This is a genomic window from Kitasatospora sp. NPDC001175, from assembly GCF_053598215.1.
The window spans coordinates 1-56,533 of the sequence record NZ_JBSFJU010000043.1 but is presented as its reverse complement, the minus strand read 5'-3'; the positions used below and the strand labels follow the sequence as shown (position 1 = coordinate 56,533).

Annotated in this window: 50 protein-coding genes and 3 riboswitches (1 of these 53 cut by a window edge); of the genes, 23 read left to right on the top strand and 27 right to left on the bottom strand. The window is 71.3% G+C overall.

Annotated features, from left to right (window positions below; genetic code table 11):
- Positions 1–941, top strand: partial view of a DNA polymerase IV gene (locus ACWDAK_RS26765; protein WP_427394969.1) — the 3' portion only. The gene continues 460 nt to the left of window position 1, outside the view; the window shows 941 of its 1,401 coding nt (coding positions 461–1,401); the start codon falls outside the window, past its left edge; its stop codon occupies positions 939–941.
- 191 nt (positions 942–1,132) lie between these two features.
- Here ACWDAK_RS26765 and ACWDAK_RS26760 read toward each other — a convergent pair whose 3' ends face one another.
- On the bottom strand, positions 1,133–2,614 hold the full coding sequence (locus ACWDAK_RS26760; protein WP_344634732.1) for an MFS transporter: 1,482 nt from the start codon (positions 2,612–2,614) through the stop codon (positions 1,133–1,135).
- Between the two features lie 177 nt (positions 2,615–2,791).
- Positions 2,792–3,925 (bottom strand): PRC and DUF2382 domain-containing protein, encoded by a 1,134-nt coding sequence (locus ACWDAK_RS26755; protein WP_344634731.1) that lies wholly within the window; start codon positions 3,923–3,925, stop codon positions 2,792–2,794.
- Between the two features lie 225 nt (positions 3,926–4,150).
- A riboswitch (glycine riboswitch) is annotated at positions 4,151–4,258 on the top strand.
- A 1-nt stretch (position 4,259) separates the two neighbouring features.
- Positions 4,260–4,391: riboswitch (glycine riboswitch) on the top strand.
- Between the two features lie 107 nt (positions 4,392–4,498).
- Between ACWDAK_RS26755 and gcvP the strand changes: the two genes are divergently transcribed.
- Positions 4,499–7,372, top strand: coding sequence for an aminomethyl-transferring glycine dehydrogenase (gcvP, locus tag ACWDAK_RS26750; protein WP_344634730.1), 2,874 nt, complete (start codon positions 4,499–4,501; stop codon positions 7,370–7,372).
- A gap of 71 nt (positions 7,373–7,443) precedes the next feature.
- Here the strand turns inward: gcvP and ACWDAK_RS26745 are convergent, their stop codons facing one another.
- On the bottom strand, positions 7,444–7,632 hold the full coding sequence (locus ACWDAK_RS26745; protein ID WP_344634729.1) for a DUF5999 family protein: 189 nt from the start codon (positions 7,630–7,632) through the stop codon (positions 7,444–7,446).
- A gap of 531 nt (positions 7,633–8,163) precedes the next feature.
- On the bottom strand, positions 8,164–8,763 hold the full coding sequence (locus tag ACWDAK_RS26740; protein WP_344634728.1) for a hypothetical protein: 600 nt from the start codon (positions 8,761–8,763) through the stop codon (positions 8,164–8,166).
- 361 nt (positions 8,764–9,124) lie between these two features.
- Here ACWDAK_RS26740 and ACWDAK_RS26735 point away from each other — a divergent pair, with 361 nt between their 5' ends.
- The 3 genes from ACWDAK_RS26735 (at position 9,125) to ACWDAK_RS26725 (ending at position 13,256) form a co-directional block, all read left to right on the top strand.
- Positions 9,125–10,624: a glutamate-cysteine ligase family protein gene (locus ACWDAK_RS26735; protein ID WP_344634727.1), complete on the top strand. Its 1,500-nt coding sequence runs from the start codon at positions 9,125–9,127 to the stop codon at positions 10,622–10,624.
- 246 nt (positions 10,625–10,870) lie between these two features.
- Entirely contained in the window at positions 10,871–11,665 is a 795-nt protein-coding gene (locus ACWDAK_RS26730) for a CPBP family intramembrane glutamic endopeptidase (RefSeq protein WP_344634726.1), read from the top strand.
- Positions 11,666–11,816: 151 nt separating this feature from the next.
- Positions 11,817–13,256 carry a S28 family serine protease gene (locus ACWDAK_RS26725; RefSeq protein ID WP_344634725.1) on the top strand — a complete coding sequence of 480 codons (1,440 nt, stop codon included), beginning with the start codon at positions 11,817–11,819 and terminating at the stop codon, positions 13,254–13,256.
- A 233-nt stretch (positions 13,257–13,489) separates the two neighbouring features.
- Here the strand turns inward: ACWDAK_RS26725 and ACWDAK_RS26720 are convergent, their stop codons facing one another.
- From ACWDAK_RS26720 to ACWDAK_RS26705, 4 genes are all read right to left on the bottom strand, one after another.
- Positions 13,490–13,996 (bottom strand): HAD domain-containing protein, encoded by a 507-nt coding sequence (locus tag ACWDAK_RS26720; protein WP_344634724.1) that lies wholly within the window; start codon positions 13,994–13,996, stop codon positions 13,490–13,492.
- 428 nt (positions 13,997–14,424) lie between these two features.
- The gene (locus tag ACWDAK_RS26715) at positions 14,425–15,117 is read right to left on the bottom strand and encodes a dienelactone hydrolase family protein (protein ID WP_344634723.1); all 693 of its coding nucleotides are present in this window, start codon (positions 15,115–15,117) and stop codon (positions 14,425–14,427) included.
- Between the two features lie 150 nt (positions 15,118–15,267).
- Positions 15,268–16,680 (bottom strand): sugar porter family MFS transporter, encoded by a 1,413-nt coding sequence (locus ACWDAK_RS26710; protein WP_344634757.1) that lies wholly within the window; start codon positions 16,678–16,680, stop codon positions 15,268–15,270.
- 162 nt (positions 16,681–16,842) lie between these two features.
- Positions 16,843–17,562, bottom strand: coding sequence for a pyridoxamine 5'-phosphate oxidase family protein (locus tag ACWDAK_RS26705; RefSeq protein ID WP_344634722.1), 720 nt, complete (start codon positions 17,560–17,562; stop codon positions 16,843–16,845).
- Between the two features lie 36 nt (positions 17,563–17,598).
- Between ACWDAK_RS26705 and ACWDAK_RS26700 the strand changes: the two genes are divergently transcribed.
- Together ACWDAK_RS26700 and ACWDAK_RS26695 are read left to right on the top strand one after the other, a co-directional pair.
- Positions 17,599–18,936, top strand: a complete 1,338-nt coding sequence (locus ACWDAK_RS26700; RefSeq protein WP_344634721.1) for an aminotransferase class I/II-fold pyridoxal phosphate-dependent enzyme — start codon at positions 17,599–17,601, stop codon at positions 18,934–18,936.
- A 238-nt stretch (positions 18,937–19,174) separates the two neighbouring features.
- Positions 19,175–20,344, top strand: coding sequence for a GDSL-type esterase/lipase family protein (locus ACWDAK_RS26695; RefSeq protein ID WP_344634720.1), 1,170 nt, complete (start codon positions 19,175–19,177; stop codon positions 20,342–20,344).
- 10 nt (positions 20,345–20,354) lie between these two features.
- Here ACWDAK_RS26695 and ACWDAK_RS26690 read toward each other — a convergent pair whose 3' ends face one another.
- Together ACWDAK_RS26690 and ACWDAK_RS26685 are read right to left on the bottom strand one after the other, a co-directional pair.
- Positions 20,355–21,803, bottom strand: coding sequence for a glycoside hydrolase family 47 protein (locus ACWDAK_RS26690; protein ID WP_344634719.1), 1,449 nt, complete (start codon positions 21,801–21,803; stop codon positions 20,355–20,357).
- 157 nt (positions 21,804–21,960) lie between these two features.
- Complete coding sequence (locus ACWDAK_RS26685; protein WP_344634718.1) at positions 21,961–23,319, bottom strand: NAD(P)/FAD-dependent oxidoreductase; 1,359 nt, start codon at positions 23,317–23,319, stop codon at positions 21,961–21,963.
- A 240-nt stretch (positions 23,320–23,559) separates the two neighbouring features.
- Here ACWDAK_RS26685 and ACWDAK_RS26680 point away from each other — a divergent pair, with 240 nt between their 5' ends.
- The 3 genes from ACWDAK_RS26680 (at position 23,560) to ACWDAK_RS26670 (ending at position 25,308) form a co-directional block, all read left to right on the top strand.
- Positions 23,560–24,336 (top strand): HipA family kinase, encoded by a 777-nt coding sequence (locus ACWDAK_RS26680; RefSeq protein ID WP_344634717.1) that lies wholly within the window; start codon positions 23,560–23,562, stop codon positions 24,334–24,336.
- Positions 24,330–24,749 (top strand): DUF3037 domain-containing protein, encoded by a 420-nt coding sequence (locus ACWDAK_RS26675; protein ID WP_344634716.1) that lies wholly within the window; start codon positions 24,330–24,332, stop codon positions 24,747–24,749. Before ACWDAK_RS26680 ends, ACWDAK_RS26675 begins: the two co-directional genes overlap by 7 nt.
- 118 nt (positions 24,750–24,867) lie before the next feature.
- Entirely contained in the window at positions 24,868–25,308 is a 441-nt protein-coding gene (locus tag ACWDAK_RS26670; protein WP_344634715.1) for a MarR family winged helix-turn-helix transcriptional regulator, read from the top strand.
- 128 nt (positions 25,309–25,436) lie between these two features.
- Here the strand turns inward: ACWDAK_RS26670 and ACWDAK_RS26665 are convergent, their stop codons facing one another.
- Entirely contained in the window at positions 25,437–25,850 is a 414-nt protein-coding gene (locus ACWDAK_RS26665; protein ID WP_344634714.1) for a cupin domain-containing protein, read from the bottom strand.
- 52 nt (positions 25,851–25,902) lie between these two features.
- On the opposite strand from ACWDAK_RS26665, the gene ACWDAK_RS26660 reads away from it, so the two are divergent.
- On the top strand, positions 25,903–26,895 hold the full coding sequence (locus ACWDAK_RS26660; protein ID WP_427394970.1) for a GlxA family transcriptional regulator: 993 nt from the start codon (positions 25,903–25,905) through the stop codon (positions 26,893–26,895).
- 72 nt (positions 26,896–26,967) lie between these two features.
- Here the strand turns inward: ACWDAK_RS26660 and ACWDAK_RS26655 are convergent, their stop codons facing one another.
- The 4 genes from ACWDAK_RS26655 to ACWDAK_RS26640 form a co-directional block, all read right to left on the bottom strand.
- Positions 26,968–27,309, bottom strand: coding sequence for a hypothetical protein (locus ACWDAK_RS26655; RefSeq protein WP_344634712.1), 342 nt, complete (start codon positions 27,307–27,309; stop codon positions 26,968–26,970).
- Between the two features lie 208 nt (positions 27,310–27,517).
- The gene (locus ACWDAK_RS26650; protein WP_427394971.1) at positions 27,518–27,961 is read right to left on the bottom strand and encodes a large conductance mechanosensitive channel protein MscL; all 444 of its coding nucleotides are present in this window, start codon (positions 27,959–27,961) and stop codon (positions 27,518–27,520) included.
- A gap of 120 nt (positions 27,962–28,081) precedes the next feature.
- Positions 28,082–28,942 carry a polysaccharide deacetylase family protein gene (locus ACWDAK_RS26645; protein ID WP_427394972.1) on the bottom strand — a complete coding sequence of 287 codons (861 nt, stop codon included), beginning with the start codon at positions 28,940–28,942 and terminating at the stop codon, positions 28,082–28,084.
- Between the two features lie 278 nt (positions 28,943–29,220).
- Positions 29,221–29,724, bottom strand: a complete 504-nt coding sequence (locus ACWDAK_RS26640; RefSeq protein WP_427394973.1) for an LURP-one-related/scramblase family protein — start codon at positions 29,722–29,724, stop codon at positions 29,221–29,223.
- A gap of 397 nt (positions 29,725–30,121) precedes the next feature.
- Between ACWDAK_RS26640 and ACWDAK_RS26635 the strand changes: the two genes are divergently transcribed.
- On the top strand, positions 30,122–32,188 hold the full coding sequence (locus tag ACWDAK_RS26635) for an N-acetylmuramoyl-L-alanine amidase (RefSeq protein ID WP_427394974.1): 2,067 nt from the start codon (positions 30,122–30,124) through the stop codon (positions 32,186–32,188).
- A 289-nt stretch (positions 32,189–32,477) separates the two neighbouring features.
- Here ACWDAK_RS26635 and ACWDAK_RS26630 read toward each other — a convergent pair whose 3' ends face one another.
- Positions 32,478–34,097 (bottom strand): MFS transporter, encoded by a 1,620-nt coding sequence (locus ACWDAK_RS26630; protein WP_427394975.1) that lies wholly within the window; start codon positions 34,095–34,097, stop codon positions 32,478–32,480.
- Complete coding sequence (locus tag ACWDAK_RS26625) at positions 34,094–34,777, bottom strand: PadR family transcriptional regulator (RefSeq protein WP_427394976.1); 684 nt, start codon at positions 34,775–34,777, stop codon at positions 34,094–34,096. The genes ACWDAK_RS26630 and ACWDAK_RS26625 overlap by 4 nt, the downstream gene beginning before the upstream one ends.
- 495 nt (positions 34,778–35,272) lie before the next feature.
- Here ACWDAK_RS26625 and ACWDAK_RS26620 point away from each other — a divergent pair, with 495 nt between their 5' ends.
- Complete coding sequence (locus tag ACWDAK_RS26620) at positions 35,273–36,712, top strand: GuaB1 family IMP dehydrogenase-related protein (RefSeq protein WP_344634706.1); 1,440 nt, start codon at positions 35,273–35,275, stop codon at positions 36,710–36,712.
- A 69-nt stretch (positions 36,713–36,781) separates the two neighbouring features.
- Here ACWDAK_RS26620 and ACWDAK_RS26615 read toward each other — a convergent pair whose 3' ends face one another.
- A complete protein-coding gene (locus ACWDAK_RS26615; protein WP_344634705.1) occupies positions 36,782–37,465 on the bottom strand; it encodes a DUF5995 family protein in 684 nt (227 codons plus the stop codon).
- A 295-nt stretch (positions 37,466–37,760) separates the two neighbouring features.
- On the opposite strand from ACWDAK_RS26615, the gene ACWDAK_RS26610 reads away from it, so the two are divergent.
- Positions 37,761–38,144, top strand: coding sequence for a hypothetical protein (locus tag ACWDAK_RS26610; protein WP_344634704.1), 384 nt, complete (start codon positions 37,761–37,763; stop codon positions 38,142–38,144).
- 258 nt (positions 38,145–38,402) lie between these two features.
- Complete coding sequence (locus ACWDAK_RS26605) at positions 38,403–40,412, top strand: translation factor GTPase family protein (RefSeq protein WP_344634703.1); 2,010 nt, start codon at positions 38,403–38,405, stop codon at positions 40,410–40,412.
- Positions 40,413–40,550: 138 nt separating this feature from the next.
- On the opposite strand, the gene ACWDAK_RS26600 is transcribed toward ACWDAK_RS26605, so the two are convergent.
- Complete coding sequence (locus ACWDAK_RS26600; RefSeq protein WP_344634702.1) at positions 40,551–41,174, bottom strand: hypothetical protein; 624 nt, start codon at positions 41,172–41,174, stop codon at positions 40,551–40,553.
- A gap of 276 nt (positions 41,175–41,450) precedes the next feature.
- On the opposite strand from ACWDAK_RS26600, the gene ACWDAK_RS26595 reads away from it, so the two are divergent.
- Entirely contained in the window at positions 41,451–41,903 is a 453-nt protein-coding gene (locus tag ACWDAK_RS26595; protein ID WP_344634701.1) for a pyridoxamine 5'-phosphate oxidase family protein, read from the top strand.
- Positions 41,904–42,197: 294 nt separating this feature from the next.
- Entirely contained in the window at positions 42,198–43,583 is a 1,386-nt protein-coding gene (locus ACWDAK_RS26590; RefSeq protein ID WP_344634700.1) for a uracil-xanthine permease family protein, read from the top strand.
- Positions 43,584–43,587: 4 nt separating this feature from the next.
- Here ACWDAK_RS26590 and ACWDAK_RS26585 read toward each other — a convergent pair whose 3' ends face one another.
- From ACWDAK_RS26585 to ACWDAK_RS26550, 8 genes are all read right to left on the bottom strand, one after another.
- A complete protein-coding gene (locus ACWDAK_RS26585) occupies positions 43,588–44,532 on the bottom strand; it encodes an urease accessory protein UreD (protein ID WP_427394977.1) in 945 nt (314 codons plus the stop codon).
- Positions 44,529–45,281 (bottom strand): urease accessory protein UreG, encoded by a 753-nt coding sequence (ureG, locus tag ACWDAK_RS26580; protein ID WP_344634698.1) that lies wholly within the window; start codon positions 45,279–45,281, stop codon positions 44,529–44,531. The genes ACWDAK_RS26585 and ureG overlap by 4 nt, the downstream gene beginning before the upstream one ends.
- A gap of 31 nt (positions 45,282–45,312) precedes the next feature.
- A complete protein-coding gene (locus ACWDAK_RS26575) occupies positions 45,313–45,999 on the bottom strand; it encodes an urease accessory protein UreF (RefSeq protein WP_427394981.1) in 687 nt (228 codons plus the stop codon).
- Between the two features lie 65 nt (positions 46,000–46,064).
- On the bottom strand, positions 46,065–47,789 hold the full coding sequence (gene ureC, locus ACWDAK_RS26570; protein WP_427394978.1) for an urease subunit alpha: 1,725 nt from the start codon (positions 47,787–47,789) through the stop codon (positions 46,065–46,067).
- Positions 47,789–48,349 (bottom strand): urease subunit beta, encoded by a 561-nt coding sequence (locus tag ACWDAK_RS26565; protein ID WP_427394979.1) that lies wholly within the window; start codon positions 48,347–48,349, stop codon positions 47,789–47,791. Before ACWDAK_RS26565 ends, ureC begins: the two co-directional genes overlap by 1 nt.
- Before the next feature lie 101 nt (positions 48,350–48,450).
- Positions 48,451–48,756 (bottom strand): urease subunit gamma, encoded by a 306-nt coding sequence (locus ACWDAK_RS26560; protein ID WP_344634695.1) that lies wholly within the window; start codon positions 48,754–48,756, stop codon positions 48,451–48,453.
- Positions 48,757–49,650: 894 nt separating this feature from the next.
- The gene (locus ACWDAK_RS26555; RefSeq protein ID WP_344634694.1) at positions 49,651–50,316 is read right to left on the bottom strand and encodes an MSMEG_1061 family FMN-dependent PPOX-type flavoprotein; all 666 of its coding nucleotides are present in this window, start codon (positions 50,314–50,316) and stop codon (positions 49,651–49,653) included.
- A gap of 129 nt (positions 50,317–50,445) precedes the next feature.
- Positions 50,446–50,694, bottom strand: coding sequence for an SCO4226 family nickel-binding protein (locus ACWDAK_RS26550; RefSeq protein WP_344634693.1), 249 nt, complete (start codon positions 50,692–50,694; stop codon positions 50,446–50,448).
- Between the two features lie 735 nt (positions 50,695–51,429).
- Positions 51,430–51,557: riboswitch (FMN riboswitch) on the top strand.
- A gap of 208 nt (positions 51,558–51,765) precedes the next feature.
- Between ACWDAK_RS26550 and ACWDAK_RS26545 the strand changes: the two genes are divergently transcribed.
- From ACWDAK_RS26545 to hisG, 6 genes are all read left to right on the top strand, one after another.
- A complete protein-coding gene (locus ACWDAK_RS26545) occupies positions 51,766–52,443 on the top strand; it encodes a riboflavin synthase (RefSeq protein WP_427394980.1) in 678 nt (225 codons plus the stop codon).
- Positions 52,440–53,087, top strand: coding sequence for a nicotinamide mononucleotide transporter family protein (locus ACWDAK_RS26540; RefSeq protein ID WP_344634691.1), 648 nt, complete (start codon positions 52,440–52,442; stop codon positions 53,085–53,087). Before ACWDAK_RS26545 ends, ACWDAK_RS26540 begins: the two co-directional genes overlap by 4 nt.
- On the top strand, positions 53,084–54,367 hold the full coding sequence (locus tag ACWDAK_RS26535) for a bifunctional 3,4-dihydroxy-2-butanone-4-phosphate synthase/GTP cyclohydrolase II (protein ID WP_344634690.1): 1,284 nt from the start codon (positions 53,084–53,086) through the stop codon (positions 54,365–54,367). The genes ACWDAK_RS26540 and ACWDAK_RS26535 overlap by 4 nt, the downstream gene beginning before the upstream one ends.
- Positions 54,368–54,396: 29 nt before the next feature.
- Complete coding sequence (gene ribH, locus ACWDAK_RS26530; protein WP_344634689.1) at positions 54,397–54,870, top strand: 6,7-dimethyl-8-ribityllumazine synthase; 474 nt, start codon at positions 54,397–54,399, stop codon at positions 54,868–54,870.
- A 333-nt stretch (positions 54,871–55,203) separates the two neighbouring features.
- Entirely contained in the window at positions 55,204–55,476 is a 273-nt protein-coding gene (locus tag ACWDAK_RS26525) for a phosphoribosyl-ATP diphosphatase (RefSeq protein WP_344634688.1), read from the top strand.
- 59 nt (positions 55,477–55,535) lie between these two features.
- Entirely contained in the window at positions 55,536–56,384 is an 849-nt protein-coding gene (gene hisG, locus ACWDAK_RS26520; RefSeq protein ID WP_344634687.1) for an ATP phosphoribosyltransferase, read from the top strand.
- Positions 56,385–56,533: the final 149 nt, after the last annotated feature.

The following is a 56,533-nucleotide window of genomic DNA, read 5'->3' as shown; positions in this document are numbered from 1 at the left end:
GCGCGGCCGGCTCGAAGCTGATGGCGAAGATCGCCTCGGAGCAGGCCAAGCCGGACGGCCTGGTGCTGATCGGGATCGGATCCGAGCGGGCGGTGCTGAGTCCGCTGCCGGTCCGGGCGCTGCCCGGGGTCGGCCCGGCCACCGAGCAGGCGCTGCGGCGGGTGGGCCTGGCGACGGTGGCCGATCTGGCGGAGGCGGGCGAAGAGGAACTGGTCCAACTGCTCGGCCGGGCGCACGGGACGGGGCTGTACGCGACGTCCATAGGGCTTGACGAGCGCGAGGTGGTGCCGGACCGGGACGCGAAGTCGGTTTCGGTGGAGGACACCTTCGAGGTGGATCTGGCCGACCGGGACGTCATCCTGCGCCAGGTGGAGGTGCTGACGGCGCGCTGCGTCCAGCGACTGCGGGCGGCGGGACGCTCGGGCCGGACGGTGGTGCTGAAGGTCCGGCGGTTCGACTTCTCGACCCTGACCAGGTCGGAGACCCTGCGGGCGCCGACCGACGACGAGGGGGTGATCGCCGAGACGGCGCGGCGACTGGCGATGCAGGTGGACATCACCGGCGGGGTGCGGCTGCTCGGGGTCGGGGTGTCCCAGCTGGCCGACTTCACCCAGGAGGACCTCTTCGCCCAGGCTGCGGCGCAGGCGCAGGCGCAGGCGACGGCCGAGGCGGGGGAAGCCGCCGACGCGACGGAGGAGCCTTCGGAGCCCGAACCGGGCGAAGCGCGGGCGAAGGACGCCGTGCCGCCGACCGGGCGGCGCTGGCTCCCGGGGCAGGACGTGACGCACGCCGAGTACGGCCCGGGGTGGGTCCAGGGCAGCGGGGTCGGCCGGGTCACCGTACGGTTCGAGACGCCGTACGGCCCGCCGGGGCGGGTCAGGACGTTCGCGATCGACGATCCGGGGCTGGAGCCCGCGGATCCGCTTCCTCTGCGGCAGTAGCCGTAAGCCCGTGCCGATGGATGGTGAAACGTTTCAGCAAGCACGCGGAAACGCTGTGGCCCCGTACCCGGAGACATCCGGGTACGGGGCCACCTGTCGGGCCGGGCCCTGGGCGGGTCGCGATGCCCTCACCGCCCGCCGGGGCCCAGTCCCCTCGCGCCCTGTCCCTGAGCGCGAGGGCGGGCGCCTCGTCAGACGCCGGTCTCGACCAGCTCCGACTCGGAGCCGCTCGCCACCGGAACGGCGGTGGCGGGTTTGATGCGCCGGATCGCGAACGGCACCACGGCGGCCACCAGGCACATCGCGGCGGCGACCCAGAACGCGTGCTTGTAGGCGTCCAGCGTGGGCAACTGGATCGGCAGCGGGATCGGGAACTTCATGGTGTCGCCGGTCAGGATCGCGCCCATCACGGCGGTGCCGATGGCGCCGCCGACGGTGCGCAGTACGGCGTTCATGCCGTTGGCGATACCGCTCTGCTCGGCCGGGACGGCGCCGTTGATGTACGCGGGCATCGCGGCGTAGGCGAGGCCGACGCCGAGGCCGAAGACGGCGGAGGCGAGGTAGATGTCACCCTCGGCGCTGTGCCGGACGGCCAGGTAGGCCATCGAGGCGGCGCCGAGCGCTCCGCCGAGGACCAGCGGCAGACGCGGGCCGCTGCGGGCGATCAGCAGGGCGCCGACGGGGGCGGCGACCATCGAGCCGATGGCGGAGGGCAGCAGCATCACGCCTGCGTGCAGCACGGTGGCGGTGAAGCCGTAGTGGGCGAACTTCGCGGGGGTCTGGGCGAAGTTGCTGATCACCATGAAGGAGCCGTACATCCCGAAGCCGATGAGCAGGCCGGAGATGTTGGTGAAGGCGACGGCCGGGCGGGACATCATCTTCATGTCCACCAGCGGGTGGCTGACCTTGACCTCGATGGCGATCCAGATCAGGGCGACCACGGCGGCGACGGCGAACAGGCCCAGGGTCTTGGTCGAGGTCCAGCCCCAGTGGTTGCCCTGGCTGACGGCGACCAGCAGGGCGCAGAGCCAGCCGGCCAGGGTGAGCGCGCCGAGCGGGTCGGCGCCGCCGTCCTTGTCGACGACCGGGTCCTTGGGGACGCGCAGGGCGACCAGAGCGACCGCGATCAAGCCGAAGATCAGGCCCATCCAGAAGATGGACTTGTAGCTCCAGTGCTCCAGCAGCAGGCCGGTGGCGACCAGGCCGAGGCCCGAGCCGACGCCCATCGAGGCGGAGATCGCGGCGACGCCGCCGGTGACCTTCTCCCGGGGGAGCTCGTCACGGACGATGCTGATCGCCAGCGGGAGCACGCCACCGCCGGCGCCCTGCAGGACGCGGGCGACGACCAGCCAGGTGAAGGAGTGGGTGCCGACCGCGAGGGCGGAGCCGGCGACCAGGCCGGCCAGTGAGATCAGCAGCATCGGCTTGCGGCCGCGCAGGTCGCCGAAGCGCCCCAGTAGCGGGGTCAGCACGGCGGCGGAGAGCAGGTTGGCCGTCATCAGCCAGGTGATGTTGGAGCCGGCGGTGTGCAGCTCCTTGGCCAGCGACGGCAGGATCGGGACGACCGCGGTCTGCACCACGCTGAACGCCAGCATCGCCAGGATCAGAGCGGGCAGCACTCGTGCGCTGCTCGGCTTCTCGGCCGTGGAGCTGGGCTGTGGTGCCTCACTCACGGTTCTTCCTCCAGTTCAGGTCCCTCGGCGGTTGTGGCCAAGGGCGAAAGTCAACGAACTGAAGTAACGATGCACATGGATAGTTCAGACTGTCAAATATCTACGGTTGAAAATTAGGCAAACCGGTCGCCCCGGCTCCGTTTCGTCCGGTGCCGGGGCTGGAAGCGAAGCGACGGGTCAGGCGTGGCGCAGCGGTTCGGGACGGGCGGGCGGTGGGGTGGAGGGCGTCGCGCCCGGGGTGGTGGGAGCGTCCGGGGTGGTGCTGTCGTACACCTCGACCTGCTCCCGGCGCAGCTCCTCGCGGATCACCTGCTCCTCGGTGTACCGCTCGACCACCAGGCGCACCCGCTCGACCGGCGCCAGGTACTTGCGCAGCACCGGCCGCTCCTCGCGCAGCGTCACCTCCTCGACCGCGTCGGCGAGCTCCTGGTCGCTCAGTGCGGCCCGCTCGGACTCGGTCACTGGCACGCGCTCGACCCGAACCCGCTCCCGGGCGAGCCGTACCCGGCGCTCCACGGACTCGGTGGTCACGTACTTGCGCAGCCGCGCGGTGCCGAGGACGTGCCACTCGGTGCTGATGTCGAGGCGCTCCTCGCGGCAGGTGATCTCGATGGGCCCGGCCGGCGCGCCCTGGGCGGCCGCCCGGTCCGGGGTGGGGGCGTGCACCGCCCGCCCGTTGGACCCGGTGGTTCTGAGGGCGGGCCTGTCCGCCACGGCGGGGCTCTTGACGTGGTCGGCCGGCGGCGTGGCAGGCTGTGCGGTCGGGCTTGGAGTCGGAGCCGGAGCTTGAGTCGGCGGTGTGAAGCCGGCCGTCGCGCGCTCCCCGGTGGCGGGTGCTGCCGGAGTGGCGGGTGCGGAGGGCGCCGGGGGTGTGGCAGGTGCGGGGGCTGCCGCGGGCGTGGGCTGGGTGGCGGGCGGGTGCGGTCCGGTCGACCCGACGGAGCCGAAGTCCCGGTCGGTGGTCTTCGAGGTGCGGTTTGCGGGTGCCGCCGAGGGGGCGCTCGCGTCCAGGCCGTAGTAGCGGTAGAGCTGCAGCTCCTGTGCGGGCGAGAGGTGCTGCCCGACGCCGAAGTCTGGCGATTCCTTGATCAGTGACTTGTCGTACGGGACCCTGAGTTCGTCGCCCGAGAACTCACTGGTGGTCAGCGGGACGAAGGCATCCCGGCCGAAGATCCCGGTTCGCACCGCGGCCCACTCGGGCTCACCCGTCGCGTCGTCGAGATAGACCTCGTCGACCGTGCCGATCTTGTCACCGTTCCGGTCGACCGCCTTGTGGCCGATCAGGTCCCGCGGATCGATGTCGGTCTGCACGCCGTCCTCCACTACGTGCTCCTGGGGGAATCCCGTCTGGTGGGCGGCTTGGAGGAGCTGTCCGACCGCCACTTCACACGAAAAGCCATCAAGTCGGACAGCGGCTACCCGAAGGCAGCCGTACGGGAGGGCGTTGGGCTGTCCGGGGTCGTCGGTGTTCCGCCCGATCGCCCCCGACCGACCGGTGATCTGCGGGGTTTCCGCTGGTACCCTGGGCGCGACCGCCGAGCCCGCTCGGGAGAGTCCCCAATCCCCGTTGAACTGCGGGAAGTGGGGCGCCGAAGGAGCAAACCCTCCCCGGAATCTCTCAGGCATCCGTACCGTGTGGGCTAGGTCACTCTGGAAAGCAGGGCAGGGCTGTTGGCGCGGGAGCCGGCGGCACCACCCTCACCGACGGTGCAAGCCGATGGACGCCCCCCGGGCCTCCCGCGCGGCGAAGCTCTCAGGTCCCGATGACAGAGGGGGAGGCCTGTCGGGTTCACACGCACATCGGACCACCGCTCCCACAGCGGCGGAGCCCAACGACGTGTGCACCCCCCCCCGCCGGTCCGCGACCAGGAGGCCTCGACCCCCATGAACGCCCAGCCGACGCTCGCCGAGCTTGAGCAGGCCAGCCCCTTCGAGACCCGCCACATCGGCCCCGACACCGCCGCCCAGGACAAGATGCTGGCGCAGGTGGGCTACGGCTCGCTGGACGAGCTGTCCGACGCCGCCGTGCCGGAGGCCATCCGCAGCCTCACCGCGCTCGGCCTGCCCGCCGGTCGCAGCGAGGCCCAGGTGCTTGCAGAGCTGCGTGAACTCGCCTCGCGCAACCAGGTCCTGCAGCCGATGATCGGTCTCGGCTACTACGGCACGTTCACCCCGCCGGTGATCCTCCGCAACGTGCTGGAGAACCCGGCCTGGTACACCGCCTACACCCCGTACCAGCCGGAGATCTCCCAGGGCCGCCTGGAGGCGCTGCTCAACTTCCAGACCCTGGTCTCCGACCTGACCGGGCTCGCCACCTCCGGTTCCTCGCTGCTGGACGAGGGCACCGCCGCCGCCGAGGCGATGGCGCTGGCCCGCCGGGTCACCAAGGTCAAGGGCGGTGTCTTCCTGGTCGACGCCGAGACCCTGCCGCAGACCGTCGCGGTGATCAACACCCGTGCGGTGCCGACCGGCGTCGAGGTGGTCGTCGCCGACCTGTCGGACGGCATCCCGGCCGAGATCGCCGAGCGCGGCGTCTTCGGTGTGCTGCTCCAGTACCCCGGTGCCACCGGTGTGGTCCGCGACCTCGCCCCGGTGATCGAGCAGGCGCACGGCCTGGGCGCGATCGTCGCCGTCGCCGCCGACCTGCTGGCCCTCACCCTGCTGAAGTCCCCGGGCTCGCTCGGCGCCGACATCGCCTGCGGCACCTCGCAGCGCTTCGGTGTGCCGATGGGCTTCGGCGGCCCGCACGCCGGCTACCTGGCCGTCCGTGCCGAGTACGCCCGCAACCTGCCCGGCCGCCTGGTCGGTGTCTCGGTGGACGCCGACGGCAACCGCGCCTACCGGCTGGCGCTGCAGACCCGCGAGCAGCACATCCGCCGCGAGAAGGCCACCAGCAACATCTGCACCGCTCAGGTGCTGCTGGCCGTGATGGCCTCCATGTACGCCGTTTACCACGGCCCCGACGGCCTCGCCGACATCGCCCGCCGCACCCACCGCTACGCCGCCGCGCTGGCAGAGGGTCTGAAGGCCGGTGGCGTCGAGCTGCTGCACGGTGAGTTCTTCGACACCGTCACCGCCCGCGTCCCGGGCCGGGCCGCCGCGGTCGTGGACGCCGCCCGCGCGGGTGGCGTCAACCTGTACCAGGCCGACGCCGACACCGTGTCGATCTCCTGCGACGAGACCACCACCCGCGAAACCCTGGCCGCCGTCCTCGCCGCCTTCGGCATCGAGGGCGTCGAGCTGGACGAGAACGCCGAGGCGCTGCCCGCCGCGCTGCTGCGCGAGGACGAGTACCTCACCCACCCGGTCTTCCACGACCACCGCTCGGAGACCGCGATGCTGCGTTACCTGCGTCGCCTCTCCGACCGGGACTACGCGCTGGATCGCGGCATGATCCCGCTGGGCTCGTGCACCATGAAGCTCAACGCCACCACCGAGATGGAGCCGGTGACCTGGCCGGAGTTCGGCCAGCTGCACCCGTTCGCCCCGGTGGACCAGGCGGAGGGCTTCCTGACCCTGATCCGCCAGCTGGAGCAGCAGCTGGTCGAGGTGACCGGCTACGACGCCGTTTCCATCCAGCCGAACGCCGGCTCCCAGGGCGAGCTGGCCGGTCTGCTGGCGGTGCGTGCCTACCACCACGCCAACGGCGACACCCAGCGCGACGTCTGCCTGATCCCGTCCTCCGCGCACGGCACCAACGCGGCCTCGGCCGTGATGGCCGGGATGCGCGTGGTCGTGGTCAAGACCCTGACTGACGGCGACGTGGACGTCGAGGACCTCAAGGCCAAGATCGAGCAGCACCGCGACCAGCTCTCCGTGCTGATGGTGACCTACCCCTCCACCCACGGTGTGTACGAGGCCCAGATCACCGAGATCTGCGGCATGGTGCACGAGGCCGGCGGTCAGGTGTACGTGGACGGTGCCAACCTCAACGCCCTGGTCGGCCTGGCCAAGCCGGGCAAGTTCGGCGCGGACGTGTCGCACCTGAACCTGCACAAGACCTTCTGCATCCCGCACGGTGGCGGCGGCCCGGGCGTCGGCCCGGTCGCGGTGCGCGCGCACCTGGCGCCGTACCTGCCGAACCACCCGCTGCAGGCGGAGGCCGGCCCGGCCACCGGTGTCGGCCCGATCTCGGCCGCGCCGTGGGGTTCGGCCGCGATCCTGCCGATCTCCTGGACGTACGTCCGGCTGATGGGCGGCGAGGGCCTCAAGCGTGCCACCCAGGTCGCGGTGCTGAACGCCAACTACATCGCCAAGCGCTTGGCCCCGCACTTCCCGGTGCTCTACACCGGTCCCGGCGGCCTGGTCGCGCACGAGTGCATCATCGACCTGCGTCCGCTCACCAAGGAGACGGGCGTGACGGTGGACGACGTCGCCAAGCGCCTGATCGACTACGGCTTCCACGCCCCGACCATGTCCTTCCCGGTGGCCGGCACGTTGATGATCGAGCCCACCGAGTCCGAGGACCTGGGCGAGATCGACCGCTTCTGCGAGGCGATGATCGAGATCCGTGCGGAGATCGACAAGGTCGGCTCGGGCGAGTGGGCAGCCGACGACAACCCGCTGCGGAACGCCCCGCACACCGCCGCCAACCTGGCCGGTGACTGGGCGCACCCGTACACCCGGCAGGAGGCGGTCTTCCCGGCGGGCGTCAACCCGGCCGACAAGTACTGGCCGCCGGTGAGCCGGATCGACGGCGCGTACGGCGACCGCAACCTGGTCTGCTCCTGCCCGCCGCTGGACGAGTACGGCGTCTGAGTCGAACAGCAGCGCGGGGCCCTTCGGAGGATCGTTCCTCTGAAGGGCCCCGCGCCGTTCTCCGGGGTTGCTCAGGCCGCGGCCAGGGGCCGGTGCGGTGCGATCACCTGCCCGTCGGGCAGCAGCTCGCCGGTGTCATCGAAGATCAGGACGCCGTTGCAGAGCAGGCTCCACCCCTGCTCGGGGTGGCGGGCCACCGGGACGGCCGCCTCACGGTCGGCGGACTCCGCTGACGGGCACTCAGGACGGTGCTGGCACATGACTCGTACCCTCGCTTCGCTCACGACGATCCGCTCCCGCCGCCGCGGCCGCCCCCATCGGACCGGCCGGTAACGGGGCCCGTGGTGAACGCGCACCGACAGCTGCGGCCCGGGCGCACATCCTCGTCGAGGGTCGTTGCTCCGTCCGCCGGAGAAGTCGACCGCTGTGCCCGCCGGTGAAGTCGGCGGCAGGCCCGCGATGCACGTTCGGACTCGACTCTCGGCTCGCTCCTTCCCCCGCGTTCCCTGTTGCCGGTCGGTCCCGGGCGTCCGCCCCGCCGGTCGGATCTCCTGCCGGCCCCGGCTCATGTGTGAACCGGCGCGTCGGTGGGTAGGACTGGCAGCCCTTTCCACCTGATTCCCAATGTCGGCATCGCGAGCCGATCGCGCAGCGATTTGGTGACATGCGCCACAACTGGCTTCGCTACATCACCCGTTCAGGCGGCGGAACCCGGTCGGGACGGCCGGACGGGCCACCCGGATGCTGACTCGACCGAGTCAGATCCAGATGGCCCGTCCGGGTGATTCGCCTCAGGAGATCCCGGCGGCCAGCCGCGCGGGGACCGCAGCGCGCTCCAGCATCGCCAGCAGTTCGAGCGCCGGGTAGACCCGGTGCGCGGTCACCCCGCAGGGGGCGGGCGCCAGCGGGATCAGCAGGTCGGTGGCCGGGCTGGCCTCCGGATGGTGCAGCCACAGCGCGGTGGCGTAGTGGCCGGGCATCGACAGCAGTCGCGGCTGGTGCCGGGACCGTGAGGACTGGGCGAGCTGCCAGGCCTGGCGCAGCGCCCGGACCGTGGAGTTCAGGTACGGCCCTGCGGTGAAGTGCGAGAAGGCGTGGCCGTCCGCAGTCTCGACCACTTCGGCCGCCGCCGCGACCTCGGCTGCGGGCTCCGCCGGGACCGCCGCCGAGCCACGCTTGATCAGGAAGCGCCACCCGGTGCGCCTGGCCGTGGCGAGCCCGGCGCCGGGTCCCTCCAGGACGTGCACCGCGAGCGGATGGGAGGGCAGCAGCGGGCCGGCGGCGTCGCGCAGCGCACCGGCGGCGGGCTGGCACAGCGCGGTCTCGGAGTCGAGCGCGGCAAGGACCGCGCGCAGGGCGCTGGGCGGGGGCTGGGGCGTCTGCATGGTCATGGCGGGTCGCCTCTCCGTGCTAGATCGGCGTGCGAGTGCGGCATACCGGCGTGGCGTTGGTGTGACGGGACCTGGGCCGTGTCCGGTTGGGCATGATCGCGGTGCGGGCGCGGAACCTGCCGACGATGAGATTCGGAGCGGCATGGCACCGGCTGGAAGCGCAGTGCGAATTCTACTCGAACAGGTGCGCAGGGTGACCTTCATATCACGTTCCGTGGCCCATGGCAAGCTGGGAGATGGCTGACGCAATGTCAGAAACCCTCTATCGTCAACCTGTTCGGGTGAGCGGCTATCGATCTTCCGGCGGGGCATGATGCAGGAGCGATCGGCCGAAGGATCGACCAAAGGTGAAGGGGCACCCATGGGCGAGAAGGTCGTGGCGAGTCGGGCGGAGCTGGCCGACCGGCAGTTGTACCGCCGGAAGCTGCAGTCCTGCATGGACGCACTGGAGCGGATGCTGCGGGAGGAGCGCTTCGACCGCCCCAGGGCCATGATGGGCCTGGAGATCGAGCTCAACCTGGCCGACGAGCAGGGCAGGCCGCTGATGTACAACGAGGAGGTGCTCGGCTCGATCGCCTCCAGCGACTTCCAGACCGAGCTCGGCCAGTTCAACATCGAGGTCAACATCGCGCCGCACCGGCTGACCGGCCATGTCCTGGAGGACCTGCGCGAGGAGCTCGACACCTGCCTGCGGTACGCCGACCGCAAGGCCGCGGAGGTCGGGGCGCGGATCGTGATGGTCGGCATCCTGCCGACCCTCGACCTGGACCACACCGGCCTGGACGCCATGTCGCACAACGACCGCTACACCCTGCTCAGCGACCAGATCCTGGCCGCCAGGGGCGAGGACATCGCGCTCGACATCCAGGGCGTGGAGCAGCTGTCGATCGAGTCGGTGTCGATGGTCGCCGAGGCCGCCGCCACCTCGCTCCAGCTGCACCTCCAGGTCACCCCCGAGCGCTTCGCCTCGGTCTGGAACGCCGCGCAGGCCTTCTCCGCCGTGCAGGTCGCCCTCGGGGCCAACTCCCCGTTCCTGTTCGGCCGGGAGCTGTGGCGCGAGACCAGGCCGGTGCTCTTCCAGCAGGCCTGCGACACCCGTTCGGCCGAGCTCAAGGCGCAGGGCGTGCGCCCGATCACCTGGTTCGGGGAGCGCTGGGTCGACTCCGCGCTGGACCTCTTCGCCGAGAACCAACGGTACTTCCCGGCGCTGCTCCCGGTCTGCTACGACGAGGACCCGGTCAAGGTGCTGGCCTCCGGCGGCATCCCCAGGCTGAACGAGATGCGCCTGCACAACGGCACCATCTACCGCTGGAACCGGCCGGTGTACGACGTCGCCGACGGCGTCCCGCACCTGCGGGTGGAGAACCGCTGCCTGCCGGCCGGTCCGACGGTCGCCGACACGCTGGCGAACGCGGCCTTCTTCTACGGCCTGGTGCGGGTGCTCGCCGAGCAGCCGAGGCCGATCTGGACCAGGCTCGCCTTCGCCCAGGCGGACGAGAACTTCCTGGGCGCCGCCCGGCACGGTATCGAGGCCGTCCTGCAGTGGCCGAAGAGCGGGCGGGGGGCACGCGGTACCGTCCCGGTCGCGGCCACCGAACTGGTACTGAGCGAGCTGCTCCCGCTGGCGTACCAAGGGCTGGCCGAGTGGGGGGTGGCGGCGGGCGACCGGGACCGCTACCTCGGCATCATCGAGCAGCGCTGCCTGCGCCGGATGAACGGGGCGGCCTGGCAGAGCGCCACCGTCCACCGGTTGCGCGAGCAGTACGGGATGGACCGGGCGGCGGCGCTGGCGGCCATGACGCGGCGGTACATGGAGTACTCGCGGGCGGGGGAGCCGGTACACACCTGGCCGGTTGGGTAGCGCGTTCGCCGCGCCGCGGGGCGCGCGGGCCGGGCGGTGAGCCCCGGACGAAGCGGCGCCCTGGACGAAGGGGTGCCCCTGGTGAAGGCGAGCGTCGGATGAAGGGGCGCCCGGCCGGTCGTGCGTTCACCGTGGCCGAGAAGCGTCCCCGGCCAGCAGCCCGGTGTTCAGAGGTTGGTATGGGAGGATGATCGGCCCGGCGGCAGGACCGGTCGTCGGGTCGAAGCTGCGTGCTGGAGAGCCCTGGTGACCACCGTTTCGACCGAGCCCGAACCCGGGACCGCCGCGCCGTCCCGCCGACTGCTGGTGGTCGAGCTGCTGATCGTGCTCGGTCTCTCGCTCGGCGCCAGCGGGGTCAGCGCGTTGATCAGCTTCCTCGGGTCGCTCACCCAGCCGATCGCGCTCGGCCACCAGGTCGCGATGCTCAACGGTTCACACGCTCCCGGCCGGCCGTGGCTCGACCTGGTCTGGCAGGTGTACTACGTCCTGCGCGGGCTGATGCCGGTCGCGCTGGTCGGCTATCTGCTGGTCCGCGAGGGAAGCTCGCTGCGGCAGCTGGGCTTCGACCTCCGCCACAAGCTCGGCGACCTCGGACGTGGCGCGGCCGTTGCCGCCGCGATCGGCGGTTCCGGACTGCTGCTCTACCTCGGTTCGCAGGCGGTCGGGGCCAATCTGACGGTCGCGCCGTCCGGGCTGCCGGACGTCTGGTGGCGGATCCCCGTGCTGGTGGCCTCCGCCTGGCAGAACGCCATCCTGGAGGAGGTGATCGTCGTCGGGTACCTGCTGCGCCGGCTGGGCCGGCTCGACTGGGGGCTGCCCGCGATGATCGCGGCCAGTGCGGTGCTGCGCGGCTCCTACCACCTCTACCAGGGCCTCGGCGGGCTGATCGGCAACACGGTGATGGGCGTGGTCTTCTGCCTGCTGTACCGGCGCTGGGGCCGGGTGATGCCGCTGGTGGTGGCGCACGCGCTGATCGACACCGTCGCCTTCGTCGGGTACGCGCTGCTGGCCGGGCACGTGAGCTGGCTGCCCACGGCGTGACACCCGGTCGGGGGCGGCCGAAGGGGGGAGTTCGGCCGTGAGAGCCCTTTGCTTTACCTGTTGTTGACAATGCGCCATGCTCACGCCAGCGTGGTGGGGCCCGACCGGGACCGTGTGATCCCTTCGACGACCCACCAGGCATGGAGAGTTGATGCGCAATCCGCTTCGCGGGCTGCTGCCCGCAGCCCTGCTCATACCGGCACTGGGCCTCGGGCCGGTGGTGTCGGCCGCCGCTCAGACCCGCACCTCCGTCGGTGCCGCCACGGTAATCGACGCCGACATCCGGGACCGGCTGGCCGCGATTCCCTCGGTGACCGTCACCGAGGAGAAGCCCGTCCCCGGCTACCGCTACTTCCTGCTGACCTACACCCAGCCGATCGACCACTTCAAACCGTGGCTCGGTACCTTCCAGCAGCGGTTCAGCGTGCTGCACCGGGGTGAGGACCGGCCGACCGTCTTCTACACCAACGGGTACACCCTGGGCGCCGAGCCGTCCCGCACCGAGCCGAGCCGGTTGCTCGACGGCAACCAGGTCTCCATCGAGTACCGGTACTTCACCCCGTCCCGTCCGGTGCCCACCGACTGGAGCAAGGCCGGGATCCGGCAGGGCGCGGCCGACGCGCACGCGATCATCACCGCCCTGAAGCGGATCTACGGCCAGAAGTGGATCTCCACCGGGGCCAGCAAGGGCGGGATGTCCTCCGTCTACCACCGCCGCTTCTACCCGGACGACGTGGACGGCACGGTCGCGTACGTCGCGCCCAACGAGGTGGACGACCGCGACGACGACGCCTACACCGAGTTCTTCCGGCAGGTCGGCAGCCCCGAGTGCCGGGCGGCGCTGCGGGTGGCGCAGCGCGAACTGCTGGTCCGGCGGGGCACACTGGAACCGCGCTACGCCGCCGACAACGCGGCCAAGGGCAACACCTTCACGGTGATGGGCAGCGCCGACCGGGCCTTCGAGGCCTCGGTGCTGGACGTGGTCTGGGGCTTCTGGCAGTACGGCACCGAGGCCGACTGCGCCACCGTGCCGGCGGTGAACGCCACCGACGACCAGCTCTACGCCTGGTTCGACACCCACTCGGGCGTGGCCGCGAACTCCGACGGCGCGTTGGCCCGGTTCACCGCGTACTACTACCAGGCCGGCACCGAACTCGGCTCGCCGAACTTCGACGTCTCGTACCTGAAGGGTGTGCTGCACTACGACCCGAGGGAGCTGTACGCGCCGCGCAGCTATGTGGCGCGCTCGATCCCGATGCGCTTCAACCCGTGGGCGATGCCCGACATCGACCACTGGGTGCGACACTTCGCGCGGCGGGTCATCTTCGTGTACGGGGAGAACGATCCCTGGGGCGCCGAGCGGTTCGAGCTCGGGCGGGGCAGCTGGGACAGCTACGTCTACACGGTGGCCGGTGGCAACCACGGTTCGAAGATCGCGGGGCTGAAGGCGGACGAGTCGGCGGCGGCGACGGCGAAGCTGCTCGCGTGGGCCGGGGTGCCGTCCGGGGCCTCCCTGGCTAGGGGGCACCAGGTGCCGGCGTTCGGCCCGCTGGACGCCGAGTGCCTGCGATTGGAGCACAACCGGCTCTGAGGCGGAGTACTTCAGGGGTGGAGCACCTCCGGCGCGGAGTAGTTCTGATCCGGAGTGATCCCGGTGCGGAGCACGTCGGACCGGGAGCGGCTCCGGGCTTGACCCCCCGGGGAGCCGATTCGCTCCGGCTCCGATCAGCTCGGAGTCGGAGCGAATCCGACCGCGATGAACTCCGGAGGGGATCGTTCCACGCCGTCGTTCCAAGGCGGACGGCGGCGGGGGTTCGGGACGGCTCAGCGGTACCGTCGGGCGGCCGGCGGGCGCCGCAGCAGCCGGTCCACGTGGTGGCGCTGGAGGCCCTGGCCCGGGTCGACGGGCAGCAGCAGCCGGTCCCGTCGCAGCAGGGAGTTGCGGACCAGCCGGCGCGGGATCAGGTCGTCCACCCAGGCGAACGGCCGTCCGTCCGCGAAGCGCAGCAGCGGTGCCCACTTGAAGGCCCGGAAGATGTCCATCAGCGGCACCCGCGGGTCGTCCGGCTGCGGGACGTAGTCCGAGAAGCGCACCACCGGCAGTCGGGGGAGGCCGAGCAGTGGCGAGATGTGGATGTTGGCCTGCTCCTCCCAGGTGGTCGCCCAGCAGAGCTGGTAGCTCCCGGCGAGTTCGCGCAGCCACTCGCCGTGGGTCCTGGACAGCAGGACGGTGTAGCCGAGCAGGTCGTGGGTGTCGAAGCCCGCGTCGGGGTACGGGCAGACGGGATTGAGCACTCCGTCCACGTCCAGGAACAGCAGAGGTTCGGACACTGGGCTCCCCCCGGAGTGGCGACAGTCTCATCCAAGGGGACGAACGGGGTCCGGTCCCGGTTTCCGACGCCGGACGATCAGCCGGCGGTGGCCGCCTCCGGGGCGGGACGCGTGGCCGGGACGCACACGCCCCCGACCGCGGTGGTGAGGATCAGCACGACCGAGAACCGCAGCACCATGACCTGCGGTCAGCGGTGCCCGGTGAACTCCCGCCGGCCCTCGCGGAGTTCGTGCGCCAGGATGGGCCGGTCGGGAGGGGCCGGAACGAGCCCGAGGCGGCTCCGGAGCGCGCGGGCCGCGGTCCGGCGGTACTCGTCGGATTGCCGGTGCCCCGGCCGAGGGTGCTTCCCGAGACGGCTTCAGCGGGACTAGGCCCCGGACGCGCGGGAGTACCAGAGACGGCTCCGGAGGGACCGGTGCCCCGGGCGCTATCCGAGGTGGCCCCAGAGGAAGCTGAGCGTGCGCTGCCAGGCGATCCGGGCCTGGAGGGCGTCATAGGTGCCCAGCAGGTTCTCCTCGTTCATGAAGGCGTGGCCGGCAGGGTAGAAGTGGATCTCCGGCCGGCGGTCGGTGGCCTCGCCGATCCGGATCGCCGCCTCGTCCACGGCGGCCACCGGGATCGAGCGGTCCCGCTCGCCGTAGTGCCCGAGCACATGGGCGGTCAGGCCCCGGTAGTCGTAGTCCGGGTCCTTCGGCAGGCCGTAGAACGGCACCACGGCCGCGATCCGGTCGCCCTCCTGCGCGGCCAGTACCAGGGCGAAGCCGCCGCCCATGCAGAAGCCGACCGCGCCGATCGAGTCGCCGACCGCCTGCGGGTGCTCCAGCAGGAAGTCCACCGCGCCGCGCAGGTCGCGGACGGCCTGCTCGACCGGCAGCTGCCGCAGCAGCCGGGCGGCCTCGTCCTTGTCGTGGGTGGTCTCGCCACCGTACAGGTCCGGGGCCAGGGCGACGAAGCCTTCGGCGGCGAACCGGTCCACGGTATCGGCCAGTTGGGAGGTCAGCCCCCACCACTCCTGGACCACCACCAGTCCGGGCCCGACTCCCCGGGGTGGCAGGGCGAGATACCCGTGTGCCGTCCGCCCGTTGCTGGGGAAGGTGACGTTCTGGCGGGAACCGCCCATGGCCTGGACTCCGTCGGGTGGGCCGCGTGAGCGGCGGGCAGCGGGCGCTGGTTGGGCCCGGGCAGCATGATGCAATGCAGGGGTGGGGCTTGGCCAGGTACCCGGCCCGGGCCGATCGGGTGAGCGGCGGGCCGTCCGGCCGGCCCGGGGTCAGCCCATCTCCTCCAGGGGACGGCCCTTGGTCTCCCTGATGCAGTAGGCCACGAAGGGGATGGAGAGCAGCGCGAAGCAGGCGTAGATGACGTACGTCGCAGACAGGTTCCAGTCGGAGAGGGTCGGGAAGGTCACGGTGATGGCCCAGTTGGCGAGCCACTGGGCCGAGGCGGCGACCGACAGGGCCAGCGCCCGGATCCGGTTGGGGAACATCTCGCCGAGCAGCACCCAGACCACCACGCCCCAGGAGAAGGCGAAGCACAGCACGAAGACGTGGGCGGCGGCCAACGCCGTTGTGGCGTAGGAGCTTTCGAGAGTCGCGGTGGAGCCCTTCCCGACCCGGTGGGAGAAGGCCCAGGCCGCGGTGGCGAGCGAGAGCGCCATGCCCGTCGAACCGGCCAGCGCCAGCGGCTTGCGGCCGATCCGGTCCACCAGCGCCATCGCGATCACGGTGCCGAGCACGTTGACGATCGAGGTGGAGAGGCTGATCAGCAGTGAGTTGCTCTCGTCGATGCCGACCGACTGCCACAGGAACGACGAGTAGTAGAAGATCACGTTGATGCCGACGAACTGCTGGAACACCGAGGCGCCGATGCCGACCCAGACGATCGGCAGCAGGCCGAACCGGCCGCCCGTCAGGTCCTTCGGCCGGGGCTTGTGCACGGATGCCAGGACCGCGCGGATCTCCGCCACCCGGGCGTCCAGGTCGACGCCCGGGCCCTCCACCTCCAGCAGCACCGCGCGGGCCTTGTCCTCCCGGCGGTCGGCGATCAGATAGCGCGGGGACTCGGGGATGGCCAGCGCCATCAAGCCGTACACCAGTGCCGGGATGGCCTCCACACCGAGCATCCACTGCCAGGCCTGGATCCCGCCCAGGTGCCCGGTGGACTCGCCGCCGGCGGCCTGGTTCAGGGCCCAGTTGGCCAGTTGGGAAACGGTGATGCCGAGCACGATGGCCAACTGCTGGAAGGAGGCCAGTCGTCCCCGGTACGCGGTCGGGGCGACCTCGGCGATGTAGGTGGGTGCGATGACCGAGGCGATGCCGATCGCGATGCCGCCGACCACCCGCCAGAAGCCCAGCAGTTCGATCGAGGGCGGGAACATCGAGCCGACCCCGCTGACCGCGAACAGGAAGGCGGCCAGCAGCATCGTCCTGACCCGGCCGAGACGGTCGGCCAGCCGGCCGGCGATCACCGCGCCGACCGCCGAGCCGAGCAGCGCGACGGCCACCACGAAGGCGGTCTCGCCGTTGCCCACCCTGAAGTGCTTCTGGATGCCCGTCACCGCACCGTTGATGACCGCGCTGTCGTACCCGAACAGGAATCCGCCCATCGCGGCCGCCGCCGAGATGAAGACGACGTAGCCCAGATGGGCCTGGTCGCTGTGGTGGGTGGGAGTGGTACTGGACAGGACGGGCTCCCGGGGTTCGGCGGTCCGCCCGCGCGGCCGGATGGAACAGCTCCACCGCTCATTTCAGCAGCCGGGCACACCGACGGCGCGCTGTGCGACTCTCAGGGTGAACCGCCCGAACCCCCGTCACCCCCGGGCCGGGCAGCCGCTGCGCCGTGCCGGTCAGCCGAGGTCGCGCAGGTAGCCGGGCAGCGGCCCGGTGGCCGGGGAGTGCGGCACCGGGGTGCCGTACGCCGTGCGCACCGGGACGACGCCGGACCAGTGCGGCAGGTCCAGGTCCGCCTCGTCGTCGTTGGCGCCGTCGTCGCGGGTCTTGGCCGAGACCTCGTCCAGGACCAGGCGTACCACAGCCGTCGCGGCCAGCTCCTTGGCGTTCGCCCGGCGGACGTCGCCCGAGCGGCCCGGCACCACCTGGTCCACCAGCGCGTCCAGGGCGATCGCCAGCTCCTCGGGGTCCGTCACCTGATGGGCGATGCCGTGGGCCACCACCGAGCGGAAGTTGACCGAGTGGTTGAACGCGGACTTGGTCAGCACCAGGCCGTCCACCTGGGTCACCGTGACGCAGACCGGGAGCCCCTCGTCGGCCCCGGCGCCGCGCATCGGACGGCTGCCCGTCGAGCCGTGCACGTAGAGCCGGTCGCCGACCCGGGCGTAGACGGTCGGCAGTACCACCGGGGCGCCGTCCGCCACGAAGCCCAGGTGGCAGAGGTACGAGCTGTCCAGGATCGCGTGGATGGCCTCCCGCTCCCAGGTGGCCCGGTCGCGGTAGCGGGTCGGCGTGGTGCGCTCGTTGCGGGTGTACGCGGCGTCAGTCGACTGCGTGGCGTCCGTGGCGGCGGACACGTGCGTGGTAGCCGTGGCGGCGGTCGTGCTGTCCGACATGGACATCCCCCTATGTATTAGTGCATAATTGTTTTTGTGCTAGGAGACTATCGGATCAAAGGTCGCCGTGCCAGTGACATCGCGGCTGACATCGAACGCGCGGTCGGCGCCGGTGAGTTGGCGCCGGGGGCCACCCTGCCGCCACTGCGCGACCTGGCCGGCGAACTGGGCGTGAACCCCAATACCGTCGCCGCCGCCTACCGGCTGCTGCGCGACCGGGGCGTGATCGAGACCGCCGGACGCAAGGGCAGCCGGGTCCGACCCAGGCCCGTCACCACCCCGCGCGACCAGATCCACATCCCCGTCCCACCCGGCGCCACCGACCTGTCAAGCGGCAACCCCGACACCGCGCTGCTCCCTGCCCTCGCGCCGGCGGTCGCCGTCGCGGCCGCCCAGGGCGACCGCGACCCCGTCCTGTACGGCCATCCCACCGCCGACCCCGGGCTGCTCGACCTGGCCGGCGCGGCGTTCCGCGCCGACGGCGTCCCAGGCGGCCGACTCGCCGTCTGTTCCGGCTCGCTGGACGCGATCGAACGCATTCTCACCAGTCGGCTGCGCCCCGGTGACCTGGTCGCCACTGAGGATCCGGGCTGGGGGAGCCTGCTCGACCTGCTGCCCGCGCTCGGGCTGCGGCCCGTGTCCGTACGGCTGGATGACGAGGGGCCGCTGCCCGACTCGCTCGCCGCGGCGCTGGCCGCGGGCGCCCGGGCGGTGATCCTCACCGTCCGGGCGCAGAACCCGACCGGGGCCGCACTCACCGAGCGGCGGGCCGCTGACCTGCGGGCCGTGCTGGCCGGGTACCCGGGCGCGCTGCTGATCGAGGACGACCACGGCCACGGCATGGTCGACCTGCCCTATCGGCCGCTGGTCGGCGGCACCGCCGCCCACTGGGCCGTGGTGCGTTCGGCCAGCAAGGCGTACGGCCCCGATCTGCGGATCGCGCTGGCCATCGGCGATCCGGAGACGATCGACCTGGTGCTGGGGCGCCAGCGGCTGGACGCGGGCTGGGTCAGCCTGCTGCTCCAGCGCACCGTGGCCGAGCTGTGGCGCGCCGATGCCGCGCCGGCCGGGACGGTGGCCGCGGTGTACCGGGCCCGCCGCGAGGCGCTGCTGGCCGCGTTGGCGGCGCACGGGATCGAGGCGCACGGTGCGAGCGGGCTCAATGTCTGGGTGCCGGTGCCGGATGAGCCCGGGGTGGTCGCGGCTCTGGTGCAGTCGGGTTGGGTGGTCGCGCCCGGCGCGCGGTTCCGGATGCAGTCCCCGCCCGGGATCCGGATCACCATCGCGGGCCTGGAGGAGGCTCGGGCGCCGAGGCTGGCAGCCGACCTGGCGGGCGTCCTGCACTCGTCGGGCGGGCGGTCGCGGTCGACCTGAGTCGGCTGCGACGTGAGCCGTCTCCAATTGGACTGACAATGCGTCAACAAGACGTCCGATCATCGGAGTTTGCTGTCCGATAGGTATGTATGTCTGACAGTCAGAAGAAAGTCGCTTCAGATACCTAGCGGTAACAACCGTGGGCATGCCACATTTTGGGCGCCCCCGGCCGGCGGTACACCCTCACGTCAGCGCCTCCCGTCCCCACGTACGGGAGGCCTTCCGCAGGAGTTCCGCCGTGCCCAACTCTCTCTGTACGACCGAACGTTCCCGCACCACCAGACGACTGGCCACCGTGCTGTCCGCAGCGGCCCTCGCCGTGCCGCTGCTGGGCCTGGCCACCCCGGCCGAGGCTGCCACCGGCCCCACCGTGAGTGTCTCGATGGGGGACAGTTACATCTCCGGCGAAGCCGGTCGCTGGCGGGGCAGCAGCGACAGCACCGGCGGCAGCCGGGACGGCACCGATCGGGCCTGGACCGGCAGCGGCTACGACGCCACCCGGGTCTACGGCAGCACCTTCGCGAGCGGCTGCGACCGCTCCGACAGCGCCGAGATCCGCACCGCGCGGATCGCCCAGAACCAGATCAACCTCGCCTGCTCCGGCGCCACCACCGCGAACGTCTTCCGAGCGGCCGACGGCGGCCAGTCGCATCTGGGCGAGGCGCCGCAGGCCGACCAGCTGGCCGCCGTCGCCGCCAAGAACAACGTCAAGCTGATCACCCTCTCGATCGGCGGCAACGACCTCGGCTTCGCCGACGTGATCACGTCCTGCGCGGCGGACTACATGATCTGGGGCTCCTCCTGCCGCGACGACGAGCAGGCCGCCGTCGACTCGGCGATGCCGGACGCGATGGCGGGCGTGGGCAAGTCGATCGACGAGATCCGGGCCGTGATGCGGGCGGCCGGCTACGCCGACGGCGACTACCGGCTGGTGCTGCAGTCGTACCCGTCGCCGATCCCGCGCAGCAGCGAGATGCGCTACCCCGAGAGCGGCTGGACCCGGGCGAACACCGGCGGCTGCCCGTTCTGGGACACCGACGCCGATTGGGCCAGGGACTCGATGACCGGCCAGGTCTCCGATGCGCTGGCCCAGGTCGCCGCGAGCAAGGGCGTGCAGTTCCTGGACCTGCGCGACACCCTGCAGGGCCGGGAGGTCTGCTCGAAGTCCGACAGCCTGGCCACGCCGGACAACCCGCCCTCCGCGACCACCAGCGAGTGGGCCCGCTTCGTGGACGCCGGACTGAGCACCCCGCAGGGAGCCACCCAGGAGTCGATGCACCCGAACTACTACGGCCAGCTCGCCCTGGGCCGCTGCCTCGCCCTGCTCTACGCGCGGCCGAGCGGCGACTTCGCCTGCGACAACACCCCGGGGCAGGACGCCTCCGGGATGTACCTGACCGCCAGGTAACGGCAGGGGTTCAGGAGCGAACGGCGCCGCGTACCAGCTTCCCCTCGGTCGACAGCAGGCCGGTGCGGTAGTCGAAGCGCGGCGCCGCCGCGAACATCAGATAGAGGTACTTGAGGTTCTCCGCGAACCAGTACCCGGGCGTCAGGTCGCCGAGGCGCACCGGCGAGGCGGTGACGTCCTCGGCGACCGTGTAGCCGCCCGACACCCGCTGTTCGGTCCGTACCGCCCGGAAGTAGCGGTAGGCGGTCTGCCGGTACTCGTCCGCGCCGGTCAGCCGCCAGAGGTCGAAGGCGGAGTTGGCGTACTCGGGCCGCAGGTCGTTGCGGCCACTGCGGACCTGGCCGGCGGCGTAGTCCACCTGCTCGGGCAGCAGCCCGTACTGGTCCAGCAGGGCGGTCCAGGAGCGGTAGTAGGCCTGGCCGGCGTCCAGGTCGCCGCCCTTGCCGAGGAGGCCGGCATAGAACGAGGCGAGCTCGGACTGGTCGTGGCCGGTGGTCTTGCCCGTGCTGAAGTCCACCTGGCGGAACCAGAGTCGGCCGTCCCTCCGGTCTGCCTGGTACTTGAGCACGGCGTTGGTCAGCACCCGGTACCAGCCGCGCAGCTCGGCGTCGTCGAAGAGCTCGCCGCCGGCCCAGAGGTACTCGTAGAAGGAGTCCACCGGTGGGTTCGGCTCGATCGCGTGGGTGTCCGTCCAGCGGCCCGACTCGACGTCCAGTGCGGTGCCGAGGAGGCCCAGCGAGGAGCGCCGGGCGACCACCGCGCGGGCGGCCTTCTTGGCCGCGCTCCAGTAGCGGTCGTCGCCGGTGAGCCGGCTCAGCATGCCGAACTCCACCAGGTTGGTGCCGACCTCGGCCAGCGGGCTGACCGAGCCGGAGACCGCTCCGGTGCGCAGATTGACGTAGCGGTAGGGGAGTTGGGAGGGGGAGCGGGTGAAGGCGGGCAGCAGTCGGTCGGCCAGCTCCCGGCAGCGCGCCAGCAGAGCGGGCCGCCCGGTGCACAGATGGCCCGCCAGCAGGCCGCCGACGAGCCGGATCACCGCCTCGAAGACCTGCACTTCGGCGTCGACGGCCGGGTCGAAGTGCGCCTCGATCCAGTCGGCGGCCAGTTCCACCTCCTGGTCCTGCTCCATCAGCCACAGGGTGTCCAGCGCCTCGACGATGGACAGGCCGAAGGTGTGCCCCCGGGCGAAGAAGTCGTTCCGTCCGCCGGAGAGTGGCCGGACCTCGTCGTAGCCCCAGGCCGCCAACTTGTAGCCCTCCCAGCTGTGCAGGTACTCGGCGCGGATCTGCCGGGCGACCGCGGCGTCGGACGGCAGACCGGCGGCGGCGTGGGCTGCGGGCACCCGGTCCGCTCCGGTCGCGGCGGCCGCGCGGGCGGGGTGGGGGAGAGCGGCGCTCGTGGTGGCCATGGCGGCGGCGCCGAGCACGGTGCGGCGGCGGGGCAACGGGGCAGATCGCATGCCGCAGGACGCTAGTGGCCCGGCAGGCCGCGGCCGCCCAGGCACTCCGTCCGCGTGTCGGCGCTCCCGCGCAGGTCAGCGCGGGAGCGTCGGTGTCAGGCCGGTGCGCCGGTTTCACTCGTACGGATGGCTGTCCTCGGGCGGTGCCGGCTGGTGGTCAGCCCTTGGCCAGCAGCGACTGGGCGTGCTGACGGACCTGCTCCCTGGACAGGTACGCGTCGGTGTACTCGAAGTCGCGCAGCCGGGCGGGTTGGCGGGCCAGGAAGCCGGTCCGGACGAAGTCGTCGCCCGCGGTGGCGTTCAGCAACCAGTTGGCGCCGACCCGGAACTTGGCCACGTTGGTGCGCATCGCCATGATGTGGTAGCCGCGGGCCACCAACTGGGCCGGTACGCCCTTGAGTTCGACACCGATCGGCTTGGAGACCGCGTCCTTGCCACCGAGGTCGACCACCAGGCCGAGGTCCTTGTGGTAGTAGGGCTGCAGCGGCTCGTTGTGCAGCGCGGCGACCAGGTTGTCGGCCACCCGGCGGCCCTGGCGGGCGGAGTGCTGGGCGGTGGGAGGACAGACCGCGCCGTCGCCCTTGGACAGGTCCGGCACGGCGGCGGCGTCACCGAGCGCGAACACGGAGTCGAACTGCGGCACCCGCATCTCGGCGGTGACCGCGATCCGGCCTCGTACCGTGTCGGCGTCCAGGGTCCCGATCAGCGGGCTGGCGGCGACCCCGGCGGTCCAGATCAGGGTGCGACAGGGCAGCACCCGTCCGTCGGTGAACTTCACCGTCTCCGCGCCGACTTCGGCCACCGAGACGCCGAGCGAGACCTCGATCCCGCGTGCCCGCAGGATCTGAAGTGCGGTGTTGCCCAGCTTGTCGCCCAGCTCGGGCATCAGTTTCGGGGCGATGTCGATCAGATGCCACTTGATCATCGCAGGATCCAGCCGGGGGTAGCGCCTGGTCGCGGCGGTGGTCAGACGCTGGAGGCAGGCGGCCGTCTCGGTGCCCGCGTAGCCGCCGCCGACCACCACGAACTGCAGCCGGGACTCCCGTTCGCGCTGGTCCAGGGTGGTCGAGGCGAGGTCGAGCTGGGCGATCACGTGGTCGCGGATGTAGGCGGCCTCGGCGAGGGTCTTCATCCCGCGCGCGTAGGCCGTCAGTCCGGGGATGTCGAAGGACCGGGTGATGCTGCCGGGCGCCAGGACCAGGTAGTTGTACCTGAGCGCGATCACCTCGTCGGTGATCTTCCGGATCACGCACACCTTGGCGGCCGGGTCCACCCCGATCACGCCGCCGGGGATGATGTGGGTGCGGTGCAGGCTCCGGCGCAGCGAGACGGCGACCGACTGGGGGGTGAGCACCCCGGCTGCAACGTGCGGCAGCAGTGGCAGGTAGAGCTGGTAGCTGAACGGCGTGACCAGGGAGATCTCCGCCTCCGAGGCCGCCAGCTTGTGTTCCAGGCGGCGTGCGCACTCAAGACCGGCGAAACCGCCGCCGACTATCAGGATCCGAGGTCGCTCCATCGTCCATCCCCTGCCTGCCGGGTCCGAGCGGTATCAGGACAACTCTGACAACTGTTCGCCACGGTCGCACGGTCGTTTGGTGCCTGCCACCGCAGAGGGCCCGGCAGAGGGAAGCGTCGTGGGGCGGCGAGGGGCCACCCGGGCTCGCGCAGGACCCCGTACGTGCGGGAAACCGCCGCGGCCGCGGTGCGGGGCCCGGCGGCGGGCGGAGGACGGCTGACGGGTCGGTAGGCTGGCGGGATGCTCTCCGAGGTGACGGCGGTCCGCTATGTGACGCCACTGCGAGAAGGCGGCTCGATGCCGGGCCTGGTCGAGGCCGATGACCATCGGCTCTACGTGCTCAAGTGGTCCGGCGCGGCCCAGGGACGGAAGGCGCTGATCGCCGAGGTACTGGCCGGCGAACTGGGCCGGCGCCTCGGGTTGCCGGTGCCCGAGCTGGTACGGATCGACCTGGACCCGGTGCTGGCCCGCAGCGAGCCCGAGCCGCAGATCCAGGACCAGATGCGCGCCAGCGGCGGCGTCAACCTCGGAATGGCCTTCGTCAGCGGCGCGCTCAACTTCGACCCGCTCTGCTTCGAGGTGGACCCGGACCTGGCCGCGCGGGTGCTCTGGTTCGACGCCCTGATCGGCAATGTGGACCGCTCCTGGCGCAACCCCAACCTGCTGATGGCCACCGGCGGCCTGCGGCTCATCGACCACGGCGCCAGCCTGATCTTCCAGCACCACTGGGCGGGCTCGGCCGCCTGGCCCGGCAAGCCGTACGACGCCTCGGACCACGCCCTGCTGCGCTCCGCCGGGGACCTGAAGGCCGTCGACGAGGAACTGGCGGCACTCGCCGAGAAGGCGCTGCCGGCGGCCGTCGCGTCGATCCCGGAGGAGTGGCTGACGGACGAGCCCGGTTTCGCCGACGCCCAGGCCGTCCGGGACGCCTACCAGGAGCGGTTGACCGCCCGGCTGGCCGGACCGCGGGGCTGGCTGCCGACCCTGCCCGGCGCGGAGGAGGCCGGATCATGCTGAACGGGACGAGTGACAGGGAGCGGGGCGTGGGCGTGGAGCTGCACGACTACGAGTACGCGGTGATCCGCGCCGTGCCGCGGGTGGAGCGCGGCGAGTGCGTCAACATCGGCGTGCTGCTCTACTGCCGTCACACCGCGCACCTGGGCGCCCGCACCCACCTCGACCAGGGGCGGCTGCTCGCGCTGGACCCGGTCGCGGACGTGGCCGGGGTCCGGCGGGCGCTGCGTGGCATCGAGGCCGTCTGCGAGGGCGGACCGAAGGCCGGTCCGGCCGCGGAGGACAACCCCGGGCAGCGGTTCCGGTGGCTGACCGCGCCACGCAGTGCGATCGTCCAGCCGGGGCCGGTGCACACCGGGTTGACCGCGGATCCGGAGGCGGAGCTGCGGCGGCTGTTCGAGCAGCTGGTGCTCTGAGGGCGATCGCCCTGACGGGGGCCCGACCGGATGCGCCAGGGAACGGTTTGATTACGGAGAGTCGCTTATGCTGGTCAAAGCTGGAGTAACTGAAGCAAGTGTGCGTACCCTGACCACCATGGGCTCCACAGCGACCAGCACCGTACCGACCACCGCCGACCTGATGGAGGTGGTGGCTGCCGTAGGCACCGCCTACTTCCAGGACTTCGCGGCCGCCGCCGCGCGCCACGGCCTCAACTCCTCGCAGGCCAAGGCGCTGAAGTCGGTGCAGGAGCCGGTGCCGATGCGGGCGCTGGCCGGCCGGCTCGGCTGTGACGCCTCCAACGTCACCGGGATCGTGGACCGGCTGGAGGCGCTGGGGCTGGCGCAGCGCGAGGCGGCGGTCGCCGACCGGCGGGTGAAGATCGTCGCGATCACCGAGCAGGGGCGCGAGGTGCTGGGCCAGATCCGCGAGGACATGAGCCGCGCCCGCGCCGCCTTCGCCAGCCTGGACGACGAGCAGCGGGTCGCCCTGGACGCGCTCTGCCGCCAGGTGCTCCCGCTGCTCTCCGGTCAGTAACGGGCGGTCCGCCGGTTTGGCGGGGGCAGCGGCCCGGGTGCTGCCCCCGCAACTCCCGTCGCTCCCGGGCCCGTCGTGGCCGTCCCTCGGTGTGGCGCGGGCGGTGGCCGGGTGCGCCTGATCGCCCCTCAGGAGCCGAGCGGGTGTCCGGTCGTCGCGTCGACGTGATCGGGGATCTCGTCGTGCCGGTCGCCGACCGTCGGTGTCCCGGTGGGCTCGAAGAGCAGGATCGCGGCGCCGCCGGGAGCGGACGGCCTGTGCTCCGTACCCCGGGGGACGGTGAAGACCGCGCCCCGGGGAAGCCGGACCGTGCGCTCGCCGGCGGGCTCGCGCAGAGCGATGTCCAACTCCCCGTCGAGCACCAGGAAGAATTCGTCGGTGTCCTCGTGGACGTGCCAGAGGTGTTCGCCTCGAACCTTGGCGACGCGGACGTCGTAGTCGTTGACACGGGTGACGATGCGGGGGCTCCACAGGGCGTCGAAGGAGGCCAGGGCCCTGCCGAGGTCGATGGGTTCCTTGCGGTCGATGGGTTCGTCGCTCATGGGGGAATCCTGGCCCGCCCCGCGCGGCTGGTGTGAGTGCTAGGAATCGCACATGTCGAAAGGATCCTCGCACGGGCTCCGCGCGCCGGGCCCGCACCGGGTCGTCGTGATCGTGGACGAGAACTCGAACCCCTTCGAACTCGGCTGCGCGACCGAGGTGTTCGGCCTGCGCAGGCCCGAACTCGGCCGCGAGCTCTACGACTTCCGGCTCTGCTCGGCCGAGCCGCGCACGCGGATGCGGGACGGCTTCTTCACCCTCACCGGGGTCGCCGACCTCGCCGCGGCCGACTCCGCGGACACCCTGATCGTCCCCAACCGCCCCGATGTCGAGGTGTCGCGCCGGCCGGCCGTGCTCGATGCCGTGCGGCGGGCGCATCAGCGCGGCGCGCGCCTGGTCGGTTTCTGCAGCGGTGCTTTCACGCTGGCCGAGGCCGGGGTTCTGGACGGGCGCAGGGCCGCCGCGCACTGGCAGTGGGCGGATGCCTTCCGGGCCCGCTTCCCGGCCGTCCGGCTGGAGGCGGACGTCCTGTTCGTGGACGACGGCGACATCCTCACCGCCGCGGGGAGCGCGGCCGCCCTCGACCTCGGGCTGCACATCGTCCGCCGGGACCACGGCGCGGAGGTCGCCAACTCGGTGAGCCGGCGGCTGGTGTTCGCCGCCCACCGGGACGGCGGGCAGCGGCAGTTCGTGGAACGCCCGGCGCCCGACCTGCCGGACGAGTCCCTGGCCCCGCTACTGGCCTGGGCCCAGGAGCGGCTGGACTCACCGCTCACCGTGGCCGAACTGGCGGCACGTGCCTCGGTCAGTCCGGCGACGCTGCACCGCCGCTTCCGCGCGCAACTGGGCACCACACCGCTGGCGTGGCTGACGGGGGAGCGGCTCACCCTGGCCTGCCGCCTGATCGAGCGGGGCGAGTCGCGCCTGGAGACGGTGGCGCGGCGCAGCGGGCTCGGTACCGCCGCCAATCTGCGGGTGGTGATGCGTCGCGGCACCGGGCTCACGCCCCTGGCGTACCGGCGCCGGTACGGTGCGGGGGCCGGGTGAGCCGTCCGGTGCTCCCACGGCAGGCGGCAGGAGGCTCCGCCCCGGGGCGGGTGGAGGCGGAGCCGCCGCCGGTCAGCCGCGCAGGTGGTAGCGGTAGGCGAAACCGAACGTGCTGCAGATGCCGATGAGGCGCTGGGCCTGGTCGTAGGTGAACCCCGGCGGCACCTCGCACGCCCACAGTCCGTCGGCCGGAACCCGCAGGTGGTAGCGGATGGCGAAGCCGGACGCGCCGCAGGCGCCGATCAGGCTCTGCACCTGGTCGTAGGTGTATCCGTTCGGGAGCGAACAGGCCCAGGCGTTGTCCAGGGAGTGTGGCCTGGCCTGTGCGGCGGCCGGCGAGGCGCCCACTCCGAACAGGGACAGTGTGAGCCCGGCCGCGGCCAGCACCCTTGCGGCCGCACTACGTCGAGACATGGGCATGCGATACCTCATCTTCGGTTCACCCCGGGCGAGTTGGAGCCTTCGGTGGGGCCGGATGTTGTCGGCGGCCCGAACCTACGGCATGCCGGTCGTGAGCGAAGAGTCGGTAATCGGACGATTTCGCGTCGGAAGTGGCCGCGGTTCCCGCCGCCGGACGTGTCCGCCGCTCGGCGCAGCGCCCCCGGACAGGTGCCCGCCGGCGTCAGGAGGTGGTCCGGTTGGACGCCGGGGGCTGCTCGGTACGGCAGTAGCGGCACTTGGAGGCGGCCGCCGGGATGTCGTCGGCGAGACAGGCGGGACAGGTCTTGGCCGGTACGGGTGCACCGAAGACGGTGATTCCCCGGTGGCGCTGGAAGGCCCGGTACGGGATGACGATCAGGAAGTAGACCACTGCCATGAAGATGACGAAGTAGATCACGGCGGAGATGAACGCGCCGATGTCGACGTAGGTCGCCTTGTTCCTGGGCGCGCCCAACTGCCAGCCCAGCGCGGTCGAATGGCCGCCCTGGGCCCGGGTGATGAGCGGGTTGATGACGCTGTCCGTGAACGCCTTGATCAGGGTGCTGAACGCCAGCGCGACGATCAGCCCCACCGACACGACGACGACGTCACCGCGCATCAGGAAGCTCTTGAAACCCTTGAGCATTGCCGCTCCTCGTCCGCTCCGCCGGTTGCCCGGAGGCCATGGGCACCCAGAACCAGGCGAGCCGATCCGGCCCCGGTCCGCAACCAGAGCGGCGCCGACCGGGGGACGGACGGTGGACCGTCAGAGGGTGACGAAGGTGTAGCCCTTGGCCTTGAGGGCGGGCAGTACGGTGCGCAGCGCGTCGACGGTCTGCGAGCGGTTGCCGCCGCCGTCGTGGCAGAGCAGTATGTCGCCCGGCTTGGCGGCCAGCAACTTCTCGGTGATCGTCTTGGTGCCGGGGCGGGCCCAGTCCTTCGGGTCCACGTCCCAGTCGATCGGCGTCATCCCGTACTTGGCGACCGCAGCGAACACGTCGGCGGACCAGTCGCCACCGGGGGAGCGGAAGAGCTTCGGCTCGGGAGCCCCGGCGTCCACGATGACGGACTGGGTGTCGGCGATCTGCTGCTGGATCTGAGCCGCGCTGCGCCGGGAGAACGGCTGGGGATGGGTCATCGTGTGGTTGGCGATGGTGTGACCGTCCGCGGCGATCCGTCGGATGAGGTCCTTGTCGGCGTGGGCCTCGATGCCGACCACCGAGAACGTCGCCCGGACGTCGTACTTGCGCAGCAGCTGCAGGACCTCCGGGGTGTACATCCGGCTCGGACCGTCGTCGAGGGTCAGCGCGACCGCGTTCGACGGAGCGCTCGGCAGCAGGTCGTGCACCTTGAAGACCGGTTTGGTGCGTACCGGCACCGGCGAGGACGAGGGGTTCGGCAGGTTGGAGACGTTCGGGGGCTCGGTCGCAGCGGCCGGGGAGAAGCCGTCGGAGGGGCTGTCCGACGGCGGTGGCGGCGCCGAGGCGACGTTGCCGGACGAACTGCTGCAGGCGGTCAGCGCGCCGCCCGCCCCGAGGGCCGCCGCGCCGGCAGCCGTCAGCCTGATCAGCCGTCGCCGGGACAGCCCGCTTTGATCGCCCGGCTGCTCCGCGCGCTGCTCCGCCATGGTGACGCCCCTCCTCCAGATGGTTCGCCGGGACGGGTGACCCCGTCCGGCCTCGGTGTGCCGGGGCCGCGATGGCCTCGTGCCACGGTCGATCCGCCGCTCCCCGCCTCAACGGACGTGGACCGGTCCGAGCCGGTTCCGGCGCTCCGATCTCTTGGACAGGTCTTTGACCTCTCTTGCCAAAGGCCGGTTGAACAGGGGAAACGGCGCGATACCGGTGGGGCTCCGGAGGCAGCGAGCCGGGTCTGGGGGTGTCGGTCAAGGAGCCGCCACCGGCGTCAGAGGTTGGTGAGCTGCTCCCCCTTGCGGTCCTGGATGATGTGGTCCACGCACACCGCCAGGACGACCAGCAGGGTGCTGTCCTCGGGGCTCAGCACATCGACGGCATAGGCGTCCCGGATGGTGAACCAGCGCCGGGAGATGCGCGCCAGGGTGGTGCCACGGTGCTGGATGTCGAACTCGTGGTCCCACAGGTTGCCGACTATCCGCAGCCGCCGGCCGTCCCGCAGCCGGACCTTGAACCGGTCGCTGAAGATCCGGAAGGCCCGCTTGCTGATCCGGGCGACCACCGCGCCGTCCTGCTTGACCAGGATGGTGTGGTGCAGGGTGAAGGCCTTCTTGGTGATGCTCGCCACCTTCTCCCCGTGGGTGTCCACGAAGTCGAAGGTGGTGCGCAGTCGCAGGAACCGCCGGTTGACCTTGTAGAGCTTCTCCCGGTGCTCGGTCTCGATCCACGCCTCTTCGTGGAAGGCGAACATGCGGTCGCGTATGAGGTAGCGCATCCAAACCCCCGTCAGTGTCGCCGCCGCTCGGCGGCGTGGTGTCGCCCAGAGCGTAACGGGGGCCCGAGACGGGTCGGCGATGGAGCGGCGACGGACCGGGCCATTGGCGGGCCATCGGCAGGCCGATGCCGGCCCGGAGGCGGCACGACGGCCGGAGCGGAGGCCGGCCCCGCACCCGGGCCGGCCCGGCTGTGGCGGAGTGGGATCCGTGCTGCCCGCACGGTGCCTGACGTGCCGTTCAACCACAAAGCGATGAGCGCTGACGGCTGATCAGGTGTTAACGTCTGCACCGCCCTGGTCGGACCCGGGCTCGGCCGCCCTGCTCACCCGGGCGGTCCAGGTCCGGCGATGAGGGCGGTTCTCACCGATTCCATCATGAAAGGGACAGCGGACTCCGTTGATATCCCCAATTCGGCACGCCCACCGAGCCACGCGGGGCCTGCCGCGCCTCACCACCGCCGTCGCCGCCTCCGCGACCGGCCTGGCGCTGGTCACGGGTATGACCGCCGGCGCCGTCCCGGCATTCGGCGCCACGCCGGCCGAGGACACACTGCAGCGCCAGTTCGACTCCGCGGCCGCCGAGTTCCACGTTCCGGTCGGCGTGCTGCTGGCCGTCTCGTACCAGCAGACCCGCTGGGACTCCCACCAGGGCGCGCCCAGCACCACCGGCAACTACAACGTGATGGGCCTGACCGAGGTCGACGCGGCCGCCGTCAACGCCGCGCTCGCCAAGGGCCCGGGCCCCGAGACCGACGGCCGGGGTGACGGCGCGGAGCCGAAGCCGGCCAAGGGTGCGACGGCGCGACCCAAGGTCCAGGACGGTCCGGCACTGCACACCCTGGACGCGGCCGCCAAGCTGATCCACCGCCCGGCCGAGGACCTCAAGCGGGATGCGGCCCAGAGCGTACGCGGCGGCGCGGCCCTGCTGGCGAAGTACCAGAAGGAGGCCGGGAAGCCGGCCTCCGCCGACCCCGGCGCCTGGTACCAGGCGGTGGCCAGGTTCAGCCAGGCCGGCGACGCGGCGAGCGTCGACGCCTTCGCCGACCGCGTGTTCGGCACGATCCGCACGGGCGTCTCCCGGCACACCGCCGACGGCCAGTCGGTCGTCCTCGCCGCGACCCCCTCGCTCAAGGCGGACCGCCCGGCCCCGCTCAAGGCGGACCGCCCGGCCGCCGCGATGCGGGCCGCCGCGGCCCCGGCCGCGGACGACACCACCCCCGAGTGCCCCTCCGGGCTCGACTGCGACTTCAAGCCGGCCGCCTACGCGCTGACCAACCCGAGCGACCTCACCTCGTTCGGCAACTACAGCAAGGCGAACCGCCCGGACGACGGCGACAAGATCCAGTACATCGTCATCCACGACACCGAGGGCGGCTTCGACGCGTCCATCGGGCTCTTCCAGAACCCGGCCAACCAGGACAGTGCGCACTACATCGTCCGGTCCTCGGACGGGCACGTCACCCAGCTGGTGCACACCAAGGACATCGCCTGGCACGCCGGGAACAAGTCCCTCAACATGCACAGCATCGGGATCGAGCACGAGGGATACGCCCTCCCCACCGACCGCCCGACCTGGTACTCGGAGCAGCTCTACCAGTCCTCAGCCGCCCTGACGCGCTACCTGGCCGCCCGCTATGACATCCCGCTGGACCGCGAGCACATCATCGGCCACGACGACGTGCCCGGCCCGATCCAGTCGTACGTCGCCGGTATGCACTGGGACCCGGGCACCTTCTGGGACTGGTCGCACTACATGGACCTGCTGGGTGCCCCCGTCTGCGCGAACCTCGGCGGTCCGCTCACGGTCGGCGGCGTGGTCACCGTCTCGCCCGCGTTCGACGCCACCAACCAGCCCCCGGTGACCGGAACGGCCGACCGGCCGGAGAACTTCGTCTACCTGCGTACCCAGCCGGACCCGAACGCCCCGCTGATCAACGCCGGTACCACCCAGGCCTCCGACTGGCACGACAAGGCCGTGTACGGCACCAGCTACGTCGTCGCGGATCTCCAGGGCGACTGGACCGCCATCTGGTACGACGGCCAGAAGGCCTGGTTCTACAACCCGTCCGGGCAGACCGGCGGTGCCGACAACCGGCCGGGCCGGACCGTGCTGACCGCCAAGCCGGGCCTGGCCTCGATCCCGGTGTACGGTCGCAACTACCCCGAGGCCGCCGCGTACACGCCGTACCCGGGGATCGCCCCGCAGTCCGTGGTGCCGCTGACCGCCACCGTGCCGGCGGGTCAGTCCTACGTCGCCGGCAGTGACGCACCGGTGCAGTCGGACTTCTTCTACTCGCACACCATCGACAACAGCGCACCGAACGACTGGACTCTGGTGGTGGGCAACGACACCTACTACCCGATCCGCTACAACCACCGGATCGCCTACCTGAAGGCCTCCGACGTCCAGGTCGGCACGGCCGTCACGGTCGGCGGCAACACCGGCCAGAGCACGAAGTCCTGACGCTACGTCAGATCAGTGAGGGTCCCCGCGGCCGGATGGTCGCGGGGACTCTGCGCTGACCGCCCACCTCCGGGCGCCCGGGCCGGAGCGGCAATCGGTGTTGGTGCCGAACGGGATCCAGCCGCACCGCTGATCGTTCTGTTGGCGGGCGCGAGCGATCAGACCCCGCAGAACTCGTCTGCCGCGGAGGACCGGTGACGTTCGTGCCGGTGGCATGCTCGGCGGCTGTGCGGATCGTCGCCACGGGGTCGTCGCCCGGTGTCGAAGCACCACCCCTCGGAGTCGCGATCTACTCAGCGGGCCGATGGCTGGTCTCGGTCAGCCGTGCGGTGTCGGGGGAAACGGTCCGGGATGCCTTCCGGGTGCGGCGGAGGCCGAAGCTGCAGGCGGCAGCGATCAGCAGCAGCGCGATGGGCAGTAGCAGGGTCCAACGCATGGCAGTGACGAAGCCGTGGCCGAACACCCCCACGCCCAGTTGGTGCCACTGCGCCGAGAGCGACGTCGGCAGTCCGGCGGGGGCGTCGACCGTGCGGGCCGGGCTGCCGGCGCTGACGGCCGTGAAGCTGTCGACGAACTGCTCGCGTACCGACACGGGCAGGCTTTCTGCGGCGGTGGCGGCTTCCCGGTGGGTCGAGGTGCGAAGTGCCGCCTGCAACAGCGCGCCCACGGCGGCGGTGCCCAGCGCCTGGCCGAGTTGCCGTGTGGTGTTGAACACCGCGGAGGCGGCGCCGGACAGCTCCGGTCGGACATCGCGCAGGGCCACGGTGGTCATCGTGGAGAACAGCAGCCCCATGGCAACACCCAGGACGATCACCGCTGGCACGATCAGCCACACGCGCATGTTCGGCGCGGCGAGCAGCGCACTGCCGCCGATCCCGGCGCAGAAGGCCAACAGGCCCGTGACGAGCAGGTATTTGCCGCCCGTTCGGTCAGCTCTGAACCCGGCGAAGGGTGCGATCATCGCTGCGCACACCGATGCGGGGGCGGTTACCAGACCGCATTCCAGGGCACTCAGGCCCAACACGTCCTGCAGGAAGAGCGTCACGGGCAGCAGTGCAACCATGCCGAAACCCACTGCCGTGGCGACCACGTTGGCGATCGAGAAGTTCCGGTCGGCGAACAGCGTGAGCGGCACCATCGGCTCCGGGGACCGCTGCTGCACCAGCAGGAACGCAGCGACCAGCACGACGCCGGCCACCAGCAGGACCGGTACGGACAGCGGACCCGCGATCACGCCCCAGTCGTAGTGGCTGCCTTCCTGGAGTGCGTAGATGACGGCGAACAGCCCGGTGCTGACCAGCACGATGCCCAGGGGATCGAGCCGCTGGGTACTCGCGTTGCGGGACTCGGGCACCACGAGCAGGGCGAGCACCAGCCCGATGACACCGACAGGGACATTGACGAAGAAGATCCACTCCCAGCTGAGCTTCTCCACGATCAGTCCACCGAGCAGCGGACCGGCGATGGTCGACACCCCGGCGACCCCGCTCCACGCCCCGAACGCCGCACCCCGCTTCTCCGGCGGGAACAGAACCGTGATGAAGGCCAGCGTCTGGGGGGTCATCAGCGCGCCACCGACGCCCTGCGCCGCGCGGGCCGCGATCAGCTCGCCGCCGGTGTCGGACAGGCCGCAGAGGGCGGAGGCGAGCGTGAAGACCACCAGCCCGACGACGTACAACCGTTTGCGTCCGAAGCGGTCTCCCAGGCGCCCGGCCAGGATGAGTGGTACGGCGTAGGCCAGGGTGTAGCCGTTGACGATCCACAGGATCTGGTCGAGACCCGTCCCCAGGTCGGACATCATGCTAGGGACCGCGATGTTCACGATCGTGTTGTCGAGCAGGATCATGAACAGACCGGTGCAGAGAGCGGAGATTGCTAACCAGGGCCGTGTGACGCGTCGCGGGTTCATCGGCTCGCCGTGCCCTTCCCGGTTCCGTCCGCGTCCTGCGCCGACGAGCCGGCGGTCCCGGCCCCGCCTGTGATCAGGCCGAACTGGACCGGCGGGGCGTCGGCCTTCCGGTCCCAGGGCAGTGCACCGCTGCGCAGCCGTGCCACCAGAGTGTTGATCCACTTCAGTTCGGCCCGGGCCCTGGTGAGCTGCCAGTCGAGGTCGATGGAGAACATGGGAGCCACACCGAACTCGGTGAGCCGGGTGGCCATCACCTCGCCGCCGGCGATGTGTGCCTCCAGCGCCGCGGCCCGCCAGATCAGCCGCTCGATCGCGGCCTCCCGGTCGAGCGTGTGCAGCAGGGCGAGTGCCAACGGGAACTCCGGGAACTCCTCCGCGGGAGCGGAGACCATCTCCTTCAGCCGGTCGGCGAACGCGTCCCGCCCCTCCTGTGTGATCGCGTACACCGTGCGCTCCGGCAGCCTGCCCTGCCGGTCCGTGCCCACGGGCTCGATCAGGCCGAGCCGCTCCAACCGGTCCACCGCGTGGTACAGCGAGCCGACGCTGAGCTTGACCAGCCGGTTGCGCTGCCGGTCACGCATGGTCTGGTGGATTTCGTACGGGTGAGCCGACCGCTCCTCGAGCACCTCGAGGATCGCCATGGCCAGCAGATTGAGCTTGCGTCCCCTTGGTTCGGCCACGTTCCCTGCCTCCTACCTACCTCAAGTGGGGTACTCCAGTTAGAGTATATGAAGTGGAGTGCTCTGGTTACTGGCCCAAGAGTGATGGGGGTGCGCTTTCGGCCATGATCGAGCTCACCGGGGACGGCTGTCTGCAGGGCAGGAGGGGTGCTGGTGGCCGCGGGTACGCCGGTCTGCGAGTTGAGCTGCCTGGGCGCTGTCCTGATTCGGTGGGGCCGGGGTCCGGGTGCCGTGGCAGGCGGGGTGCGTCGTGGCTGGGATCTGGCGGGAACTGCACCATCGGCAGTCAGGGCGCCATTTGGATTTTCCTACAAAGTCGGCTGGCCGCCCGGTCGGCGGCAGCTGTGTGGATCTTCAACGTTCACTCGTGAACTGGCTTTCGAGCAGGGTATGAGTGAAACTCGACGGTTGGGTGCGGGGCGCCCGAGTGCGCCCTCGCGGGACATCCGCAGCCGCACCCGAGGTGTAATTTCTCCCAGCCAGAGAGCCCTTTTCATGCGCTTCCTGAACGACCTCAAGCCCGCGTACGACCTCACGTACGACGACGTCTTCATGGTCCCCAGCCGTTCCGCCGTGGGCTCCCGGCAGGGTGTCGACCTCTCCTCGAACGACGGGACGGGGACCACGATCCCGCTCGTCGTCGCCAACATGACCGCGATCGCCGGTCGCCGGATGGCCGAGACCGTGGCCCGCCGTGGTGGTCTGGTGGCCATCCCGCAGGACATTCCGACCGAGGTGATCGCCGAGGTGATCGGCTGGGTCAAGCAGCGCCACCTGGTGCACGACACCGCACTCACCCTGGCCCCCGGTCACACCGTCGCGGACGCGCTGTCCCTGCTGCCCAAGCGTGCGCACAACGCGCTGGTCGTGGTCGAGGACGGCAAGCCGGTCGGCGTGGTGACCGAGGGTGACTGCCAGGGTGTGGACCGGTTCACCAGCCTGTCCGAGGTGATGTCCCGCGACCTGCTGCTGCTGGACGAGGGCATCGACCCGCGCGCCGCGTTCGACAAGCTGAACGAGGGGCACCGCAAGCTGGCGCCGGTCGTCGACGCCGAGGGGAAGCTGGTCGGCATCCTGACCCGCAAGGGTGCGCTGCGCGCCACCCTCTACACCCCGGCCGTGGACACCGCGGGCAGGCTGCGGATCGCCGCGACCGTCGGCATCAACGGCGATGTGGCCGGCAAGGCGAAGGCGCTGATCGACGCCGGTGCGGACGTGCTGGTGGTGGACACCGCGCACGGCCACCAGGAGACGATGATCAACGCGCTGCGCGCGGTGCGCGCGCTCGACCCGGAGATCCCGGTCGTGGCGGGCAACGTGGTCTCCGCCGCCGGTGTCCGTGACCTGGTCGAGGCCGGTGCGGACATCCTCAAGGTCGGTGTCGGCCCCGGCGCGATGTGCACCACCCGGATGATGACCGGTGTCGGCCGCCCGCAGTTCTCCGCCGTCCTGGAGTGCGCCGCCGAGGCCCGCAAGCTCGGCAAGCACGTCTGGGCCGACGGCGGTGTCCGCCATCCGCGCGACGTCGCCATGGCGCTGGCCGCCGGTGCGTCCAATGTGATGATCGGTTCCTGGTTCGCCGGCACCCTGGAGTCCCCGGGTGACCTGCAGACCGCCGCCGACGGCCGCCAGTACAAGGAGAGCTTCGGTATGGCCTCCGCACGCGCCGTGACCAACCGGACCTCGGGCGAGTCGGTGTACGACCGCGCCCGCAAGGGCCTGTTCGAGGAGGGCATCTCGCACTCGCGGATGTTCGTCGACCCGGTCCGTCCTGGTGTCGAGGACCTGATCGACTCGATCGTCGCGGGTGTGCGCAGCGCCTGCACCTACGCGGGTGCCAACAGCCTGGAGGAGTTCCGCGAGAAGGCGATCGTGGGCGTCCAGAGCGCGGCCGGCTACGCCGAGGGCAAGCCGCTGCACTCCAGCTGGGCGTGACGCCTCCCAGGCGTCGGTAGGCGGTCGGCCGGTCTCCCGCAGTGCGCGGGAGGCCGGCCGACGGCGTGTTCAGTGCCCGTCGAACGGGGTCAGCAGGGCCCGGCTGACCATGCCCACCGAGTCGGACAGCGCGGTGGTGACGGTCTCGTACGCGAGCGGGGCGCGCCGCAGCTCCCACAGGCCGAGGACGCTGGCCCAGGCGGCGTCCCGGGCGCGGTCGATGCTCCAGACGCCGATCACGTGCAGCAGCGGGTCGGCGATCCGCAACCGCTCGGGGCCGGGCAGCAGTTCGTCGCGGACCTGGGACTCGACCTCGGCGAGCAGGTCGTTGATGCGGTGGTAGTCGGCCTCGGCGTCCTTGGGTTCGAGGCCGAGGACCCGGCAGCAGTCCAGTACGGAGAGCGGCAGGTCGTTCTCGATGTGGGCGTTCATCCCGGCCAGCGCGAACTGGATCGGATGGATGCCGGGGTTGCCGCGCAGTTCGAACAGCGGTCGCCAGCAGGCCTCCGGCGCACCGCCCGAATCGGCGGTGTCGACGGCGGAGAGGAAGCGGGCGGCGAAGACGGCGTCCAGCCTGGCCATCCCCGCGGGGTCGTCGAAGTAGGCCGTCGCCAGCCGGTCCCTGACCAGTTCGGTCACCGTCAGGTACATCGCGTTGAAGACCTCGATGCCGTCCCCTTGTGGCAGCCGCTCGGCCAAGTCGCGCATACGACTGATGACTTGATCGATCGTCAGGACATCGGTGGTTGTCATCGTCTCGTCCGCCCTCCGCCGGTGAAGCCCCCGGCCGTTCACGTTGCCAGGCGCCCGACCCGCGCGGAATCCGCCGGGCGGGTGCCCGTCGAGCGGGGGCGCGGGCCACCAGGGGGCGGGTCGGGGGAGCCTCGGTGTCGCCGTGGGTGCGTCGGAGGGCAGGGATCCGGGTGGAGTGCGATGGGTGCCCGTTCGGGTGCAGGGCGTCACCATCGTGACAGTAGTTGGCCAAGTGGGTCTAAATTTCCTATTCAGGGCATATATCTCAGCATGAGCCCTTGAAGGGAGGCCCTCGATGTTCCTCCTCGGACTGCTGCTGCTCGTCGTGAGCGCCGGGTTCGCCGCGTTGCTGATCTCGCAGAACCTCCAGGCCGGTTCCGACTACGCGATCACGTTGTTCGGCAACCACATCGGGACCATGAACGCCCTGGAGATCTTCCTCGCCGGTATCGCGCTGACCCTGCTCTTCGCGCTGGGCTGGATGCTGGCCTCGTCGGGGGCCCGCAGGCACCGCCGCCGCGCCGTCGCGCGGCGGGTCGACAAGCGGGCCGCGCGGGAAGCCCGCCGGAGCCCGACGGGTGATACGCAGGTGGACCAGGCGGTGCAGGATCTGGACGCCGACAAGTCGCCGCCGGCCACCCGGCGCCACCGCTTCGGCCACCACCGCTTCAGTCACTGAACGGCGGGGCCTCGGCGCACTGAGCGGCGGGCCCCGGTCGGGCCCCGGTCCCGGGCCCGACGCGGTCCGTCGAGGCCCGGTGTGGTCCGCCGGGCTGGTTCGGTCGCGGCCCGCCGCGTTAATTCGCGTGCGGGCGGCGGGTCCCGGTGACAGGATGACGAAGCTCGTGCCGTCACAGTCAGGAGAGTGAGATGCGCCAGGTTCTCGGAAACCCCAAGCTCCCCGTTCTTTCGAGCGTTTCCGAGGATTCCGCCACTCATGACCACCCTGAACATCGGTATTCTGGCGCACGTCGACGCCGGTAAGACCAGCCTGACCGAGCGACTGCTGTTCGAGACCGGCGCGATCGACCGGCTCGGCTCGGTGGACGCCGGTACCACCCAGACGGACACCGGCGACATCGAGCGCGAGCGCGGTATCACCATCCGTTCCGCCGTCGCCTCCTTCACCACCGCCGGCCCCGCGGGCCGCCTGCAGGTCAACCTGATCGACACCCCCGGCCATGTCGACTTCATCGCCGAGGTGGAACGGGCCCTGCGGGTCCTGGACGCGGTGGTCCTGGTGGTGTCCGCCGTCGAGGGCGTCCAGGCGCAGAGCCGGGTACTGATGGCCACCCTGCGCAGGATGGGCATCCCCGTGCTGATCTTCATCAACAAGATCGACCGCGCCGGCGCCCGCCACGACGAACTGCTGGCAGCCATCCGGCGGCGGCTCGCGCCTGGGCTCGTGCCGCTCAACACGGTTGCGGGCATCGGTACTTCGACCGTCCGGACCAGGCCGTGCGCACTCGACGACCCGGACTTCCACACCGCGGTCACCGACCTGCTCTCCGTGAACGACGACGAGTTGCTGACCCGTCTCGTCCTGGACCGGCCGACGCCCCACGAGGAACTGTGGGCGGGTATCGCCGCGCAGACCGCGGCGGGCCTCGTGCACCCGGTGGTCTTCGGCTCCGCCCGCACCGGCGAGGGCATTCCGACCCTGCTGGAGGGCATCACCCGGCTGCTGCCGGTCCCGCCGCAGCCCTTCGGTGACGCGCCGCGCGGCACGGTCTTCGCGATCGAACGCGGCAGCGCCGGCGAGAAGATCTGCTGCCTGCGGCTGTTCGCCGGGACGGTGGCCCGGGGCGACCGGCTCACCCTGCACCGGCGGGAGGCGGACGGCCGGTACCGGCAGTACCAGGGCCGCGTCACCGAACTGACCGTGGTCGGCTCGGCATCCTCGGACACCAGGGCCGTGGCCGGCAGCATCGTGCGCCTGCGCGGCCTGGCCGAGACCCGGGTCGGTGACCGGCTCGGAATGCCGGGCGAGTCGGAACTGTGCGAGGAGCAGGACGGCTTCACCCCGCCGTCCCTCGAGGTCGTGGTCCGGCCGGAGCCGCCGAACCTCGCAACCCGGTTGCACGAGGCCCTGAGCGCGCTCGCCGAGCAGGACCCGCTGATCCAGGCCCGCGTACTGCCCGGCGGCCGGATGTCGCTGCTGCTGTACGGCGAGGTGCAGCGGGAGGTGATCGCGGCCAGGCTGCGCGAGGAGTTCGCGGTCCAGGCCGTCTTCGAGCCGTCCCGGATCCGGTACACCGAGCGGCCGGCGGGCGGCGGCGAGGCGTTCGAGGAGATCGACCGGCGCGGGCGCAACGAGTTCTTCGCGACCGTCGGACTGCGGGTCGAACCCGCGAGCCGCGGCTCCGCCGTGAGCTTCCGCTGGGAGACCGAACTCGGCGCGCTGCCGCGCGCTTTCCACCGCGCCATCGAGGACACCGTGCACGAATGCCTCCAGCAGGGCCTCCACGGCTGGCCGGTGACCGACTGCACCATCACCCTGACCCGGTCCGGGTTCGCGAGCCCCATCAGCACCGCCACCGACTTCCGCAACCTGACCCCGCTGGTCCTCATGCGGGCTCTCGCGCAGGCCGGCACCCGGCTCTACGAGCCCTGCCAAGACTTCGAGTTGGAACTCCCCGCCGAGGCCGTCAACCCGGTCGTCGCCCGGCTCGTCGGACTCGAGGCCGAGATCAGGCGGTCGTCCGCCCAGGGGGAGGGTTGGTTGCTCGAGGGCGGCATTCCGCTGCGCCAGGTGCCGGTCTTCAAGCGGCAGTTGGCCTCACTCACCGGCGGCGAAGGTGTCTGGTGGTCCCGTCCCGGCGGAGACCGGGCGGTCACCGGTCACGCGCCGGGCGCCTACTCGGCCGGCCGGCGGACGGACGGCAACCCGCTCAACCGCGCGGAGTACCTCCGGCACCTCGCGCAGCGCGGCGGGCAGGCGGGGTGAACTCCGGCTCCCGGCGCCGCGGCTGGGGGCCAAGGCTGTGAAAGCGAGGGAGCCGGATGCGCCGCAGGCGCCGGGATCTCGGGGATCCCGGCGCCTGCGGCAGCGCTGGCCGGCGTTCGGTGGCCGGCGTCCGAGTGGTTACGCCTGGCGGCTGGCCTGGCGGTAGAGGGGAAGCAGAGCCAGGGCGTAGAACGCGACGCCGACCGTCATCATGTCCATCGAGGCGGCCATCGCGACCACACCGGCCAGGATGGCAAGCGGGCTCCAGAACGGGAGGCGGCGGCGGACCGCCAGCACGATCACCATGGCCAGCAGACCCAGGTGGAAGAAGACCGGAAGCACCTGGTAGAAGATCGGCAGCACGCCCGGGTAGCTCTGCACCTCGGCGAAGAACCGGTTCTGCTCGGCCAGGGTGTCGGCCCGGAAACCGCTGTAGAGGTCGATCAGGACCTGGCCCACGCCGGTGGCCGTGCCGACCATCGCAGTGCCGTAGCCGAGTACCGCCGCCACCCGGCCGCGCTCGGCCAGCACCCGGTACAGGTCGCGGAAGACCACGCCGAAGGTCAGCAGCGCGCCGAGCAGGCACAGGTGCCCGACGGTCCAGCCCGGGCCCGGTTGGCGAGAGCCCGGCAGTAGCCGGATCACGCCGTACACGCCGAACAGTGCGGGGGCGGCGATGCCGGCGAGCACCGACAGACGGCCCGTGGGGCGGGTGGCGGTGGCGACGGCGGGCGAGACGGGGGCGGGGGCTGCGGCGGTCACGGTGGCGGGTCCTTCTGATTTCTTCCGGTGCGGTCGGGCGACATGGAAGATCGTGCTCCGTTCGGAGCGGCCGGGGATCGCCGTTGAGGGGGAGATCGACGCCCTGTTCTCTGGGGGTGGGCACGGACGCTGACTCGGGGACGGGTCGGGGGTGCAACCCCTAGTGGGAGTGGTCCGGATGCTCGACCCACTGTCGGATCAAACGTCTGATACGTGCCTGATGTATCGTCAACTCATTGAAGCCGTAGTGTCAGTCCCTCCTGTGATGCTGCGCGCATGGCGACGTGGAAACAGTTCGAGGAAGAGGCCGGGGAGCTCGCAGCCGTGGTGAAGTCCCGGTTGGAGGCGGCCAGGACCTACATCCTGGCGACACCGCGCAAGGACGGTTCGCCCCGGGTGAGTGGGACGGAAGTCGACTTCAAGGGGCCGGATCTGTCGTTCGGTTCGATGCTGAACGCGGTCAAGGCTCGCGACCTCCGGCGGGACGACCGGTGCGCGATCCACGCCCACCCGAGCGATGACGGTGATGCCAAGGTCAAAGGGGGCGCGGTAGAGGTGACCGACCGTGGGGACAAGGCCGGCTACGCCACCGGCGGCGAGCCGCCCGGTGACTTCCATGCGTTCCGCCTGGACCTCCAGGAGGCCGTGACCACCACCGTCGAGGACGGCGAGCTCGTGATCCGGCTCTGGCGTCCGGGCCGTCCGGTGGAGGTGTTCCGGCGCAGGTGACGCGGCGACGGCGCACAGGTGATCCGGTGGCAGTGCCTTCGCCGTGCGCCGAAAGCCGCTCGAGTGCCCGGGTGCTGACGCAAATCCGGTAGCCCCTTCGGCCGCCGGTCGCCGAACTCGGCTGCCGGCGGCCCAGGTTGAGAGCGGGACAGCCGGCGGCGGAGCCGCCGTACCCGGCTGGGCGGCCACCCGTCCGGCGGCGGGTTTTTGCATCAGGGCGTGTGGTGTGATCGGCTGTTGGCCCGATCTGCCCGCATGGGCGTTCCCATTGCCGACGAGGAGAGTGAGTGACCCATGGCGGGCTTCGGCTGGAAGCTGCACGGCGACGGAAGGAGCCCGGCGCCCGGTGCGGTGGTGAAGCCGGACGAGCGGCTCAGCTGGGGGCGCACCATCGGACTCGGGGCCCAGCACGTGGTGGCCATGTTCGGCGCGACGTTCGTGGCGCCGGTGCTGATGGGGTTGGACCCCAACCTGGCCGTGATGGTCTCCGGCGTCGCGACCATCTTCTTCCTGCTCGTCACCGGCGGGCGGATCCCCAGCTATCTCGGCAGCAGCCTGTCCTTCGTCGGGGTGGCCGCCGTGATCAAGGCACAGGGCGGTGACGCCGCGACGCTGACGGGTGCACTGCTGGTGGTCGGTGCGGTGCTGGCGGCCTGCGGCGCGGTGGTCCAGGCGGCGGGCGCGAAGGTGATCCACGCGGTGCTGCCGCCGGTCGTCACCGGCGCCGTCGTGATGCTGATCGGCTTCAACCTGGCCCCCGTCGCCGCCGGGACGTACTGGCCGCAGGACCAGTGGACCGCGCTGCTCACCATGCTGTTCACCGGACTCGCCCTGGTGGCGCTGCGCGGTTTCTGGTCGCGCATCGCAATCTTCCTCGGCCTGGTGTTCGGGTACGCGCTCTCCTGGGTCTCCGACCGGATCTTCGGGCAGATCCACTCCGCCAACGGTGCCGGGGTGGTGGGCGACCACTGGCGGCTCGACCTCTCGGGCGTGAGCAAGGCCGACTGGATCGGCCTGCCGACCCTGCACACCCCGAGCTTCTCCGCCTCCGCCGTGCTGGTGGCGCTGCCCGTGGTGGTCGCGCTGATCGCCGAGAACGCCGGACACGTCAAGGCGGTCGGCGAGATGACCGGTGATCCGCTGGACGACAGGATGGGCGTGGCGATCATGGCGGACGGCGCCGCCACCATGATCTCCACCAGCGTCGGCGGCCCGGCCACCACCACCTATGCCGAGAACATCGGCGTGATGGCCGCGACCCGGGTCTACTCCACCGCCGCGTACTGGTGCGCCGCCGGCTTCGCGATCCTCTTCGGCCTCTGCCCCAAGTTCGGCGCAGTGGTCGCCGCCATCCCCGGCGGAGTGCTCGGCGGGATCACCGTCGTCCTGTACGGCATGATCGGTCTGCTCGGCGCCCAGATCTGGGTGCACAACCGGGTGGAGCTGACCAACCCGCTGAACCTGGTCCCGGTGGCGGCCGGCGTGATCATCGGCATCGGCAACGTGTCGCTGAAGATCACCGAGAACTTCTCGCTCAGCGGCATCGCCCTCGGCACCTTGGTGGTGCTGCTCGGGTACCACGTGCTGCGCCCGATGGCCCCGGCACACATGAAGGAGCCGCAGACCCCGCTGCTGGACGCGGGCACCAGCGAGTACGACAGCACCACGCCGGAGCAGTAGGGCGTCAGCTCTTTCGCAGGTCAGGGGCGGGCACGCCGATCAGCAGACGGCGCAGCGCGTCCCAGGCGGCGCGCATGGCGCGGGTGAGCGCGGGGGACTCGTCGGACATCACGCGGACCCAGGCTCCGCACTCCCCGGGCAGGGTGCTCACCCCGTACGTCAGTGAAGTGGGCCGCAGCGCCTCGTCCAGGGTGTCGGCGACCGTGTCGGCGGGGGCGAGCGGGGTGACGGCGAAGAGGCTCGACATGAGGTCGTAACCGTCCAGCACGGCCGGGCCGTTGACTCCCTCGCCGCCCTCGCCCGGCTCCAGCCGAACGGTGTCCACGGCCAGCGGCTCGCCGTCGGGGCGCCGGATCTCCAGGTCGCTGCAGAGCATCCGGTAGGCGTGCCGCTCGCCCCGGGCGAGCCGTCCGGCGGCGATGGTCTCGCCGAGCAGGACGGTGGCGCCGGGGTCCACCGTGACCACGGTGTGCTGGTACAGCCGGGCGTCCCGGTAGGGGATCAGCGGGTCTGGCAGGTACTCGACGTAACTCCCGGCCCGCGCCGTCAGGTTGACGAGCTGGGTGGCGTGGTCGAACTCCATCCGGTGCACCTTGGTGGCGGCCTGGGTGGTCAGGTGCACGGCGCTGCCCGGACCGCAGTCGATGTCGATGCGGTTGCGGTCGGCCTGGACGATCCCGCCACCGGTGGACATCAGGAAGGTGACCGGCAGATCGGGCCGCAGCGGGTCGATGTAGAGCGGCCGCACGATCTGCAGCGGGGACTTCTGGTAGCGGTGGACGAGTTCGGTGCGCTCACCGACCCGGGTGTAGCGCAGTTCGAGCAGGCCGACCTTGCCGGGGCGCCCGGCGGCCAGGGTGTCCGGGCTGCCGGCGAGTTCGAGCAGCCGGCCCGGTACCCGGCGGGGCTCGTAGTGCGCGGGGTCCAGCCGCTCGGGTGCCGCCGTCATGCGGGGACCGCCGCCGAGCTGTTCGCCGCCGTGTGCGCGAGCGGGACGCGCTCGCTCCGGGGCGCGGCGCCGTTCGCCCGCGGGTGGGCGAGGAGGAAGTCGGCGACTGCGTCCAGGCCCTCGCCGGTCAGCGCATTGGTGAGGACCACCGGCCGGCCCTCCCGGACCGTCCGGGCATCCGCCTCCATCCTGATGAGGTCGCAGCGCACGTACCGGGCGATGTCGGTCTTGTTGATGACCAGCAGCTCGCACTCGGTGATGCCGGGGCCCTTCTTGCGCGGCATCTTGTCACCCTCGGCGGTGTCCAGGACGAACAGGAACAGGTCGACCAGGGCGGGGCTGAAGGTGAGGGTGAGGTTGTCGCCGCCGCTCTCGAAGAGCAGGGTGTCGATCTCCGGGAAGCGTTCGAGGAGTTCGTCGGCGGCAGCCTGGTTCATCGTCGGGTCGTCCCGGACGGCGGTGTGCGGGCAGGCGCCGGTCTCCACGCCGACGATCCGGTCCGCGTCCAGCACGCCGGCCAGGGTGCGCCGGACGTGTGCGGCGTCCTCCGAGGTGTAGATGTCGTTGGTGATCACGGCGGGCGTGCGGCCGCGTCCGATCAGGACCGGGACCAGTGCCTCGATCAGCGCGGTCTTGCCGGAACCGACCGGGCCGGCGATGCCCACCCGCAGCACGCCGTCCTCGGGACGGCGGACGAGGCCGTCGTGGTCGTGGTGGTGGGTTCCGCGTACCTGTGTGGGGTCGTGCATGACAGTCCTCAGGGGGAGTGGGGAGGTCGGTTCAGCTGGCGAACAGGCGGGCATCGGCACGCTCGTGGCGGCCTGCCATCACGTCGGCCAGCGGTGTGCAGCTGCCGAGGTCGGCCAACTCGCGGCGCAGGGCGGCCTCGACGGCCTCCTCGATCACCGGGGCCGCGCCGTGCAGTACGACCTGCGCCCGCCGGTGGTCGGTGAGCCGCAGCCGCAGCGCGGCGCCGGTGAAACTGGCCGCGAAGGCGAACAGTTCGCAGGTGACCGCCTGCCGCGCCGTCACGCCGTTGCCGGCGTGCACGGCGGCGGCGACCACCGGCTGGCAGCCGTGCACCCGGCTGGATCGGTACAGCTCCCGGTAGCGCTCGATCTCCGGTGTGCCGTAGACCTCTCCGGCCAGGTCCAGCAGCTGCCGCCCGGTACGGACGGCAGCCTGCCGGGACTCGCGGCCCAACTTGGCGGCGTACAGCCGTCGTTCGACCGCCACCAGCTGCTCCCAGTCGCCGGCGGACACCGCGCGGTGGGCGAGGGCGAGGGCGGTCGCGTCGGCCGGGCCCGCGCCGTGCCGCAGCAGGTCGTGCAGCAGCGCTGGCAGGGTGCGCGGCGAGACCGCGCGCGACTGCTGGAAGCCCTCCAGGCCGTGGGAGAGGGTGTAGTAGCCGCTGGGGAAGGCCGAGTCGGTGAGCTGGAGCCCGGTCAGCAGTGCCGGGATCTGCATCGGTTCGTTCAAGCCGGTGTTCCTGACTGGGAGTTGTCGACCGGTATCACGTCGTGTCGGCCGGATCAGGCGATGTAGAACAGCTGGCTGAGCGGGAGGCGCTCGGCCGGCTCGATGGTGGCCACCTCGCCGTCCAGCGTGACCTTGTAGGTCTCCGGGTCCACCACGATCTTCGGCAGCGCGTCGTTGCGGACCATGTGCTGCTTGCCGACCGTACGGCAGCGCCGCACCGGTTCGATCCGGCGCCGCAGGCCGAGCTCGCCCGGGACGCCCGCCGCGACGGCCGCCTGGGACATGAAGGTCACCGAGGTGCGCTGCCGGGCGCGGCCCATCGCGCCGAACATCGGGCGGTAGTAGACCGGTTGCGGGGTGGGCAGCGAGGCGTTGGGGTCGCCCATCAGCGCCCAGTTGACCATGCCGCCCTTGATGACGAGCTTGGGCTTGGCGGCGAAGGAGTGGATGGGCCACAGCACGATGTCGGCCAGTTTGCCGGGCTCCAGTGAACCGATCACGTCGGCGGCGCCGACCGCGATCGCCGGGTTGACGGTGAGCTTGGCCAGGTAGCGCAGTACCCGCGCGTTGTCGTTGCGCGAGCTGTCCTCGGCCAGGGCGCCGCGCTTGTCCTTGCAGTGGTGGGCGGTCTGGAAGGCGCGGGCGAAGGACTCGCCGACCCGGCCCATGGCCTGGGAGTCGGAGGAGAAGATGCTGATCACGCCGAGGTCGTGCAGCACCGTCTCGGCCGCGATGGTCTCGGCGCGCACCCGGCTGTCGGCGAAGGAGACGTCCTCGGGGATGTCCCGGGACAGGTGGTGGCAGACCATCACCATGTCGAGCAGCTCGTCCACCGAGTTGACGGTGTACGGCAGGGTCGGGTTGGTGGAGGACGGCAGCACGTTGGGCTCACCCGCGACCCGCATGATGTCGGGAGCGTGGCCGCCGCCCGCGCCCTCGGTGTGGAAGGTGTGGATGGTACGCCCGTCGATCGCCGAGAGGGTGTCCTCGAAGAAGCCGCCCTCGTTCAACGTGTCGGTGTGGATGGCCAGTTGGACGTCGTGTTCGTCGGCGACCCGCAGCGCTTCGTCGATCACGGCGGGGGTGGCGCCCCAGTCCTCGTGGACCTTGAGACCGGCGGCGCCCGCCTCGACCTGCTCGCGCAGTGCCTGGGGCAGGCTGGCGTTGCCCTTGCCGAGCAGGCCGACGTTGACCGGCAGCTCCTCGACGGCCTCCAGCATCCGGTGGATGTTCCACGGACCCGGGGTGCAGGTGGTGCCGTTGGTGCCGTCGGTCGGCCCGGTGCCGCCGCCGAAGAAGGTGGTGATGCCGTTGGACAGGCCCTCCTGGGCCTGCTGCGGCGAGATGAAGTGGATGTGGGTGTCCACCCCGCCGGCGGTGGCGATCAGGTGCTCGCCGGAGACCACCTCGGTGCCGGGGCCGATCACCAGCGCGGGGTCGACACCGTTCTGCAGATGCGGGTTCCCGGCCTTGCCGACGCCGGCGATCAGACCGTTCTTCACGCCGATGTCGCCCTTGACGATGCCGAGCACCGGGTCCATCACCACCACGTTGGTGATGACCAGGTCGAGCGCGCCCTCACGGCTCAGCGCGGCGGGGTCCTGGGCCATCCCGTCCCGGATGGCCTTGCCGCCGCCGTAGACGGCCTCGTCGCCGTAGGAGCCGGCGTTGTGGTCGTACTCGACCTCCACCAGCAGGTTGGTGTCGGCCAGGTGGAACCGGTCGCCGACGGTCGGGCCGAACAGGTCGGTGTACTGCTTGCGCGGCAGGAGCGCCATCAGGCGTCGGCCCCCTCGTTCTCGTCGTTCGCCGAGGCGGTCGGCGGTACCGTCGCCAGTGCGGTCGCAGGATCGGTCGTCGGCGCGGTGGTCGGTACGGCCGACGGTTCGGTCATCGGAGCGTTTGTCAGCGAGACCGTCGGCACGACCGCCGGTGTGTCAGCCGGTACTCCGGCCCCCACCCCCGCCGGCGCGTCACGGAAGCCTTGGTCGGCCGCGCGGCGCAGGGCGGTCCGGCGGGTGTCGGGCGCGGTCAGGCCGCCGTTCACCAGCCCGGCGAAGCCGACCAGGCGACGGGTGCCGCCGAAGGCGCACAGATCGACCTCGCGGGTGTCCCCGGGTTCGAAGCGCACGGCGGTGCCGGAGGGGATGTCCAGGTGCATGCCGTACGTGGCCTCGCGGTCGAAGCTCAGGGCGCGGTTGGCCTCGAAGAAGTGGTAGTGCGAACCGATCTGCACGGCCCGGTCGCCGGTGTTGGCGACGGTGAGCCTGGTCGTGGCCCGGCCCGCGTTGATCTCGACCGGATCATCGCCGTAGAGGTACTGGGATCCCCCGGACATCCTGCTTGACTCCTCGGTGCGGCAAGGGCGTTTGCTCGTACTCCGGGGCACCTGCGCGGCACGGTGTGGTGCGGCGCGGGCGGCCGGGCGGCTCGGTACGGTCAGGGGTGGATCGGGTCGTGGCAGGTGACCAGCTTGGTTCCGTCCACGAAGGCGGTCTCGACCTGGAGCACGCCGAGCATCTCCCTTACGCCAGGCATGACTTCGTCGGCTGCGACGACCTTGCGGCCGATCTCCATGCACTCGGCCACGGTGTGCCCGTCGCGGGCGGCCTCCAGTACGGCCTCGGTGATGAGCGCGGCGGCCTCGCTGTAGTTGAGCTTGGTGCCCCGGTCGCGGCGGCGCCGGGCCAGGTCGGCGACCACGTAGACGTGGAGCTTGTCGATCTCTCGGGGCGAGAGGTTCACGGCGTCACTTCTCTCGGTGGAGGGCTTGGCCGGTCCGACGCTGGACCGGCCGGGGGAGAAGGCCCTGTGGGTCGGGACTCGGTCAGCCGGGCTTCGTCAGCCGGATGTCGGCGGCCAGGGCCTCGATGGCCGGGGCTTCGGCGGCGTCGGCGAAGCCCTGTCAGCGGGTGGAGCGGAGTGCGCCGTACCGGTGGATCAGGTCGGCACGCCGTTCGTGGGGGAGACGGACCTGATCGAGGCGGTGGCGTCGGGGCCGGTGGCTGCGCGGCGCCGTGGTCCGTGGGCCAGCCCTGATGGCGCCCCTTCGGACGCCTGCTCCGCAGCCTGCACAGGAACTCCCGAGAACGTCGTCCCGCCCGCCGACACCGCTCGGTTCGGGCGGTGTCCGTTCGTGCTCTGCTCCCGGATCGGAACAGTACGCCTGACCCGGCCGGAGGCAAGTGAGCGATACCGGATGCGTAGCGTAGCGGATCGATTGCCGAAAGGAATAATCCCTGATGGGGGCGGGTTGGCGGGTGGGCGGGCGTGTGGCTGGTGGGGCGGGAGAGTGGAAGCGTTGACAAAATGTTGAACTCTTCGGGGTCAAGGTTTGACCGAGTCGACCGCCCCGAAGGCTGTCCGTGGCCGGCGGACCGAAGGCCCGAACGTGCCAGTGGGAAGCGGAGCCTGACGTTCCGTTCGGTCACCCGCTTTCGTTCCGCCGCACCCTGAGTGTCCGTCAGCCCGGCGTGCGCGACCGCCGCCCACGCAAGACGCTCGGCTGGGAAACCCCAGCCGAGCGTCTGTCTGAACTGCTCGCGGCCTGGACGACCGACCACGGGTTGCAGCGACCCCTGGAAACCGCCGGTGGAACGCCGGGCCGGGCTCTGGGGCGGAACTCGCTCGGGGTGGGCGTCACTCGTAGCGGTACAGCAGCGCCTCGCGCTCGGACTGTTCGATCATCTCGATCGTCAGCTCCGGGTCGCTCAGATGGGAGAGCGTGACCTGGGCCGAACTGGGTGCGGCGTCGGGGGAGAGCCACTTCTCGGGCTTCCAGGCGCCCGCCCGCAGGAAGGACTTCGGGCAGTGTCCGTACACCGCCTCGACCGCGACCACGACGGCGCTGCGCGGCGGCTTGCCGACGGCGGTCAGCTGCGCCAGCAGCTGCGGGTCGGTGGAGACGCACGCGCGGCCGTTGACCCGCAGGGTGCTGTCGCGGCCCGGGATGACGAACAGCAGGCCGACCTGTCCGGTCTCGATGATGTTGTGCAGGCTGTCCAGCCGCTTGTTGCCGGTCGCGTCCGGTATGGCGAGGGTGTGCACGTCCAGCACCGAGACGAACCCGGGCGGGCCTCCCCGCGGAGTCACATCGGTCCGCCCGTCCGCCCCGGCGCTGGCCATGAACACCAGTGAGGCGCAGCCGATCAGCTGCTGGGCGCTGTCGTGCAGGTGGTCCACCTGCTTCCGGCGGGCGTGCTCGCTCGGCTGCTCGTAGATCTCGCGCAGCTGTGCGGTGTCCCGCAGTGCGGCGGTGCTCAGGGCGTCGAAGAGCCGGCCCGGAGCCAGCGGTGTCGTGGTCACGCATCGGCAATCTAGTCGAGTACCCGGAGGACGGACAGGGGCTTTCGCCGTTCCGGGGCTCCCGGGTGCGGCGTCCGGTCGGGTCGGGCCCGTCGTACCGGGTGAGCCGGTGGTGCCGGTCCGAGTCGGTCAGATCGTGATCGACACGTGGTGGATCTCGTCGGCCCGGTGTCCGGCGCGCTCGTGCACCCGCTGGACGGCCTCCTTGGACGGGGCGTCGGAGAGGCAGTAGACGGTGCCGGTCTCGGGGTCGGCCCAGGCCTGCTTGAAGTGCACGTGCTCCCCGGCCTGGATCGCCAGGTCGGCCCGGTGTGCGGCCGCGAGCTGTTCGGCGGTGATGCCGGTCATCCCGTGGTGGACGTCCATGAAGGTGGCCATCGCCCCACACCTCCACTGGTCGGTGGCCCGGGTCGACACCGCCCGGTGCCGTGGATACCAACAGGGTGCGCCCCGGTGGAGGTGTGGCGCCAGAGGCCTGGGCGTGCGGTTGGCGGAGGCGGAGAGGGGCCGTCCCCGGGGCCGTCCGCTGGGCCGGCGTCCGGGGGCGCGGTACGGGTTGGACTCGCGGCGCCGGCCCGCAGTCGGCCGTCGTCGAACGGGCTGTCGTCGAACGGGCCGTCGCGGGTCGGTCCGCAACGTGGTCGAGCCCGGTCCGTGGCCGCCGGCGACGATGCGTGTCGCCGCTGGACGAGGCCGACCGGGCTCGCAACCTGGCGGGTTACCCGCTGCGCGGGCCGCGCAACCCCGACCGGCGGCCGAGGCGGTGGCCGGAGCCGGCACCGGCCTCGGCCGCGCGCGGCGGATGCCCCTCGCCGTCCGGCTCGAGGTCGATGGCCGACGGCCGATGGCCCCAACCACCTCCGCACTCAGTCTGGTTGGCGGTCGGCGGGCGGGCCCGCGCACTCCTCGGGCCGCCGGCGCCCTGCGCCGGACGGTCAGTTCCCCCCGCAGCCGGGCCAGTTGCGTGCCCAGCGGGTCGCGGTGCTCGATCTGCCGCCGGGGTGCGGGATATTCCCGCCGGCGCCGATCTGGCCAAGTGAACCAGGCCACAGTGAGTTCCCCTCCTCGTCCGTCGGGGAGCGTGGCAGAATGACCGCAGTAGCAGTGACGTTCAGCGCGCTCCGGGGTCGGTGAAAATCCGAACCGGCGGTTACAGTCCGCGACCCGTCCGCAGCCAGCGGCCGGTTGACCAGGTGAAATTCCTGGACCGACGGTTAAAGTCCGGATGGGAGGCGTGCGCGGGCGGACAAGCAGTGCCGCGGCTCCACCCGAGGGGCCGCGGATGGTGTGCCGGGAGGACTCCGTCCCCTCGCAGCGGTCGTACCCGGCCGGTGCCGAGGAGCGCTCCCGACATCCAGGAGTGCCCGGTCGGGCATCCCTGGGCATTGCTGTCCGTGTCATCTCCCATGCCGCCCCGGAGTCCGCGCCCTAAGCGCGAGGAGAACCCGGGTGTTCACCGGCATCATCGAAGAGCTCGGCGAGGTCGTCTCCATCGAGGAGTTCGGCGACTCCTCGCGAATCCGCCTGCGCGGCCCGGTGGTCTGTTCCGGAGCCCGGCACGGCGACTCCATCGCGGTCAACGGCGTCTGCCTCACCGTGGTCGACAGCCCCGAGGAACTGGCCGCTGCCACCGGCGAGTTCAGTGCCGACGTGATGGCCGAGACGCTCCATCGTTCCAGTCTCGGCGCCCTGAAGCCCGGTTCCAGGGTCAATCTGGAGCGCGCCATGGCACTGGGCGACCGGCTCGGCGGACACCTCGTCCAGGGCCACGTCGACGCCACCGGCACCCTGCTCTCCCGCGAGCCGGGCGAACGCGATGCCGAGGGCAACCTCCGCTGGGAGGTGCTGCGCTTCTCGCTGCCGCAGAGCATCACCCGGTACCTGGTCGAGAAGGGCTCGATCACCGTGGACGGCGTCAGCCTCACCGTGGTCGAAGCCGCCCTCGACAGCTTCACCGTCAGCCTCATCCCGGCCACCCTCGCCCTCACCACCCTCGGTGCCAAGGGCATCGGCGACCCGGTCAACCTCGAGGTGGACGTCCTCGCCAAGTACGTCGAGCGCCTCCTCGACACCCGCACCCTGCCCAGCACCCTCGCCGCACCCGCCGCCGCGGAGGACGCCTCGTGAACTGGCTCAACGACACCGCCTTCTCGGTTCTCGGCCAGCCGGTCAAGTGGACGGACATGGCCGGCAACCTGCTCGGACTCCTCGCCCTCGCGCTCGGCTGGCGCCGCTCGATGCTGACCTGGCCGGTCCAGGTGCTCTCCGGCGTCGTACTGATCGCCGCCTACCTCTCCGGACATCTGGCCGGACTGGTCGGCAAGCAGGGCATCGTGATCGTCGCCGCCGTCTGGGGCTGGTACCGGTGGCAGCGCGGCCGCCGCGACACCGGTGACATCGAGGTCCGCTTCGCCAGTTGGACGGAGCGCGCGCTGCTGGCCGGCGCCACCGCGCTGGCCACCGTCGGCCTGGCCGAGCTGTTCCTCGCCTACCCCAAGCTGTCCTGGAGCCCGTGGGCGGACGCCTACATCTTCGTCGGCACGCTGGCCGCGATGTACGCGCAGGCCAGGGGCTGGGTCGAGTTCTGGTTCGCCTGGATCGCGGTCGACGTGGTCGGCGTTCCGCTCGCCTTCTCCAGCGGCTACACCTTCTCCGGTCTGACCTACGTCATCTACTTCGTACTGGTGCTGCTCGGCCTGCGTGCCTGGTGGCTGCGCACCCGCATCCCCCGTGCCGCGAGCACGGCCGTCCTCCAGGGAGCCACGGCATGACCACCCAGCCCGTCCACGACGTCCACCCGCTGCTGGACGACAGCCTCGCCCTCGACCCGGTCGAGCACGCCATCACCGACATAGCGCTCGGCCGCCCGGTGATCGTGGTCGACGACGAGGACCGCGAGAACGAGGGCGACATCATCTTCGCCGCCTCGGCCGCCACCCCCGAGCTGATGGCCTTCACCATCCGCTACAGCTCCGGCGTGATCTGCGTGCCGATGACCGGCGCCGAGCTCGACCGGCTCAAGCTGCCGCCGATGACCCAGGTCAACGAGGATCGCAAGGGCACCGCGTACGCGGTCTCGGTGGACGCCCGCGACGGCGTCGACACCGGTATCTCGGCCGCCGACCGGGCCCGGACGGTCCGGCTGCTCGCCAGCGAGGCCACCGGGCCCGGCGACCTCACCCGACCCGGACACGTCTTCCCGCTGCGCGCGGTCGAGGGCGGCGTCCTGGTCCGCCCCGGCCACACCGAGGCGGCGGTGGACCTCGCCCGGCTGGCCGGACTCCCGCCCGCCGGCGCCATCGCCGAGGTGGTCAACGACGACGGCACCATGGCCAGGCTGCCCGAACTGGTCGCCTTCGCCCGCAGGCACGGTCTGTCGATCATTTCCATCGAGGACCTGATCGCCTACCGCCGCCGCACCGAACTGCACGTGGCCCGCGCCGCCGTCACCGCCCTGCCCACCGAGCACGGCGACTTCACGGCCGTCGGCTACAAGGGCACCCTGGACGGCGTCGAGCACATCGCCCTGGTGGCCGGCGGCCTCGGTGCCGACGGCCGGGTCCCGGACGGCGAGGATCTGCTGGTGCGGGTCCACTCCGAGTGCCTGACCGGTGATGTACTCGGTTCGCTGCGCTGCGACTGCGGACCCCAACTCCAGGCCTCGCTGCGGGAGATCGCCACCGCTGGGCGCGGCGTGCTGCTCTACCTGCGCGGCCACGAGGGCCGGGGCATCGGGCTCGCCCACAAGCTGCGCGCCTACGAACTCCAGGAGCAGGGCCGGGACACCGTCGACGCCAACCTCGAACTCGGCCTGCCCGCCGACGCCCGGGACTACAGCATCGGCGCCCAGATGCTGGCCGACCTCGGGGCGCGCTCGCTGACCCTGCTCACCAACAACCCCGACAAGATCGCCGCACTCACCGAGTACGGCCTCACCGTCAACGGCCGGCAGCCGGTGGCCGTCGAGCCGGGTGCCCACAACACCGCCTACCTGCGCACCAAGCGCGACCGGATGGGCCACGAGCTGCCCTGGCTCGACATCAACTCCTGAACTTCCCGACCAGCAAAGGACATACGAACGTGAGCGGCCACGGAGCCCCCGTACTGACCATCGATGACGCCGCCGACCTGAAGGTCGCCGTCGTCGCCGCGCAGTGGCACGAGCAGGTGATGAACGGCCTGCTGGACGGTGCCCACCGCGCGCTCAAGGAGCTGGGCATCGCGGAGCCCACCGTCATCCGCGTTCCCGGCACCTTCGAACTCCCGGTCGCCGCCAAGCGGCTGGCCGAGCGCGGCTTCGACGCGGTGATCGCCCTCGGCGTGGTCATCCGCGGCGGCACCCCGCACTTCGACTACGTCTGCGAGGCCGCCACCCTCGGCCTCACCCAGGTCAGCGTCGACACCGGCATCCCGGTCGGCTTCGGCGTCCTCACCTGCGACAACGAGCAGCAGGCGATCGACCGCGCGGGCCTGGAGGGCTCCGCCGAGGACAAGGGCCACGAGGCCGTGACTGCGGCGGTCGCCACCGCCGTCACGCTGCGCGGACTCGCGTAGCGGGGGCTCGCCCTCGATAGCAGGCCGGGACGCCCGCGCGCCCGGCCCCGCACCGCCGGGGATGCCCGGTCGCCCGTACCCGCACCGTCCGAGGGCGCGGGGAGTCATGACCTTGACGGTCGTGGCTCCCCGCGCCCTCGGCCGTTGCGAGGTCGTCGCGAGGTCGTCACGAGGCCGGTCGGGTGGCTCCGGCGAAAGCCGGGGGAGGCCGCACGCGCGGTGGTTCGCGCCCTTGAGGGCCACGAGCGGGTGCGTCTGCGATAGTCCATGGGAGCGTCCACGCTGCGGACCGTTTACCGTCGGTCAGCCCGCAAGCCGTAAGGTGAGCTCATCATGGCTTCCAAGACATTCGAGGAGCTCTTCACCGAGCTCCAGCAGAAGGCCGCCAACGGCGACCCCTCGTCCTCCCGTACCGCGCAGCTCGTCCAGCAGGGCGTCCATGCGATCGGCAAGAAGGTCGTGGAGGAGGCCGCCGAGGTCTGGATGGCTGCCGAGCACGAGAGCGACGAGCGGACCGCCGAGGAGATCTCGCAGCTCCTCTACCACCTTCAGGTGATGATGGTCGCCCGTGGTCTGACGCTCGACGACGTCTACGCCCACCTCTGAACCGATCCCGACCACCCCGACGCACCACAACCCCCTCCACAGCGAAGGATTCCTCTCTCATGCTCCGCATCGCCCTCCCCAACAAGGGTTCGCTCTCGGGTCCCGCGGCGGAGATGCTCCATGAGGCCGGCTACCGGCAGCGCAAGGACCCCAAGGAACTGGTGCTGGTCGATCCGGAGAACCAGGTCGAGTTCTTCTTCCTGCGCCCGCGCGACATCGCCGTCTACGTCGGCTCCGGCCGGCTCGACGTCGGTGTCACCGGCCGCGACCTGCTGCTGGACTCGGGCGCGGACGCGGAGGAGGTGCTCGCACTGGGCTTCGCCGGCTCGACCTTCCGCTTCGCCAAGCCGGTCGGTGCCGGGATGAAGGACGTCCAGGACCTGGAAGGGCTTCGGATCGCCACCTCGTACACCGGCCTGGTCGAGAAGCACCTGGCCGACCAGGGGGTCAAGGCGACCGTCACCAAGCTGGACGGTGCCGTCGAGACCGCCGTCCAGCTGGGCGTCGCCGATGTGATCGCCGACGTGGTGGAGACCGGCACCAGCCTGCGCAACGCGGGCCTCCAGGTGTTCGGCGAGCCGATCCTGGTCTCCGACTCCGTGGTGATCCGGCCCAAGGGCGCCGGGGAGGACCCGGCGGTCGAGCAGTTCCTGCGCCGCCTCCAGGGTGTGCTGGTGGCCCGCCGCTACGTGCTGATGGACTACGACATCCGCGCCGAGAAGGTCAGCGACGCCGTCGCGCTCACCCCGGGCCTGGAGTCGCCGACCGTCTCCCCGCTGCACACCGAGGGCTGGGTGGCCGTCCGGGCGATGGTGCTCCGCAAGGAGGCCCAGCGGATCATGGACGACCTGTGGGGGATCGGCGCCCGCGCCATCCTGGTCACCAACATCCACGCCTGCCGCCTCTGACCCCGTCGCCCGCGACGGATAAGGCCTCGGTAGAGTCGGCTGACCCAGCCGTTCGATCCAGTTGATCGATTTGGACCGGCCGGCGCCGTCGAGGGCCTTACCCATGTCACCGAGCGTGAGCGGGCCGCCCTCGCCGCCCTTCAGACGGC

Coding starts and splice junctions, on each gene's coding strand:
- gcvP (WP_344634730.1), top strand. CDS start 4,499: ATGAACGCCCAGCCGACGCTCGCCGAGCTTGAGCAGGCCAGCCCCTTC.
- ACWDAK_RS26745 (WP_344634729.1), bottom strand. CDS start 7,632: ATGTGCCAGCACCGTCCTGAGTGCCCGTCAGCGGAGTCCGCCGACCGT.
- ACWDAK_RS26740 (WP_344634728.1), bottom strand. CDS start 8,763: ATGACCATGCAGACGCCCCAGCCCCCGCCCAGCGCCCTGCGCGCGGTC.
- ACWDAK_RS26735 (WP_344634727.1), top strand. CDS start 9,125: ATGGGCGAGAAGGTCGTGGCGAGTCGGGCGGAGCTGGCCGACCGGCAG.
- ACWDAK_RS26725 (WP_344634725.1), top strand. CDS start 11,817: ATGCGCAATCCGCTTCGCGGGCTGCTGCCCGCAGCCCTGCTCATACCG.
- ACWDAK_RS26715 (WP_344634723.1), bottom strand. CDS start 15,117: ATGGGCGGTTCCCGCCAGAACGTCACCTTCCCCAGCAACGGGCGGACG.
- ACWDAK_RS26705 (WP_344634722.1), bottom strand. CDS start 17,562: ATGTCGGACAGCACGACCGCCGCCACGGCTACCACGCACGTGTCCGCC.
- ACWDAK_RS26690 (WP_344634719.1), bottom strand. CDS start 21,803: ATGCGATCTGCCCCGTTGCCCCGCCGCCGCACCGTGCTCGGCGCCGCC.
- ACWDAK_RS26685 (WP_344634718.1), bottom strand. CDS start 23,319: ATGGAGCGACCTCGGATCCTGATAGTCGGCGGCGGTTTCGCCGGTCTT.
- ACWDAK_RS26680 (WP_344634717.1), top strand. CDS start 23,560: ATGCTCTCCGAGGTGACGGCGGTCCGCTATGTGACGCCACTGCGAGAA.
- ACWDAK_RS26675 (WP_344634716.1), top strand. CDS start 24,330: ATGCTGAACGGGACGAGTGACAGGGAGCGGGGCGTGGGCGTGGAGCTG.
- ACWDAK_RS26670 (WP_344634715.1), top strand. CDS start 24,868: ATGGGCTCCACAGCGACCAGCACCGTACCGACCACCGCCGACCTGATG.
- ACWDAK_RS26665 (WP_344634714.1), bottom strand. CDS start 25,850: ATGAGCGACGAACCCATCGACCGCAAGGAACCCATCGACCTCGGCAGG.
- ACWDAK_RS26660 (WP_427394970.1), top strand. CDS start 25,903: ATGTCGAAAGGATCCTCGCACGGGCTCCGCGCGCCGGGCCCGCACCGG.
- ACWDAK_RS26655 (WP_344634712.1), bottom strand. CDS start 27,309: ATGTCTCGACGTAGTGCGGCCGCAAGGGTGCTGGCCGCGGCCGGGCTC.
- ACWDAK_RS26650 (WP_427394971.1), bottom strand. CDS start 27,961: ATGCTCAAGGGTTTCAAGAGCTTCCTGATGCGCGGTGACGTCGTCGTC.
- ACWDAK_RS26645 (WP_427394972.1), bottom strand. CDS start 28,942: ATGGCGGAGCAGCGCGCGGAGCAGCCGGGCGATCAAAGCGGGCTGTCC.
- ACWDAK_RS26640 (WP_427394973.1), bottom strand. CDS start 29,724: ATGCGCTACCTCATACGCGACCGCATGTTCGCCTTCCACGAAGAGGCG.
- ACWDAK_RS26630 (WP_427394975.1), bottom strand. CDS start 34,097: ATGAACCCGCGACGCGTCACACGGCCCTGGTTAGCAATCTCCGCTCTC.
- ACWDAK_RS26620 (WP_344634706.1), top strand. CDS start 35,273: ATGCGCTTCCTGAACGACCTCAAGCCCGCGTACGACCTCACGTACGAC.
- ACWDAK_RS26615 (WP_344634705.1), bottom strand. CDS start 37,465: ATGACAACCACCGATGTCCTGACGATCGATCAAGTCATCAGTCGTATG.
- ACWDAK_RS26610 (WP_344634704.1), top strand. CDS start 37,761: ATGTTCCTCCTCGGACTGCTGCTGCTCGTCGTGAGCGCCGGGTTCGCC.
- ACWDAK_RS26605 (WP_344634703.1), top strand. CDS start 38,403: ATGACCACCCTGAACATCGGTATTCTGGCGCACGTCGACGCCGGTAAG.
- ACWDAK_RS26595 (WP_344634701.1), top strand. CDS start 41,451: ATGGCGACGTGGAAACAGTTCGAGGAAGAGGCCGGGGAGCTCGCAGCC.
- ACWDAK_RS26590 (WP_344634700.1), top strand. CDS start 42,198: ATGGCGGGCTTCGGCTGGAAGCTGCACGGCGACGGAAGGAGCCCGGCG.
- ACWDAK_RS26585 (WP_427394977.1), bottom strand. CDS start 44,532: ATGACGGCGGCACCCGAGCGGCTGGACCCCGCGCACTACGAGCCCCGC.
- ureG (WP_344634698.1), bottom strand. CDS start 45,281: ATGCACGACCCCACACAGGTACGCGGAACCCACCACCACGACCACGAC.
- ACWDAK_RS26575 (WP_427394981.1), bottom strand. CDS start 45,999: ATGCAGATCCCGGCACTGCTGACCGGGCTCCAGCTCACCGACTCGGCC.
- ureC (WP_427394978.1), bottom strand. CDS start 47,789: ATGGCGCTCCTGCCGCGCAAGCAGTACACCGACCTGTTCGGCCCGACC.
- ACWDAK_RS26565 (WP_427394979.1), bottom strand. CDS start 48,349: ATGTCCGGGGGATCCCAGTACCTCTACGGCGATGATCCGGTCGAGATC.
- ACWDAK_RS26550 (WP_344634693.1), bottom strand. CDS start 50,694: ATGGCCACCTTCATGGACGTCCACCACGGGATGACCGGCATCACCGCC.
- ACWDAK_RS26535 (WP_344634690.1), top strand. CDS start 53,084: ATGACCACCCAGCCCGTCCACGACGTCCACCCGCTGCTGGACGACAGC.
- ACWDAK_RS26525 (WP_344634688.1), top strand. CDS start 55,204: ATGGCTTCCAAGACATTCGAGGAGCTCTTCACCGAGCTCCAGCAGAAG.
- hisG (WP_344634687.1), top strand. CDS start 55,536: ATGCTCCGCATCGCCCTCCCCAACAAGGGTTCGCTCTCGGGTCCCGCG.